At 71.0% G+C, this 57,115-nt stretch carries 48 protein-coding genes and 1 pseudogene (2 of these 49 only partly in view); 25 read left to right on the forward strand and 24 right to left on the reverse strand.

Annotated features, from left to right (window positions below):
• The 4 genes from ABD333_RS01630 to ABD333_RS01645 form a co-directional block, all read right to left on the reverse strand.
• Positions 1-934, reverse strand: partial view of a hypothetical protein gene (locus ABD333_RS01630; RefSeq protein WP_344536959.1) — the 5' portion only. Its footprint begins 251 nt before the window's first position; the window shows 934 of its 1,185 coding nt (coding positions 1-934); the start codon lies at positions 932-934; the stop codon falls past the left edge of the window.
• 159 nt (positions 935-1,093) lie between these two features.
• The gene (locus ABD333_RS01635; protein ID WP_344536961.1) at positions 1,094-2,005 is read right to left on the reverse strand and encodes a glutamate ABC transporter substrate-binding protein; all 912 of its coding nucleotides are present in this window, start codon (positions 2,003-2,005) and stop codon (positions 1,094-1,096) included.
• A complete protein-coding gene (locus tag ABD333_RS01640; RefSeq protein WP_344536963.1) occupies positions 2,002-3,504 on the reverse strand; it encodes a hypothetical protein in 1,503 nt (500 codons plus the stop codon). Before ABD333_RS01640 ends, ABD333_RS01635 begins: the two co-directional genes overlap by 4 nt.
• Complete coding sequence (locus ABD333_RS01645) at positions 3,501-3,893, reverse strand: FHA domain-containing protein (RefSeq protein ID WP_344536965.1); 393 nt, start codon at positions 3,891-3,893, stop codon at positions 3,501-3,503. Before ABD333_RS01645 ends, ABD333_RS01640 begins: the two co-directional genes overlap by 4 nt.
• Before the next feature lie 472 nt (positions 3,894-4,365).
• On the opposite strand from ABD333_RS01645, the gene ABD333_RS01650 reads away from it, so the two are divergent.
• Entirely contained in the window at positions 4,366-4,641 is a 276-nt protein-coding gene (locus ABD333_RS01650; RefSeq protein WP_344536967.1) for a hypothetical protein, read from the forward strand.
• Positions 4,642-4,684: 43 nt separating this feature from the next.
• On the opposite strand, the gene ABD333_RS01655 is transcribed toward ABD333_RS01650, so the two are convergent.
• The 3 genes from ABD333_RS01655 to ABD333_RS01665 are packed head-to-tail and all read right to left on the reverse strand — an operon-like array spanning position 4,685 to position 9,266.
• Positions 4,685-5,995 (reverse strand): vWA domain-containing protein, encoded by a 1,311-nt coding sequence (locus ABD333_RS01655; RefSeq protein ID WP_344536969.1) that lies wholly within the window; start codon positions 5,993-5,995, stop codon positions 4,685-4,687.
• Positions 5,992-7,140, reverse strand: a complete 1,149-nt coding sequence (locus ABD333_RS01660) for a PP2C family protein-serine/threonine phosphatase (protein WP_344536971.1) — start codon at positions 7,138-7,140, stop codon at positions 5,992-5,994. Before ABD333_RS01660 ends, ABD333_RS01655 begins: the two co-directional genes overlap by 4 nt.
• Positions 7,137-9,266 (reverse strand): serine/threonine-protein kinase, encoded by a 2,130-nt coding sequence (locus ABD333_RS01665; RefSeq protein WP_425546897.1) that lies wholly within the window; start codon positions 9,264-9,266, stop codon positions 7,137-7,139. The genes ABD333_RS01660 and ABD333_RS01665 overlap by 4 nt, the downstream gene beginning before the upstream one ends.
• Here ABD333_RS01665 and ABD333_RS47440 point away from each other — a divergent pair.
• Positions 9,205-9,351: a hypothetical protein gene (locus ABD333_RS47440; protein WP_410558630.1), complete on the forward strand. Its 147-nt coding sequence runs from the start codon at positions 9,205-9,207 to the stop codon at positions 9,349-9,351. The two genes, ABD333_RS01665 and ABD333_RS47440, sit on opposite strands and share 62 nt — an antisense overlap.
• 265 nt (positions 9,352-9,616) lie before the next feature.
• Here ABD333_RS47440 and ABD333_RS01670 read toward each other — a convergent pair whose 3' ends face one another.
• Positions 9,617-10,822: a hypothetical protein gene (locus tag ABD333_RS01670; RefSeq protein WP_344536973.1), complete on the reverse strand. Its 1,206-nt coding sequence runs from the start codon at positions 10,820-10,822 to the stop codon at positions 9,617-9,619.
• 141 nt (positions 10,823-10,963) lie between these two features.
• On the opposite strand from ABD333_RS01670, the gene ABD333_RS01675 reads away from it, so the two are divergent.
• The gene (locus ABD333_RS01675) at positions 10,964-11,482 is read left to right on the forward strand and encodes a helix-turn-helix transcriptional regulator (RefSeq protein WP_344536976.1); all 519 of its coding nucleotides are present in this window, start codon (positions 10,964-10,966) and stop codon (positions 11,480-11,482) included.
• 118 nt (positions 11,483-11,600) lie between these two features.
• On the opposite strand, the gene ABD333_RS01680 is transcribed toward ABD333_RS01675, so the two are convergent.
• Complete coding sequence (locus ABD333_RS01680; protein WP_344536978.1) at positions 11,601-12,485, reverse strand: lysophospholipid acyltransferase family protein; 885 nt, start codon at positions 12,483-12,485, stop codon at positions 11,601-11,603.
• 23 nt (positions 12,486-12,508) lie between these two features.
• Positions 12,509-12,805 (reverse strand): annotated as a pseudogene (locus ABD333_RS01685) (SDR family oxidoreductase); the annotation flags it as partial.
• A 44-nt stretch (positions 12,806-12,849) separates the two neighbouring features.
• Between ABD333_RS01685 and ABD333_RS01690 the strand changes: the two are divergent.
• Positions 12,850-13,659, forward strand: a complete 810-nt coding sequence (locus ABD333_RS01690; RefSeq protein WP_344536980.1) for a TrmB family transcriptional regulator — start codon at positions 12,850-12,852, stop codon at positions 13,657-13,659.
• Here ABD333_RS01690 and ABD333_RS01695 read toward each other — a convergent pair.
• The 4 genes from ABD333_RS01695 to ABD333_RS01710 form a co-directional block, all read right to left on the reverse strand.
• Complete coding sequence (locus tag ABD333_RS01695) at positions 13,636-14,772, reverse strand: carboxylate-amine ligase (RefSeq protein WP_344536982.1); 1,137 nt, start codon at positions 14,770-14,772, stop codon at positions 13,636-13,638. The genes ABD333_RS01690 and ABD333_RS01695 overlap by 24 nt on opposite strands.
• 120 nt (positions 14,773-14,892) lie before the next feature.
• Positions 14,893-15,501, reverse strand: coding sequence for a Uma2 family endonuclease (locus tag ABD333_RS01700; protein ID WP_344538791.1), 609 nt, complete (start codon positions 15,499-15,501; stop codon positions 14,893-14,895).
• A 125-nt stretch (positions 15,502-15,626) separates the two neighbouring features.
• On the reverse strand, positions 15,627-16,400 hold the full coding sequence (locus ABD333_RS01705) for an alpha/beta hydrolase (RefSeq protein ID WP_344536984.1): 774 nt from the start codon (positions 16,398-16,400) through the stop codon (positions 15,627-15,629).
• 9 nt (positions 16,401-16,409) lie between these two features.
• On the reverse strand, positions 16,410-17,312 hold the full coding sequence (locus tag ABD333_RS01710; RefSeq protein ID WP_344536986.1) for an aminoglycoside phosphotransferase family protein: 903 nt from the start codon (positions 17,310-17,312) through the stop codon (positions 16,410-16,412).
• Between the two features lie 128 nt (positions 17,313-17,440).
• On the opposite strand from ABD333_RS01710, the gene ABD333_RS01715 reads away from it, so the two are divergent.
• Positions 17,441-19,375 carry a flavin monoamine oxidase family protein gene (locus ABD333_RS01715; RefSeq protein WP_344536988.1) on the forward strand — a complete coding sequence of 645 codons (1,935 nt, stop codon included), beginning with the start codon at positions 17,441-17,443 and terminating at the stop codon, positions 19,373-19,375.
• A gap of 27 nt (positions 19,376-19,402) precedes the next feature.
• Here the strand turns inward: ABD333_RS01715 and ABD333_RS01720 are convergent, their stop codons facing one another.
• Positions 19,403-21,007: a PucR family transcriptional regulator gene (locus ABD333_RS01720; RefSeq protein WP_344536990.1), complete on the reverse strand. Its 1,605-nt coding sequence runs from the start codon at positions 21,005-21,007 to the stop codon at positions 19,403-19,405.
• A gap of 146 nt (positions 21,008-21,153) precedes the next feature.
• Here ABD333_RS01720 and ABD333_RS01725 point away from each other — a divergent pair, with 146 nt between their 5' ends.
• The 4 genes from ABD333_RS01725 to ABD333_RS01740 all read left to right on the forward strand — a co-directional run bounded on the left by ABD333_RS01725 (position 21,154) and on the right by ABD333_RS01740 (position 26,276).
• Positions 21,154-22,431 carry an aspartate aminotransferase family protein gene (locus ABD333_RS01725; RefSeq protein ID WP_344536992.1) on the forward strand — a complete coding sequence of 426 codons (1,278 nt, stop codon included), beginning with the start codon at positions 21,154-21,156 and terminating at the stop codon, positions 22,429-22,431.
• Positions 22,428-23,957, forward strand: a complete 1,530-nt coding sequence (locus ABD333_RS01730; RefSeq protein ID WP_344536994.1) for a CoA-acylating methylmalonate-semialdehyde dehydrogenase — start codon at positions 22,428-22,430, stop codon at positions 23,955-23,957. The genes ABD333_RS01725 and ABD333_RS01730 overlap by 4 nt, the downstream gene beginning before the upstream one ends.
• 267 nt (positions 23,958-24,224) lie before the next feature.
• Positions 24,225-24,566 (forward strand): hypothetical protein, encoded by a 342-nt coding sequence (locus ABD333_RS01735; RefSeq protein ID WP_344536996.1) that lies wholly within the window; start codon positions 24,225-24,227, stop codon positions 24,564-24,566.
• A 516-nt stretch (positions 24,567-25,082) separates the two neighbouring features.
• The gene (locus ABD333_RS01740) at positions 25,083-26,276 is read left to right on the forward strand and encodes an extracellular solute-binding protein (protein ID WP_344536998.1); all 1,194 of its coding nucleotides are present in this window, start codon (positions 25,083-25,085) and stop codon (positions 26,274-26,276) included.
• Positions 26,277-27,280: 1,004 nt separating this feature from the next.
• Here ABD333_RS01740 and ABD333_RS01745 read toward each other — a convergent pair.
• Together ABD333_RS01745 and ABD333_RS01750 are read right to left on the reverse strand one after the other, a co-directional pair.
• On the reverse strand, positions 27,281-28,186 hold the full coding sequence (locus ABD333_RS01745; protein ID WP_344537000.1) for a trypsin-like serine peptidase: 906 nt from the start codon (positions 28,184-28,186) through the stop codon (positions 27,281-27,283).
• Between the two features lie 49 nt (positions 28,187-28,235).
• Complete coding sequence (locus ABD333_RS01750) at positions 28,236-29,213, reverse strand: trypsin-like serine peptidase (protein WP_344537002.1); 978 nt, start codon at positions 29,211-29,213, stop codon at positions 28,236-28,238.
• A 190-nt stretch (positions 29,214-29,403) separates the two neighbouring features.
• Here ABD333_RS01750 and dxr point away from each other — a divergent pair, with 190 nt between their 5' ends.
• From dxr to ABD333_RS01800, 10 genes are all read left to right on the forward strand, one after another.
• On the forward strand, positions 29,404-30,600 hold the full coding sequence (dxr, locus tag ABD333_RS01755) for a 1-deoxy-D-xylulose-5-phosphate reductoisomerase (protein WP_344537004.1): 1,197 nt from the start codon (positions 29,404-29,406) through the stop codon (positions 30,598-30,600).
• Positions 30,601-30,634: 34 nt separating this feature from the next.
• Positions 30,635-31,828, forward strand: coding sequence for a M50 family metallopeptidase (locus ABD333_RS01760; RefSeq protein ID WP_344537006.1), 1,194 nt, complete (start codon positions 30,635-30,637; stop codon positions 31,826-31,828).
• 145 nt (positions 31,829-31,973) lie between these two features.
• On the forward strand, positions 31,974-33,206 hold the full coding sequence (gene ispG / locus ABD333_RS01765) for a flavodoxin-dependent (E)-4-hydroxy-3-methylbut-2-enyl-diphosphate synthase (protein WP_344537008.1): 1,233 nt from the start codon (positions 31,974-31,976) through the stop codon (positions 33,204-33,206).
• Positions 33,207-33,425: 219 nt separating this feature from the next.
• Positions 33,426-35,036 carry an alpha/beta fold hydrolase gene (locus ABD333_RS01770; RefSeq protein ID WP_344537010.1) on the forward strand — a complete coding sequence of 537 codons (1,611 nt, stop codon included), beginning with the start codon at positions 33,426-33,428 and terminating at the stop codon, positions 35,034-35,036.
• 238 nt (positions 35,037-35,274) lie between these two features.
• A complete protein-coding gene (locus tag ABD333_RS01775; RefSeq protein WP_344537012.1) occupies positions 35,275-36,882 on the forward strand; it encodes an alpha/beta hydrolase in 1,608 nt (535 codons plus the stop codon).
• A 246-nt stretch (positions 36,883-37,128) separates the two neighbouring features.
• A complete protein-coding gene (locus tag ABD333_RS01780) occupies positions 37,129-38,724 on the forward strand; it encodes an alpha/beta hydrolase (protein ID WP_344537014.1) in 1,596 nt (531 codons plus the stop codon).
• A 119-nt stretch (positions 38,725-38,843) separates the two neighbouring features.
• Complete coding sequence (locus tag ABD333_RS01785) at positions 38,844-40,493, forward strand: alpha/beta hydrolase (RefSeq protein WP_344537016.1); 1,650 nt, start codon at positions 38,844-38,846, stop codon at positions 40,491-40,493.
• A 76-nt stretch (positions 40,494-40,569) separates the two neighbouring features.
• Entirely contained in the window at positions 40,570-41,412 is an 843-nt protein-coding gene (locus ABD333_RS01790) for a GNAT family N-acetyltransferase (RefSeq protein ID WP_344538793.1), read from the forward strand.
• Between the two features lie 40 nt (positions 41,413-41,452).
• Positions 41,453-42,361 (forward strand): helix-turn-helix domain-containing protein, encoded by a 909-nt coding sequence (locus ABD333_RS01795; protein ID WP_344537018.1) that lies wholly within the window; start codon positions 41,453-41,455, stop codon positions 42,359-42,361.
• A gap of 220 nt (positions 42,362-42,581) precedes the next feature.
• Positions 42,582-43,490: a hypothetical protein gene (locus ABD333_RS01800; protein ID WP_344537020.1), complete on the forward strand. Its 909-nt coding sequence runs from the start codon at positions 42,582-42,584 to the stop codon at positions 43,488-43,490.
• Positions 43,491-43,502: 12 nt separating this feature from the next.
• On the opposite strand, the gene ABD333_RS01805 is transcribed toward ABD333_RS01800, so the two are convergent.
• Both ABD333_RS01805 and ABD333_RS01810 read right to left on the reverse strand, forming a co-directional pair.
• Positions 43,503-43,886 carry a DUF3037 domain-containing protein gene (locus ABD333_RS01805; protein ID WP_344537022.1) on the reverse strand — a complete coding sequence of 128 codons (384 nt, stop codon included), beginning with the start codon at positions 43,884-43,886 and terminating at the stop codon, positions 43,503-43,505.
• Positions 43,883-44,758, reverse strand: a complete 876-nt coding sequence (locus ABD333_RS01810) for a HipA family kinase (RefSeq protein WP_344537024.1) — start codon at positions 44,756-44,758, stop codon at positions 43,883-43,885. The genes ABD333_RS01805 and ABD333_RS01810 overlap by 4 nt, the downstream gene beginning before the upstream one ends.
• On the opposite strand from ABD333_RS01810, the gene ABD333_RS01815 reads away from it, so the two are divergent.
• Positions 44,757-45,467: a cyclase family protein gene (locus tag ABD333_RS01815; protein ID WP_344537026.1), complete on the forward strand. Its 711-nt coding sequence runs from the start codon at positions 44,757-44,759 to the stop codon at positions 45,465-45,467. The two genes, ABD333_RS01810 and ABD333_RS01815, sit on opposite strands and share 2 nt — an antisense overlap.
• Here the strand turns inward: ABD333_RS01815 and ABD333_RS01820 are convergent.
• The 3 genes from ABD333_RS01820 to ABD333_RS01830 are packed head-to-tail and all read right to left on the reverse strand — an operon-like array spanning position 45,451 to position 48,423.
• Positions 45,451-46,332 (reverse strand): TIGR03619 family F420-dependent LLM class oxidoreductase, encoded by an 882-nt coding sequence (locus tag ABD333_RS01820; RefSeq protein WP_344537028.1) that lies wholly within the window; start codon positions 46,330-46,332, stop codon positions 45,451-45,453. The genes ABD333_RS01815 and ABD333_RS01820 overlap by 17 nt on opposite strands.
• A gap of 4 nt (positions 46,333-46,336) precedes the next feature.
• The gene (locus ABD333_RS01825) at positions 46,337-47,587 is read right to left on the reverse strand and encodes an LLM class flavin-dependent oxidoreductase (protein WP_344537030.1); all 1,251 of its coding nucleotides are present in this window, start codon (positions 47,585-47,587) and stop codon (positions 46,337-46,339) included.
• Positions 47,584-48,423 carry an alpha/beta fold hydrolase gene (locus ABD333_RS01830; RefSeq protein ID WP_344537032.1) on the reverse strand — a complete coding sequence of 280 codons (840 nt, stop codon included), beginning with the start codon at positions 48,421-48,423 and terminating at the stop codon, positions 47,584-47,586. The genes ABD333_RS01825 and ABD333_RS01830 overlap by 4 nt, the downstream gene beginning before the upstream one ends.
• Before the next feature lie 122 nt (positions 48,424-48,545).
• On the opposite strand from ABD333_RS01830, the gene ABD333_RS01835 reads away from it, so the two are divergent.
• A complete protein-coding gene (locus ABD333_RS01835; protein ID WP_344537034.1) occupies positions 48,546-49,382 on the forward strand; it encodes a TIGR03619 family F420-dependent LLM class oxidoreductase in 837 nt (278 codons plus the stop codon).
• Here the strand turns inward: ABD333_RS01835 and ABD333_RS01840 are convergent.
• Complete coding sequence (locus tag ABD333_RS01840) at positions 49,379-49,957, reverse strand: DUF4870 domain-containing protein (RefSeq protein ID WP_344537036.1); 579 nt, start codon at positions 49,955-49,957, stop codon at positions 49,379-49,381. The two genes, ABD333_RS01835 and ABD333_RS01840, sit on opposite strands and share 4 nt — an antisense overlap.
• Positions 49,958-50,042: 85 nt before the next feature.
• Entirely contained in the window at positions 50,043-51,140 is a 1,098-nt protein-coding gene (locus ABD333_RS01845) for an alcohol dehydrogenase catalytic domain-containing protein (RefSeq protein WP_344538795.1), read from the reverse strand.
• A 218-nt stretch (positions 51,141-51,358) separates the two neighbouring features.
• Here ABD333_RS01845 and ABD333_RS01850 point away from each other — a divergent pair, with 218 nt between their 5' ends.
• The 4 genes in view from ABD333_RS01850 to ABD333_RS01865 are tightly spaced (at most 50 nt apart) and all read left to right on the forward strand, a layout consistent with a single transcriptional unit that may run on beyond the window.
• Positions 51,359-52,594: an ABC transporter substrate-binding protein gene (locus tag ABD333_RS01850; protein ID WP_344537038.1), complete on the forward strand. Its 1,236-nt coding sequence runs from the start codon at positions 51,359-51,361 to the stop codon at positions 52,592-52,594.
• Between the two features lies 1 nt (position 52,595).
• Entirely contained in the window at positions 52,596-55,265 is a 2,670-nt protein-coding gene (locus ABD333_RS01855) for an ABC transporter permease subunit (RefSeq protein ID WP_344537040.1), read from the forward strand.
• On the forward strand, positions 55,262-56,002 hold the full coding sequence (locus ABD333_RS01860) for an ABC transporter ATP-binding protein (RefSeq protein ID WP_344537042.1): 741 nt from the start codon (positions 55,262-55,264) through the stop codon (positions 56,000-56,002). The genes ABD333_RS01855 and ABD333_RS01860 overlap by 4 nt, the downstream gene beginning before the upstream one ends.
• A gap of 50 nt (positions 56,003-56,052) precedes the next feature.
• Positions 56,053-57,115: the 5' portion of a hypothetical protein gene (locus ABD333_RS01865; RefSeq protein ID WP_344537044.1), read on the forward strand. The gene runs 938 nt beyond the window's last position; only the first 1,063 of its 2,001 coding nucleotides appear in the window; its start codon is at positions 56,053-56,055; the stop codon falls past the right edge of the window.

Consider the following 57,115-nt stretch of genomic DNA (forward strand, 5'->3'; position numbering starts at 1 on the left):
GGGGCCGCGACGGCTCGACGCCCGGCGGCAGGACGGGACGGCCGCGCGACAGCCCGTTGCCGTTGTGGGGCAGGTCGGCGCCGGTCGAGATAAGCAGGGCGGTGAACCCGCCCGCGAGGTCCTCGGTGGTGTGCCCGGCGAGAAAGTAGCGCCGCCGCTCCGGCGTGCCCGGTGTCGCGCCGTTCGGTCCCTCGACCGTGCGGAACCGGATGTTGAGGCGGGACGCGCGGACGCACCGTTCGTAGACCTCGGTGAGGATGTCGTCCAGCTGCTCGTCCCGCGTCCACAGCCGTCCGGTCGCCGTCACGGCCGCGGCGTCGCCCTCGCCGCCGCGCGGCTGGCCGGTCAGCGCGGAGGTGACCGCCTCGTCCAGCTCGCCCTCGGTGAACTGGAGCAGCTCGGTGACCACGTCCTCCACGTCTTCAAGGGTGCGGGTCAGCGTGCGCTGCAGCTCCAGCATCTCGGTGCCGCTGCGTTCGAGGTCGGACAGGCGGTCGAGCGCGGCGTCGACCTTGCCCTCGACCGCGGCGGTGCCCGCCCGGGTCACCGACCGCACCGACGTCTCGACCTCGGCGAGCTTGCGCCGCAGCGCGGCCAGCGTGACGCGCTGCTTCTCCAGGTCGTGCAGGCGCGTGGCCTGGGTGCGCAGATAACCGTCGGCCTGGTGGACGAGCGCGGCCAGCTCCTCCACCTGCCCGGTGTTGTGCCGCAGCCGCGTGTCGAGCGCGGGCAGCACGTCCCGCTTGACCTTGGACAGCTCGGCGGTGAGCTGCTCGCCGACCGTCACCAGCACGGTGTTCTGCTTGCTGACCTGCTCGTTCAGCTCGTCGATCCGGCGGACGAACGCGCGTGCCTGGTCCTTGCTCTGCTTGCCGGCGTACAGTTCGAGCGCCCCGACGACGACGCACATCACCACCAGGATGACCGTCGTCATGGTGCTCCTCAGACCTCTCGCCGGCCCGGTGGTTATTACCGGAAATGCTTTTGATCGCGACCATAACGTACGATCAATCGCCGCAAGCGGCACTTGCGTAACCGACTGATCTCGGTGACCCAACGGAAAGGAAGAGGGAGCTTAGAGACGCGCCAGCCGCTACTCGCAGCCTTCGAACTGGGGGACGGTCGTGGTGTAGTTCAGCTTCACGGGAGCGAACCACTTGTGGAGGAGCCGCTGCGCCGTGCCGTCCTGGTACATCCCGGTGATGGCCTTGTTGACCGCCACGCAGCCGTCCGCGTCGCCGAGCCGCATGCCGATGCCGTAGCCCTCGTCCGAGATCGGCGCGTTCACGATCCTGGGCGGCCCGCCCTGGCCGCCGCCGCGCCGGGCGGCCTGCGCGGCGAGCCCGGCGAGGATCAGGTCGTCGGTGGACACGGCGTCGACCGCGCGGCCGGTCAGCTTGTCGAGGCAGTCGGCGTAGCCGGTGGCCGGGACCAGCCTGGCGGCGACGCCCTTCTCCTTGGTGACGCGCTGGTAGGAGACCGAGCCCTCCACCTTGCACAGGTTGCGGTCCTTGAGGTCGCGGACGTTCCTGATCGGGCTGTCACCGCGGACGAGCACGTCCTGGTGGGCGACGTAGTACGGCCCGGCGAACGTCACCTCGGCCTTGCGGTCGGGCGTGATCGAGTAGCTGGCCACGACGAGGTCGACGTCCCCATCCTTGATCATCTGCTGCCGGGTGCCCGACGTCACCTCCTTGAACGTGACGTTCCCGCCGGTCACGCGGAGCCGCTTGGCGACCTCCCGGGCGATGTCGATGTCGAAGCCCTCGTAACCGCCGGCAGGCGTGCGCTGGCCGACTCCCGGCTGGTCCTTGTTGACTCCGATGACCAGGTGCTCCTTGTCCGCCACCGAGTCCTCCTCGGCGGCGGCGATGCCGCAGGCGGTGGCTCCCAGCACGGAGGCCGCCGCCAGGACGGCGGCCCCGATCCGGCGTCCGCGCGTCTTCCGCTCTCTCATTCCGCTCCCCCCGGCGAAGCCGCCCTTGCCGACGTCGTTCCGTGTCATCGGTACTCCGACAGCCGGGGACGGACACCGGCCAGCACCAGCGCGACCAGCACGAGCCCGGCGGCCGGGATCACGATGTTCCAGCCGGCGGTGCCGTCGTCGCCCTTCTTGATCGCGTCGTCGAACGCCTTCTGGTGGAGCCCGATGAGCCCGCTCAGCGCGACGTCGTACCGGCCGAACGACGAGTCCGGCCTGGCCAGGCGCGACGTGATCGCCTGCTGCCGCTGGCCGCCCGCGACCAGGGCGCGCATGGCGCTGTCGTCCCGCTGGTACGCGCGGTACTCGGTGAAGACGGAGCCGAGCGCCCTGTCCTGGCCGGGCAGCGACGTACGGCTGGACTCCGTGCCGAGGAAGCCGAGGTAGTCCCGTTCCTTGCCCGGCGTCTGCACGGCCGCGCTGTACTGCGCGAGGCTGTCGGCCTTCACGTAGAGGATGGTCTGCGACTTGCTGAGGAACACCTGCTCGTAGGTGTCGGCGCGGACCGGGTCCAGCAGGAACCTCGTCTGGTCGGCGTTGGCGCTGTTGCCGATCGCGCGAGCCCGCGACAGCGCGAGAATGGAGTCGAAGCCGTCCTCCTTGGCCTTGCGTAGCTGGTCTGCCTGCCCGCCGAGCATCGTGAAGCTCACGCCCACCAGCACCAGCGTGGCGACGGTCGCCAGCGCTAGCGCCGGGTTGAACATCCGTCGGAAGCGCGCGGCGAGGAACAACTGCAACGCGCCGAGCAGCGCCAGCAGGATGATCCCGGTGAGCAGCACCCACAGGCGGCCGTTCGAGACGGCGTTCTGCTTGTTCTCGTAGGTGTGGCGGACGAGGGTGCCGTTGTCGAGCGTCAGGTTGTACGCCTTGGGCAGCAGGTCGAGCTTCATCAGGTCGGTCGCCTGCCGGTAGACCTTGAGGACGCCTTCCGGCGGCGTGCCCGCGGTGTGCGGGGTCTGCTGGTCGAGCAGCAGCGCCTGCCCTGCGAGGCGTTCGTATCGCGCCACCGCGTCGAGCAGTTCGCGGGCGGTGCGTTCCTCGGTGTCGTCGTCGGCCAGCCCGGACGCCTGGAGCAGCGCCTTGCCCGCTTTCCGGCGGCTGTCGTCGTAGGCGGCGAGCGCCTGGTCGCGCTTGGGCCCCAGGTTCGGCGTGCGGCCGATCAGCAGCGCGTCGGCCAGCCGGGCGTCCATGTTGATGAGCTGGGTGTAGAGGTCGCCGGTGGCGACGACCTGCGGCCCCGCGTCCTGGCCGATGACCCGGACGCCGTCGCGCGCGTCGCCGACCGCGGCCCAGGTGACCGCGAGCAGCCCCGCCAGCGCGACGAGGACGAGCACGGTGAGGGCACGGACGCGGCTCGCGACGGTCCGGGGGACCAGCCGAGCGGCGCCGGTGCGCGGCTCGCTGCGCGTGGCCGGGCGGCCGGGCAGCACCGGCGCGGCGGGCTGCCGCGGCACCGGTGCCGTGCCCGGCGGCGGCCCTGGGGGCGGTGGCCCCGCCGAGGGAGCCTGGTGTACGGCCGTCATGTCGCCTCGCCTCTCCTCAGCGTGATGGTGGTCCAGGCGCCCACGTGGATGCGGTCGCCGTCGCCGACCGGCACCTCGACGTTGTAGGGGATGGGCTCGGTCGCGCCGTTGAGGCACGTGCGGTTGGTGGAGCCCGGGTCGACCAGCGTCCAGGTGCCGTCCGGCTTGGCGAGCAGCACCGCGTGGACGTGCGAGACGCCCGGATCCTCGGGCGGCTCGCGCAGGTCGATCTCCGGCGTGCCGTGCGTGGAACTGCGCCGCCCGATCCGTACCTGCCGCGCGGTCAGCGGGATGCGGCGTTCCGGGTAGTACGGAGGGAACGCGATGCCCCCGGAGTCCGGCCCCTCCTCAGCGACGATCGTCGCGAAGTAGTCCCGGTCGGCGTTCACCAGAACGACCCACCCCGTCTCCGAGCCACCTGCTCCTGCCGACCCCCCCGCCGCCGCACCAGCAAACCCACCCGGCGCCGACCCCCCAGGCGCGGGTGCTCCGGGTCCGGAGGCCCCGGGCACGGACGTGCCGGGCGCGGAGGCGCCGGGTGCGGGTGCGCCGGGTGCGGGTGCGCCGGGCGCGGATCCCCCGTGCCCGGACGTCCCGGGTGCGGGCGCTCCTGGCGCGGAACCCCCAGGCGCGGATCCCCCGGGTGCGGGTGTGCCGTGCGCGGGTGCTCCGGGTGCGGGTGCGCCGGGTGCGGACGTCCCGGGCGCGGACGTCCCGGGTGCGGGGGTGCCGGGTGTGGGGGTGCCTGGGCTTGGGGTGCCGGGGGCTGGGGCTGATATGCGGGAGGCTCGTTCTACGGTGGCGTCGCGGCTTGCTGTTCCGGTGGGCGCGCCTGGCGGGGTGGGTGGGGGCGCCTGCGGCGTGTTGCGTTGGAGTTCCTCGGGCGAGATGTGGCGTGACGGACCGGTCGAATGCGGGGAGTCCGGCGACGGCGGCTGGGTGACGATCACGGGCGTGGGCTTGCCGCCGCCGGTGGCGAAGTCGTACCCGCACTCCTCACAGAACCGGTCGCTCGACGGCGTCCCGCAGTCAGGGCAGGGGTTCCCCGATCCGACCGCGTGCATCTGCACGGTCGGCCTGGGCGCTCCCGTCTGCGCCGCGCCGGCGTCGATGCGCTCGCCGCAGACGTCGCAGTAGTCGGTCGCGCCGGACGTGTGGCCCGCCGGGCAGGTCGCCATCGTCACCCCTCGCCCTTCCGGGTACGGACGGTCTTGGTCGACCGCGTGTCCAGGGACATCTCGTCGGCCTTCTCGACGTTCTTCTTCAGCCGTACCGTCCCGGTCGCCGGATCGACGACGTCCACGACCTTGCGCAGCAGCGAGGTGATCTCGTCGTTGCCCGCCTCCTCGGCGAGCTGCACGGCGCGGCCGAGGCGCGCGGTGGCCACGTCCTCGTCGCCGTCCTTGCGGGCCTGCAGGCCCTGCTGGATGGCGTCGGCCAGCTCGGCCTGCCCGGTGTAGTGGGCGACGCGGGGGTTGATGCGGGTGGAGGCGGCCTCGTCGTCGGTCCATTGGACGAGCACGTTGCCGGTCGCCAGGACCTCGTCCTCGGCTCCGGCGGCGCCCGGCACCACGAGCTTGACCCAGCCGGCGCGCAGTTCCTTCCCGACCTCGCCCGGTGGCACCTCCACGCAGATGTGGTAGTCGCGGCCCTCCGCGCCCCACGCGCCGAGCGGGTAGTCGCCCGCCTGCGGCCCCGACTCGGTGCGCTTGCCGGTGAGGTCCTCCACCGTGGGCATCACCTGCTTGACGAAGCGCAGCTTGGCCGTCTGCGGCGTCCACACGCGCAGCGCGACGTCGGCGACCGCCTTGCCCATCGCCGCCTCGGTCATCGCCTGGAAGTCGGCGACCAGGCCCTTCGGGTCGGCGACGATGTCGACGCTGCCCAGCAGCGCCGACGAGATCTTGCGCAGTTCGGCGACCTCCCAGTCGGTGCCGACGCCGCGGCAGTCGCAGACGAACCGGCCGGTGCAGCGGTAGAGCACCGCGTCGAGCTCCTCGGCGGTCTCGTGCTGGTTCTTGCCGTCGGTGAGCAGGATGGCGTGCCGGATGCCCTCCTGGTGCGCGTCGAAGAGCTGGTCGGCCAGCCGCAGCCAGGAGCCGATCGCGGTGCCGCCCTGGGCCTGCAGCCGGCTCAGCGCGTGCTTGGCCTCCTGGCGGGTCCCGGCGTCCGCCCGTACCAGGGTGGCCTGCTGCGGGAAGACCATCTTCGCGGTGTTGGCACCCGAGACCACCGCGAAGAACACGCCGTCGCGGAGCGTGTCGACCGCGACCTGCGCGGCCGCGATCGCCGCGCGCAGCTTGGTGTCGGGATAGGACATCGAGCCCGAGGTGTCGATGATGATGACCTCGGCGGCGGAGGCGGGCCGGGAGACGCCGGCCGCCCCCGCCCCGGACGACTCCACCGACACGATCGCGTGGACCTCGCGGCCGCCCTCGGGCAGGTACTTGTTCTGGTCGATCTTGATGCTGAACTGCGGCTGCTCGCTCATGGGGCATGCTCCGTGGTAGGCGTGACCGTGCTGGAGGCGACCGGGACGACGGCCACCGAGATGTTGTCGCGGCCCCCCGCCTCCAGGGCGAACCGGACCAGCGTGCGGGCCGCGCCGAGGGGGTCGCGGACCGGATCGCACGCGGCGTCGGACAGGACGGCCGCCAGGTCGTGAGGCTTGGGCGCGTAGTTCCACAGGCCGTCGCTGCAGACGAGCACCGCGCCGGTCCCGCCCGGGGTGAACGTGCGGACCCGCGGCCGTACCTCGTCGGCGTCCGCGCCGAGCCAGGCCGTGATGACGTGCGCGTTGGGGTGCGCCTCCGCCTCGGCCTCGGTCAACGCGCCTTCGGACACCATGTACGCGGCCCACGAGTCGTCCTCGGTGAGCTGTTCGGACGCCGCGGCCGTCTCGCCGCTGCCCAGCCAGTAGGCGCGGCTGTCACCGACCCAGCCGACGGTCACGGCGAGGGCGCCGGTCGCCGCGTCCGCGTGCGTGAACGCCGACACGTAGGTGCAGGACGGGGCGTTGGCCGGCGACTCGGCGAGCTCCGCCACGGACTCGGTGGCCTTCAGGGCGGCGTCGCAGGTGGCCTGGTCTGGAGCGGCCCCGGCCTCGGCCCCGGCGAGCAGCTCCGCCACGCCCGTCTCGGCCGCGGCGCGGGAGGCGTCGTCAGGCTCGGGAGAGGACCCGACGCCGTCGCAGACCACCGCCGCGATCCCGCCGGGGTGGGCGGCGATGGCGAAGAAGTCCTCGTTGCGCGCGTAGCGGCGGCCCCGGTCGCTGACTCCGGCGGCCACACCGCCTGGAAGCTCGATCTCGATGTGGTCGCGTTCGGCGGGCTGCCGCATGCCGCAGTGCTCGCAGTAGCCGTCGGCATCGATCGCGGTGGCGCCGCATTCGGTGCAGGCCGGGCGCGGCGACTTGGGCTCGGTCCGCCGGGTCGGGCGGGTGCCCGGGCGTCCGCCCGCGAAGACCTTCCCGGTGACACCCTCGCGTGCCACCCGCCCGGCGCGGACGAAAGCCGCGGCCTCCGCGGTCAGGGGGTGCCCGCAGGCCTCGCAGAACCCCTCGCCCTCGAAGACCGCCTCCCCGCAGTTGGGACAGGCCGGCTTGGGTGCGTCCACCACGTTCTGGTCCTCCGTCAAAGCAGCGTCCTCGGGCGTACGGCGTTGGCGCGGTCGATGAGGAGGCGCCGCTCTTCCTTGTCTCGCGTGTGCTGGGCCAGTGCGCGGTAGTTGTCCTCCAGAACGCGGCGTAGCGCGGCCGTGTCAGTGAGCGGCGCACCGAAGAGCGTGCCGCCCTGAGCGTTGCCATTGGGGGAGTGGCGCAGGCTCAGCCACGCCAGAGCCGCCTCCAGCACCTCGGCGATGAGCCGTGCGCGCCGTTCCCCCTCCAGGTCGAGGCGGCCGAGCCGTTCCGCCGCGCCGACCAGCTCGGCCGCCGTCAGGTCGTTGACCGCACGGCCGCGCACGGCGGTGGCCACCGCCGCCACCTGCGCGGCCACGTACCGGATGGAGGTCTTGGGCACCGAGTCGAGCACGGCGACCGCCGCCGGACGGTGGCCCGCGGCGAGGTGGATACGGGCGAGGGCGAACGCGGCGTTGATGTAGGACTGGTCGGTGCGCCAGACCGTCTCGTAGAGGCGGACGGCCTCACCTGGCGCCCGTTCCTCCAAGCAGTAGGCCAGCGCGAGCTTGGGTGCGGCCTCGCCGGGAAGCAGGGAATAGAGCTGGTCGAACTGCGTCTGCGCCGCCTCCAGGTTCCCTTCGGCGAGCGTGCAGACGGCGTGGTACCAGTCGACCCGCCAGTCGTCGGGGCGTTCCGCCGCCACCTGGTCGAGCAGGGACCGCGCGGCGGGGAACTGGGCGAGCTCGATGCGCACGCGGGCCAGCGTCAGCGAGATCTCCGGCGTCTGCTGCGGCGCGTTCGCGATCGTCGCGGCCAGCTGGTCGGGTTCGAGGGCCGTCAGCCCCGCGAGGAAACCGGCCGCCGGGTCGGACCCGTCCACCAGCGGCACGGGCAGCGAGGCCGCCGCGGCGGCGCGCGAAAGCGGCGGCAGCGCGGTGTCGGCGTTGCCCGGCCGGGTGGTGCCGGTGCCCGGGGCGAAGCGCTCCGGCCCGAACAACCCCGACGCGGCGGGCCGCGCGTACCCGTCGTCGGCGGCCAGCACCTCGCGCAGCACACCGGTGAGCTGGTCGGCCATCTCCACCGCGTCCTGGAACCGCCGCGCCGGATCGCGGTGCGTCGCGCGGCGCAGGAACCGGTCGTACGACTCGTGCCGCATCAGCAGCGGCACCTCGGCGCGCGCGGGCAGCTTGTCGGCGAACTCGCTGGTGAACCGGGCGAACCGGAAGCTCAGCACCGCCAGCGCACGGCCCACCGTGTAGAGGTCGGAGCTGACCGACGGCCCGACGTCGGCGATCTCCGGTGCCTGGTAGCCGACCGTGCCGAAGATCGCGCCGTCCTGGTCGTCCAGCCGCCGTACCGCGCCCATGTCGATCAGGCGCAGCTGCTCCTCGGTCTGGATGACGTTGTCGGGCTTGAAGTCGCAGTAGACCAGCCCCTGCGAGTGCAGGTAACCGAACGCCTGGAGCACCTCCAGCGCGTACGCGATGGCCTGGCCCAGGGGAAGCGCGTCCTCGCCAAGCTGTTTGCGCCGCTGCTGGAGGATGTCCTTGAGCGACTGGCCGCCGACGTACTCCATGACGATGTAGCCGGAGCCGTCGTGCTGGACGAAGTTGTAGATCTTGACGATGTTGGGGTGCTCGACCTCGGCGAGGAACGCGCGTTCGGCCGCGGCCGCCGCCAGCGCGTCGGAGTCGCCGGAGTCCAGCAGGCCCTTGAGCACCACCCAGCGGTCGCTGACGTTCTTGTCCTTGGCGAGATAGATCCAGCCGAGGCCGCCGTGCGCGAGACAGCCGAGCACCTCGTACTGCCCGCCGACCAGGTTGCCGGGCGCGAGCTTGGGGGTGAACGAGTAGGCGGCGCCGCACTTGGCGCAGAAGCCTTCGGTGCGTCCGGGCCGGTCGCCCTTGGCACGCCCTACGGGTTCGCCGCAGTCGCTGTTGTTACAGAAGCGGCGGTTCTCGGCGACCTCGGGGTTGGCGAGGATGGCCGTGGAGGGGTCGCGGTAGGGAACGCGCGGCACTTCGACGAGCCCCGCGCCCAGAGCACCGCGGCGCCCGGACGAACGCGACGAGCCTGTGCGGGTGCTGCCCGTTCCGACACTTCCCCTGGCGAAGCTCCCGGACGGCAGGCTTCCCGACGGCAGGCTCCCGGACGGGGTGCTGCCCGAAGCCACGGGAGCCGAGGCGAGGCTGCCCGACGACGGAGGCATGCCGCAGACGTCGCAGTAGCCGTCTTGCAACGTTCCCGTACAGCCGGGTTGGGCGCATCGGCCAGGTGCGGCCATGGGTGGAGCGGCCGCCGCCGGTGGGGTGGGAGCGCTGGCGACGGCCGGCGGGCTGCCGCAGACGTCGCAGTAACCGTCCTGCATGGTGCCCGTACAGCCGGGCTGAGCGCACTTGTCAGCGGGAGCTGACCCGAACTGTGGGGGCATGCCGCATATGACGCAATAGCCGTCTTCTATGGTTCCGGAGCAGCCTGGCGCGGTGCATCGATTCATCGGTCGGATCCCTTCGCCCGCGAGGTGATGGCCTGCTGGTAACCCGAGAGCGTCACGGTCGCCTTCCGCAGGTCACACGGGGATGTCCAGAGGAGTTCACGGGCCTGCTGGTAGAGCCGCGTCAGCTCGGTGTCCTCGGCCAGCCCGAGCCGCGCGGCCTTGACCCGGTAGGCGTCCAGCCGTCCGCGCAGCTCCTCGCGCCGGTCCAGCAGCCCGGTGATGAGGGCGTGGTCGTTTCGTGCCTGTTCGAGGGCGGTCGCGGCGGCACGTTCGAGGTCGTGCACGCGGTCGGCCAGCTCGCTCCACCGGCGCCCGTTCCGCAGTACCTCGACCGCCGCCAGCCGGTCGGCGAGCGCGGTCGCGCGGTCGGCGGGCTCCGGCAGCACGGGCGCCGCGATCTTGACGAGGACCCGCTCGCGCGCGCGCCCCGTCTCCGCCTCGGCGGCGCGCACCTGGTCGATGGCAGCCGCGGCGCGCCCGATCCTGGTGACCGCGTCGTCCCGGAAGGCGGCCGCCTCGCCCAGCCTGCGCCGGAGCTCGGCCAGGCCGGAACCGGCCGCCCGCAACCGGGACGTGTCGGCGCCGCCACCGCTCTCGAACGAGAGCGGATCGGTGCGCACGGCGGCGGCCAGGTCGTCGAGCTCGCGATCGAGCCGGTCGAGCTCGGGATCGGGCCCGCCGAGCGACGCCGCCAGCTCGTGCACCGTCCTGCGGTCCGCCTCGACCTGGCCGAGCGCCGACAGCAGCTCCGACCAGACCGCGTCGACGGCGGCCACCATCCGCGCGGCCTCCTCGAACAGCGGGGTCATCCGTTCGACGACCTCGGCGAGGCTCAGCTTGTCGCCCGCCGGCGAGGAGAGCAGCGTGCGGCGTTCGATGGGCACCTCTTCGACGGGAAGCTCGACGGAAGGCCCGGTGAGCAGCCGGGTCAGCTCGGCAAGCTGGGCCTGGCCCGGACGTGCGTGGCGGGCGCGCAGCTCCTCGGCCGCGGCCAGCGTGCCGCCGTAGTGGTCGAAGAGGCTCCACAACAAGGTCAGCCGGGACGCCAGCGCCGCCTGCCGCCGCGCCGTCTCGCCCGTGACCGTCGCCCCGTTCAGCAGTCGGTGCCCCTGGTGGCCCTCAAGGTCGAGCAGAGCGAGGCTGATGCGCTCCTTCTCGTCCCGCAGGCTCCGCAGGGCACGGTCGACGTCGTCACGGCTCATCAACGGTCGCCCGGTACCGGCAGCGCTCAAGCCTGGCCCCCGATTCCCCCGGTTCGTTCACTTTGGGTGGTCAGTTTCCCGTATGCGAAGGGTCGGCCTCAAGGCCTCCAAAATGTCAGTGTTCGAACGTATGATCGAACCATGGCGAACGTTACGACGTACCCCGGCAAGACGCACCGCTCCAACGGCCCCGGCGGCGCCGCGCTGACCGCCGCCGAGATCGCCGCCCTGGCGCTCTCGCTCGCCCACCTCGGCGCCGGTCCGCAGGCCACCACCGCGCGCCGGGCCCTGCGCCACCTCATCGACACCGACACCCACGACGACGTCGTCACCGCCACGCTTGCCACCCTCACCCGCCCGCTCGACGCCTCCATCGCCGACCGCGCCCGCGTGGTCGCCGCCGCCATCACCGAGCACCGCGTCGTGCGCCTCTGCTACGGCGACGCCGGGGCCAACGTCACCATCCGCGAGGTGGAGCCCGTCACCTGCCTGGTCCACCGCGACCACTGGTACCTCGTCGGCTGGTGCCGCATGCGCCGCGGCGTCCGCGCCTTCCGCTTCGACCGCATCCTGGCCGTGGAGTCCACCGGCCTCCCGGCCCGTCCCCGCCGTGCCGAGCGCTACCTCCCGTTCCAACGCCGCACACCGATCGCCGCCTGACCCCGTCACCACCCCACCACCTGACCCATCACGTGCGAGATGGGCGGCGCAGAGTCGCCTGTCTCGCCCGCCGGCGGCGAGGCGGACGGAAGCGGGGTTCGTCCGCCTCGTCTCGGCGTCAGCGGCTGACCAGGCCGGGCACGACCCGGGGCAGGGCACGCGCGCTTCTGGCCAGGCCGCGGCCCAGCCGTCCCAGCGGGGTACGGCCCGGGTCGTCGGCCTGTTCGGCGCGCAGGTCGTCGACGATGTCCTGCACTGCCTGCCGTGCGAGGTCGCGTACCTCTGTCACGGCCGTGACGTCGTCGGCGCGTCCGGCCCAGGGCGTGGTCTCGATGGGCTTGCCAAAGCCGTAATAGAGGCGTTCCGGCCGGGGAACGGGGGTGAGGCCGATGCCGCGTGACAACGGCACCATCATGTCGTCGCGCCCGCCGCGTTCGCCCAGCAAGATCCGGCCGAGCGCGCGGCCCGGCGCCAGCAGGCGGCTGTCGGGGTCGACGATCGTCGTGAACATCTCCTCCACGCCCACCGTCCCGAACGGGACGATCGGGCACCCGGCCTCGATGGCCATCCGGGCGAAGCCGAGCCGCTGCTCCCACTGCAGCCGGTAACGCTCGCCGCGGCGCCGGGTCGCCTCCCGGGCCCCGCCGGGGAAGACCACGACCATTTCACCCGCGTCCAGGAGCGCACGGCAGTTCTCCCGGGTGCCGTCGACCGAGCCGCCCACGTTCATGACCGTGCGCCAGCCGGGAATCTGCCAGTGCACGTGGTCGGCCAGCGAGCGCACCCAGATCCCGCGCGCCCGATGGATCTCGAAGAAGATGAGCGGCGCGTCGATCACGCCGTACACCGTGTGGTTGCCGACCAGCAGGGCCGGGCCGTGGTCGGGCAGGTTCGCCAGTCCGTGGAAGACCGGCGACGTCCACGCGCGCCAGGGTTCCAGGGCCAGGTTCGCCGCGCGGATCAGGTGCGCGGACGGGGGTGTCCAGTCGACAGGGGAGGCCATGCGCGAATCGTAGGCGAGGCCCGCTACAGCAGGCCCGCGTACTCCCCGCCGTCCACCGGGATCGCGGCGCCGGTCACGAATCCGGCCTGCTCCGAGCACAGGAACGCGACGAACGCGCCGAACTCCGCGGGGTCGCCGACCCGGCCCGCCGGGATCTCCTGCGCGACCTGCTCCCAGTCCCCGCCCCGCAACGAGCGCAGCCGCTCGGTCGCGTGGAAGCCCGGCAGCAGCGAGTTGACCGTCACCCCGTCCTTGGCCACCTCCAGGGCGAGCGTCTTCAGGAAACCCGTCGCCCCGGCCCGTGCCGTGTTGGACAGGACAGCGTCGGGATCGGCTGACGCACCGGCCGCGTAGCATTGCGGCGGTGAGCACGCAGGACGTCCTTGAGCACCTTCAGCGGCTGGGCATGTCGGGCTACGAGTCCAAGGCGTACGTCGCGCTGGTGGCGGCGGGAAAGCCGATCAACGGGTACGAGGTGGCGAAGCGGTCGGGCGTGCCGCGGAGCACGGTGTACGAGACTCTCGGCAAGCTCGTGGCGCGCGGCGCGGCCTACGAGGTGCGGGAGGAGCCGGACGCGACCGGATACCTGCCGTTGCCGCCCGAGGCGTTGCTCGACCGGCTGCGGCGGGAGTTCGACGGGTCGCTGGACGCGCTGAAGTCGGCGTTGCCCGCGGTGGCGGCGGAGCCGGAGGCGCACCTGATCCACGGCCTGCGCGACGGCGCGGCGATGCTGGCGCGGGCCGAGGACGTGGTGGCCGGGGCGCGCCGCGACCTGTTCCTGTCGGTGTGGCCGGAGGAGATGGCACAGCTGCACGAGGGCGTGCGGGCGGCGTCGGAACGGGGCGTGGACGTCTCGGTCGTCGCGTTCGGCGAGATCGAGGACGTCGGGCACGTCTACCGGCACCGCTACTCGGCGCCGCAGGCGGTGCTGGACGATCTGGGTTACCGCCTCATCGTCGTCGTGGGGGACCGGCGGGAGGCCGTCGTGGGCGGGTTCGCGGACGGGGCGGCGTGGGGCATCTACAGCGCCGATCCCGCCGTCGCCCTCATGGCGGCCGAGTACGTGCGCCAGGACGCCGCCCTGCAGATCCTCGCCGACCGCGTCGGGGCCGCGGAACTGGACCGCTGGTTCGCGTCCGACCCGGGGCTGCTACGGCTCCTCCGGCGTTCCTGACGTCTGGGCGATGGCCTCGGAGACGATCGCCGTCAGGTCGTGGGTCCGCGCGTAGACCTGCCGCTGCCACCGCGCGCCGTTGCCCCGTTCGAGCAGCCGCCGAAGCAGCCTGCGGACCGTGGCGAGGTCCCCGGACGCGGTGAGCGCCGGGGTGAGATGGTCGATGAGCGCCTCCAGGACCGCGCGGGCCGGCACGGGATGCCTGGTGACGGGATGGACGAGGTCCTCGCGCAGGCCCGAACGGCTCGCCCGCCAGACCGCCAGCTTGAGCAGGTCGGTCCGCACCCGGTCCGGTGGGATGCCGGCCCGCCAGGCCTGCGCCGCGGTGTCGACCAGCGCCCGTACGAGCGCCGCCACCAGGACTGTGTCGTCGGCGTGGAGGCAGACGTCGGCGATGCGGATCTCCACGGTGGGGTAGTGCCGGGACAGCCGGGCGTCGAAATAGATCATGCCCTCGTCGAGCAGGGCGCCGGTGTCCAGCATCGCCTCGACCGCGGCCCGGTACCCCTTGACCGACTCGAAGAGCTCGGTCGGGCCGCTGGACGGCCAGCGCCCCCAGACCTGCTGGCGCCAGCTCTCGTATCCGGTGTCGCGCCCCTGCCAGAACGGCGAGTTGGCGCTGAGGGCCAGCAGCGGCGGCAGCCATGGCCTGATCCGGTCCAGGACCGCGACGCCCTCCTCCGGCGACTCCACGTTCACATGAACATGACAGCCGCACGTGAGCTGCTCCTCCGCCGTCTGCGCGTACGCGTTGGCCATGCGCCGGTAACGGAGCGAGGGCGTGATCGACGGGTGCACGGTCGCCGGCAGGGTGGCGAGCGCCACCACCGCCGCGCCGACACCGGCGGCGGCCTCCGACGCCGCCCGCCGCCCGCGCCGTACCTCGTCCGCGAGGTCAGCCAGAGAGGCGCTGGGCGCCGTACCCGTCTCAAGCTGCTCGCGTTGCAGCTCGGTCTCGAGCGCCTCGGGCTCCTTACCGGAGAGCGTGATGCCCTTCTGGTCCTTGGCGTACCGGATCACGGCGCCGGAGACAGCCCGTGGGGCTCCGCTCACCGGGTCGACGAGCAGAAGCTCCTCTTCCACCCCGACCGTGCGCAGTTCATGGTGTGCCACTGTCCTGTTGTGCCCGCCGTAGCGCGGAAGGTACATCCCGATGCCGCTTCGTTGCGCACGGACCGCCCGCTTTATCGTCCGTTGAACGCCCACTTGCCAACACCGCCACGCCCCCCGAGCTCAAAGACGATCGATCTCCGTGAGATCGATGTCGATGCCGAACGGCACGCTGAGCTCAAGCCGGTCGCGGTGGACGCCGGTCATGAAGTATTCGCTGGTGGCCGGGTCGAGTTCGTAAACGTAGACGACGGGACGCCCGCCGCCGTTCTCCACCCGCCAGAAATGCGGAATGCCGGCGGCGGCGTAGAGCTGAGGCTTGCGCTTGCGGTCGCGTTCTTCGGAGTCCGGAGAGACCACTTCGATCGCGAGGACCACATCTTCCGGGCGGTATGTGGTCTGGTCCAGGCCCTTGACTCCCTCGGCCCGAAGCACCAGCACGTCCGGCTCCGGTCGCTGGCGTCTGCCCAGGGTGACGGTCATCTCCCGGCGCACCCGGAGGTCATCGGGCGCCATGCGCCGAAGGACGGAGACCAAGAGGTCCATGGTCAGCACATGGAAGTTGGCTTGCGGGCTCACCAGGACAAGGCTGCCATCGATCAGCTCTGTGTGAGGGGGCAATTGCGGAAGGTTATCTAGATCGCTCGCTGTAAAGCCCCCTTCAGGCGGAATGAGCCAGTCCGGGACGGCCTCAAGCTTCGGCGACTCGGGCTCGTGTTCGGGCTCGGACATGTCGTCCACCGCCAGCGCCGTCATTGGACCTCCCGCGATCGTGCCCGTGGCCGGGCCCGGATACACAAGGCTACCAACCGACCTCGTTCTGGTGATGAGAAGTGCGTCGGCGAGCGGATTCCGGGTCAGCGGCCGAGGTGGGCTCGGATCAAGCCGGCGGTTTCTTCGGGGCGGTCGAGGTAGAGCATGTGGCCGGCGTCGATTTCGGTGACCGTGAGGGCGCCGCCCAGGGCTTCGCGGCAGGCGGTCACATAGGCGGGGTGGACCATGGCGGCCCTTGTGGCGATGACCAGGTGCGTAGGGAGGCCGGGTGGGGGCGGTAGGGGCGGGCGGGCCATCTCGGAGAAGGCGGTCACCACGGCGGCGGGCTCGAAGCGCCAGCGCCAGCGACCGTCCTCGCCCTGCTGGAGGTGGTCGGCGACCTCGTCGTCCACCGCGCCGGGGTAGGACTCCGGCCAGCTCTTCACGCGGGCCGCATGGGCGTCGGCGGGGCTCGCGAACGAGGGTTGGACGCAGGTCTCGCGGGCACGCAGGCGGGCCCGGGCGGGGTCGAGGCCGGTCGCGGGATCGAGGAGGACGAGGCGCCGCACACGCTCCGGTGCCGCGTGGGACAGGTGCACGGCGATCATCCCGCCGTAGGAATGGCCGACGATGTCCGTGCGGGCGACGCCCTCGGTGTCCAGGACGGCCAGGAGGTCGGCCACGTGACGGTCGACGTGCCAGGGGGCGTCGTGGGTCGATCGGCCGTGCCCGCGCAGGTCCGGTGCGAGGACGTGACGGTCGGCGAGATGGTGCTCGGCCAGTCTGCGCCACCGGGCGCCGTGGCCGTTGATGCCGTGCAGGGCGAGCACCGGAGGGCCTGCCGGGTCTCCGTATCGGTCCACGTGGATGCCGGGCATGGCGAGATCTTAGAGGTAGGGGCGGAGGGCTTCGGCGACGGCGCGTTGGACATCGTCCATCTCGGGTTCGTCGTCCTCCACGTCCCAGAGGACGTTCTGGAGGACGCGGGCGTACGTCCAGCCGGCGGCGCGCTGCCGGTCCAGGCCGAGGATCTCGGTCATGAGGTCGAAGCGGCGGCGGACGGCGCGGCCCGTGTCGTTCGTGGCGAGGACTTCGTCCCACCGGTTGTGGAGGGCCGGCAGGAGGTCGAATCCCGGGTCGCCCGCGAGGGGTTTGGGGTCGATGGCCAGCCAGGGTTCGCGTTCGGCGGCCAGCACGTTGCCGTAGTGCAGGTCCCAGTGCAGGAGGCGGTCGCCCGGCTCGTGCACGAGGTCGGAGACGACGGTGGCGCAGGTCTGGACGATGCGCCGTTCTTCGTCGTCCTGGAGGACGCGGAGCGCGGCGGGGACCTCGTCGAGCATGGCCCGCGCGATGTCGCCGAGGCGCCGCACGCCCTCGGGCGCGGGGAGGGCGACGAGGCGGGCGAGGAGTTCGGTGAGGATCCGCAGCGCCTCGGTGTCGTCGGGCAGCGAGATGAGGGAGCGGGTGCTCAGGCGTTCGAGGAGCATCGCGCCCGGGTCCGAACGCAGGAGGCGGACCGCGCCGTCGCCGTTCCAAAGGCGGAGGGCGGCCGGCTCGCTTTCGGTCTCGTCGTCGACGATGCCCAGCTTGAGGACGGCGGGGGTGCCGTCGGACGTTCGTACGGGGAGCACGAGGGACGCGGCGCCGTGCATCGAGGGGCCGGTGATGGTCAGGCTCCAGTCTTCAAGCAGGTCGGCGGCCACCTGGGGCAGGGACGCGACCCAGGCACGGCCGGTCTCGCCGTTGCACTCGGACTGGATCATGGCCAGCTCGGCGGGTACGCGAATCATGATCAACACGTTAGCCGGGGTGCTGGTTTTCCCGCGCGCGGTGGGTGGAAGATCTTCGGGGGACTGACCGGGGGGTCTGTGTGGGGGACGATTCGTACGAGCCTGTCTATTCAGACAGTGAGCTCGGAATGGACAAGAAGATCAGCCGTCGGGATTTCCTCGACGGGATGGCCGTCGCGGCGGGCGCGATGGCGGTCTCCGGGTGTGCCGCCGGGGAGTGGGGCGGCATTCACGACAAGGTCGTCGAGCCGCCGGACGGCTGGAGCAATGCGGGACGGGGCAATTCCTCCTATCCGCCCGCCATGACGGGGCTGAGGGGCAGCACCAATCCCGCCCTGCGGATTCCCCACGAACTGCGCGACGGCATCTTCTGGAACGGAGACCGCCAGATCACCGCGACGGGCGAGCACTACGACCTCGTCGTCGTGGGCGCCGGCATCAGCGGCCTCAGTGCCGCGTACTTCTACCGCCAGGCCCATCCGAACGCCCGGATTCTCATCCTCGACAACCATGACGACTTCGGCGGCCACGCGCGGCGCAACGAATTCCATCCGAACGGCGGGCTCATCGTCGGCTACGGCGGCTCGCAATCCATCGAGGCGCCCTCGGTGTGGAGCCCGGTCGCCAAGAAACTGCTCGCCGACCTGGGCATCGAGGTCAAGAAGTTCGACAAGTACTACGACCAGGGTTTCAACGGGCGCTGGAAGCTGAACGATTCGGTCTTCATGACGAACGACCTTTTCGCCCGCGACCATCTGGTCGTCATGAAGGAGGACAAGCTCACCGCCGGCTCCTTCAAGAACGCCCCGATGCCGGCGGAGGCGAAGGCCGCCTTCCTCAAGCTCCAGGACAAGCCCGACGACTACATGCCCGGCCTGAGCGAGGCCGCGAAGAAGGCCAAGCTCGTCGAGCTGACGTATCGCGAGTATCTGCGGGACTACGCCAGGATGCCCGGCGAGGTCCTCGACTTCCTGCAGACCTTCACCAGTGACGAATGGGGTTTCGGGATCGACGCGTTCGGCGCCATCGACTCGTGGGCGTCGGGATATCCGGGATTCGACGGGCTCAAGCTGAACGCGTCCAAGCCGTACAAGTACTGCGGCCCCACCATCCAGATCCAGTGGAACGCCGACGACCCGTACATCTACCACTTCCCCGACGGCAACAACGGCATCTGCAAGCTGATCGTCGGAAAGCTGATTCCCGGCACCGGCGCGCCCGCGACGATGGAGCAGGAGCCCCTCGCCAGGATCGACTACTCCAAGCTGGACGTGCCGGGCAACCCGGTGCGGCTACGGCTGAACGCGCCGTGCGTACGGGTGCGTCACAAAGGCGGCGACGTCGGCGCCAAGACCGTGGACGTCGACTTCTACCGGGACGGCAAGGTCTACGGGTGCACGGCGGGCGGCGTGGTGATGGCCTGCTACAACACCATGGTCCCGTACCTGGTCCAGGACCTGCCGAGCGAGCAGAAACAGGCGCTCTTCTACGGCACGAAGCTGCCGATCATCTACGCCATGGTCCAGCTGCGCGACTGGCGTGCCTGGGAGCGGCTGAAGATCTACCACACCCGCTTCACCAGCGGGGACTGGTGCGTGGCGGAGCTCGACTATCCCGTCAGCATGGGCGGTTACAAGTTCTCCAAGGACCCGGGGCAGCCGATCCTCGTGCACATGATCCGGATGGCGACCGCGCCCGGCTACCGGAACCCGCGCGGCGGTGTCGGGCCGGGCCGGCGGGAGCTGTTCAACCGTCCGTTCGAGCGGTACGAACGGACGCTCCGCGACCAGCTCACCCGGCTGCTGGCGGCGGGCGGGTTCGACCCGGCCAAGGACATCCAGGCCATCACGGTCAACCGCTGGGGTCACGGCTACGCGCTGGAGTACGGGCGTCCGTGGGCGACGTTCTGGCCGGACGGTCCGCTGCCCTCGGTCGTCGGCCGCAGGAAGTACGGCCGCGTGACCATCGCCAACTCCGACTCGCAGAACCGCGCGTACGCCGACGCCGCCGTAGACGCCGCCTGGCGCGCCGTCCAAGAACTGGAAGCCTCATCCAAACCGTGAGGCCGCTCACCCCTCACGAACGTAACGCTACGCACGTTCCCAGCGAACGCTGCTCAGCGCCAACAGGGCGACGTGCAGGGAGACGCAGGATTCGACGTCGTCCAGGTCGGCGTCCAGCACCCTTTCGATGCGGCGCAGGCGTTCGTAGAAGGCGGGCCGCGACAGGTGCGCCTGCTGGGCGGCGACGGCCTTGTTGCGCCCGGCCTCCAGGTAGAGCTCCAGGATGCGGGTGAGGTCGGAGCCGCGCTGCGCGTCGTACTCCAGCAGCGGCCCGAGCTCGCGCTCGACGAACGTCTGCAGCCGCGCGTCGTCGCGCAGCAGGTGCAGCAGGCCGCGCAGGCGCAGGTCGGGCAGCCGGTAGAAGAGGCGCCCGCCCGAGCCGCGGCACGCGACGTCGGCGACCTGCTCGGCCTCCAGGAACGAGCGGCGCACGTCGCGGATCGACTCCACGACCGAACCCGTGGCCATGACGGTGTCGCCGCCCGACTGCTTGCGGACTCGGGTGGCCACCTCGTTCAGCGCGGTCTCGACGTCGGCACGGACGGGCAGCGACGCCAGCACGCCCACGCGCGCGTGCGGCCCGCTCTCGTCGAGCACGCCGACCAGGGCGGCCAGGCGGGCGTCCTTACAGGCTCCCGCGGCGGCCTCGGCCAGCTCCGACAGCTCGGCGGGGGTGCCGCTGCGCGGGCGCAGGACGACGCCGAGGAGCCGGCGGCCGGACAGGGGCACGCCCAGCGCGCGGGCGCGGGCGGCGGCCTCCTGCGGGTCGGAGTAGGAGTGGGCGAGGATCCGCGTGATGATCGTGCCGTGCGCCTGGCGTTCGACGCTCTCGGCGTGCCGGTCCAGCAGCCGGCCGAGCGCGAGCGTCGTGGCGGCGCGTTCGATCAGTACGGTCTCGCGCGGCGTCGGAGGCGCGCCGCAGGTGAGGATCAGGCGGCCCCAGTCCTCGCCGCGCGCGCCGACCATCGTGACCAGCCAGCCGGAGGCCTCGTCGTAGGCGGTGCGCTGCTCGGGCCGGACGGCGCGCGACCGCGTCTCCCAGGCCGACAGCAGCTCGGCGGGGTCGCGGCCGTCGGCGTCGGCGGCCAGCACCTGGTGCGAGAGGTTCTCCAGGACCACCGCGTGTCCGCCCAGCGCGGCCACCTGCCGGACGACCTCGTCGGTCGAGGCGCCCTCCACCGACAGCTGGGTGAAGATCTCGTGCAGTTCCTCGGAGGCGCGCAGCTCGGCCATCTGGTCCTGCAGGATGCGCGCGTGCACCGACTCGGTGATGTCGACGAACGCGGGCTCGTGCGCCAGCATCACCACCGGCAGGCCGTGCTCCTCCGCCGCGGCGATCAGCGCGGGCGGCAGCTCGCTGGCGTAGCGGCGGCCGAGCTCGACCATCAGGCCGCTGACGCCGACCTCCGCCAGCTCGCCGATGTAGGCGCGCAGCCGGGCGGGCTCGTCGGGGAGCGCGATGCCGGTGGTCAGCACCAGCTCGCCGCCGTGCAGGAGGTGCGCGATGTCGGTGACCTCGGCCACGTGCACCCAGCGCACCCGGTTGTCCAGGCGGTCCGCGCCCGCGACGACGCGCGGCTGGCCGCGGCGCACCGCGTCCAGCTGGAGCACGTCGGCGAGAGTGGGCAGCATCGTCTGGATCATATCCAGCCATCCTGTCAACTGAATATGGGAGAACGGTTACATATTGTAAAATCCAGCACTCCGTCAATCCGGCGGCCCTGGTCCTGACACTCTGCCGCTAGCCGGGCAGGGGACGGGCAGTGAGACTTGGGGACATGCCGGATAACGAGAACCTCCTCCGGCGCCACCGTGCGGTGATGCCGGACTGGCTGGCGCTGAACTACGAACGCCCCATCGAGATCGTCAGCGGCAAGGGCAACCGCGTCACCGACGCCGACGGCAACAGCTACCTCGACTTCTTCTCGGGCATCCTCACCAACATGCTCGGGTACGACGTGCCCGAGGTCCGCGAGGCCGTGGAACGGCAGCTGGCCACCGGGATCGTGCACACCTCCACCGCGTACCTGCTGCGCGGCCAGGTCGAGCTCGCCGAGAAGATCGCCCGGCTGTCGGGCATCCCGGACGCCAAGGTCTTCTTCACCAACTCGGGCACCGAGGCCAACGAGACCGCGCTCCTGCTCGCCGCCTACAGCCGCCGCAGCGACCAGATCCTGGCGATGCGGCAGGCCTACCACGGCCGGTCGTTCGGAGCGATCGGCGTGACCGGGCACCGCGGCTGGAAGAACACCTCGTTCTCACCGGTGAACGCGCACTTCCTGCACGGCACCGACCGGCACCTGCCGCAGTTCGCGGGCCTGTCGGACGAGGACTACACCAAGGTCTGCGTCGAGGACCTGCGGCACGTCCTGGCGACCGCGACGGCCGGTGACGTCGCCGCGCTCATCGCCGAGCCGATCCAGGGCGTCGGCGGGTTCACGATGCCCCCCGACGGGCTGTTCGCCGCCTACAAGGAGGTGCTGGACGAGCACGGCATCCTCCTCATCTCCGACGAGGTGCAGACCGGCTGGGGGCGTACGGGTTCCAGCTTCTTCGGCATCGGCAACCACGGCGTCACGCCCGACATGCTGACGTTCGCCAAGGGCCTCGGGAACGGCTTCGCGGTCGGCGGCGTGGTCGCCCGCGGCGAGCTGATGGACGCGCTGCCCGCGGTCGGGCTGTCCACGTTCGGCGGCAACCCGATCTCCATGGCCGCCGCCAACGCCACCCTCGACTACGTGCTCGAACACGACCTGCAGGCCAACGCCGCCAGGCAGGGCGCGGTCATCATCGGCGGGCTCAGGGAGGCCGCCGCCCGGCTGCCCGTCATCAAGGACGTGCGCGGCAAGGGGCTGATGTTCGCGATCGAGCTGGCCGACGCCGCGACCGCCGCCGCGCTCATGGAGGAGACCCGTAAGCGGGGGCTGCTCGGCGGCAAGGGCGGCCTGTACGGCAATGTCGTCCGCATGGCACCGGCCCTCACCCTGACCGACGCCGAGGCCGCCGAAGGCCTGGGCATCCTGATCGACTCCCTGGAAGCGTTGAACGGATCATGAGTAGCGAGCACGTCACCCACTGGATCAACGGCAAGCCCTTCGACGGCGCCGCCGGCCGGAGAGGCGACCTCTATGAGCCGTCCACCGGGCGGCTCAGCGGGACGGTCGACTTCGCCGGGCCGGCTGAGATCGACGCCGCCGTGGCCGCCGCCAGGGCGGCCTTCCCCGGCTGGCGCGACACGTCCCTGAGCCAGCGCGTCAAGATCCTTTTCCGCTTCCGGGAGCTGCTGACCGCGCACCGCGACGAGCTGGCCCGGATCATCTCGTCCGAGCACGGCAAGGTCGTCTCCGACGCGGCGGGCGAGGTCGCCCGCGGGCTGGAGGTCGTCGAGTTCGCGTGCGGCATCCCGCACCTGCTCAAGGGCGGCTTCTCGGAGAACGTGTCGTCACGGGTGGACGCCTACTCGATCCTTCAGCCGCTCGGCGTGGTCGCCGGGATCACCCCGTTCAACTTCCCGGCCATGGTGCCGATGTGGATGTTCCCCGTCGCGATCGCCTGCGGCAACACGTTCATCCTCAAGCCGTCGGAGAAGGACCCCTCGGCGGCGGTCCGGCTGGCCGAGCTGTGGGCCGAGGCGGGCCTGCCGGGCGGCGTCTTCAACGTGCTGCACGGCGACAAGATCGCGGTGGACGGGCTGCTGCACCACCGGGACGTCAAGGCGGTCAGCTTCGTCGGCTCCACCCCGATCGCGCGGTACATCTACGAGACCGCGGCGCGCAACGGCAAGCGGGTCCAGGCGCTGGGCGGCGCCAAGAACCACATGGTCGTGCTGCCCGACGCCGACCTGGACCTGGCCGCCGACGCCGCGGTCTCCGCCGGTTTCGGCTCGGCGGGGGAACGCTGCATGGCGATCTCCGTCGTGGTCGCCGTCGATCCCGTGGGCGACGAGCTCCTCGCGAAGATCAAAGACCGCACGGCCCGGCTGAAGGTCGGCCCCGGCCACGATCCCGCGGCCGAGATGGGCCCCCTCGTCACCCGCGAGCACCGCGACAAGGTCGCCTCCTACCTCGACAGCGGCGTCGCCCAGGGCGCCACCCTCGCCGTCGACGGCCGCGAGACCGAGATCCTGGGCGAACGAGGCGAGGGCTTCTGGCTGGGCCCCACGATCCTCGACCACGTGACGCCCGAGATGGACGCCTACCAGGACGAGATCTTCGGCCCCGTGCTCTCGATCGTCCGGGTCGGGTCGTACGAGGAGGCGATGGAGCTTCTGGACGCCAACCCGTACGGCAACGGCACGGCCATCTTCACCAACGACGGCGGCGCGGCCCGGCGGTTCCAGAACGAGGTCGAGGTCGGCATGGTCGGCATCAATGTGCCCATCCCGGTGCCGATGGCGTACTACTCGTTCGGCGGCTGGAAGGCGTCCCTCTTCGGTGACAGTCACGCGCACGGGATGGAGGGCGTGCACTTCTACACCCGTACGAAGGCCGTCACCGCGCGCTGGCTCGATCCGTCCCACGGAGGCGTGAACCTGGGCTTCCCGACAGGGGACGAACCGCCGCACATTGTACAAATAGGCTGAAATACGCCCCGGCCGGAGTGGCTCACGGTGCCGGTGTGACGAACGGGAGGCGACGGCGGGTGACACGCCGTCGCCGAACGTGAGAAACGGCAGGTCGCCGGTGCCGGGACTTTCTGTCGTCCGTATGTTTTCGTCGTCAATTTTCGTCATTCTCGCTCCGACAAATAATAGCTACAAGTGTTGACTCACTCTGTGGCGGGGGACACAATCTGACTGTCTCAATTAATTGAGGCAATTACAAAAAGGTCAGAGTCCGGAGTCAACGCCATGGCCGACGAGCACGCCGCAGAAGTCGCCGCGCTCAGCAGGCGTTATCCGAACTGGACCATTTGGTTCGGTCTGTTCACCGGCCACTGGTGGGCCCTTCCGCCCCGCGACAGTGACGTGGACGAGTTCATCGAGGCCGAGACCCCGCAGTGGCTCATCGCACGCATCGAGGTGATCCAGAACGCCGAGCCCCCAGACCTGATCGAGAACCTCCCCAGGACCTCGGGAGACTCCCGCCGGAACACGCGACGCCCCTCGAATCTCCTCCGTCTCGAGGGCATCACACCGTCGCCGTTCCGCCGGGTACCGGTGGTCGCGTGGCCAGGCAGCACTGCAAGGTGATCCGCTGTTCCCCAACCTCGCCACGTACTCGCCGGCGCCGTCGCGGCCCCGGGCGGGACAGTAGCCCGCGCCATATCCCTCTCCAGCAACCTCCGTGTGTGGCGCGGACGCCAGCACCCGCTGTCCCACCCGGCCGCGGCGGCTGAATTCCTTTTGCGGTTCGGGGTCCTCGCCTGGCGGCTCGGACCCCGAACCGCAAAAGCGGCGAGCGCGACATCGCTTCGCGATCTCTCGTGAAGCTTCGCCTTCGGCTCGCTTCACGACCCGTTAGCGCGCTCGCGTGACGGCTGAGGCCGCTGTTCCATAAAAGACATTTCTTATTGTCTGAAACTCCGAGAGCGGCTCTTTCAAAGAGCTCGGCGGCTAATCAGAAAAAGACCGGCGTTTGAGTTGCCCGCCGACGCCGCGACGGTAATAAATGACACCTGATGCCGGTCCGCGCTCTCGGACGCGCTACGCTGCGCCGACAGGACCGCGCCGCGATGGGCGCGCACGGACGGCCAGGCGGGAGCGGAGATGGGGCTGCGGGCCAGGGTGACGGCCTCGGTGATCGCGCTGGTCATGGGACTGGGCGCCTGCAGCGACGACGAACCCCCGGGTACCGCCCAGATGGCCTCCACCGTCGGCCAGAGCGAGGGACTGCTCAACCTCGTCACGATGAAGGGCCTCGTCGAGAACGGCGCCACCGACCCGCGCGTGGACTGGGTGCAGCCCTTCGAGGAGAGCACCGGCTGCAAGGTCGTCTGGAAGGAGCTGAAGTCGGCGCAAGAGATGGCCGACTTCGCCAAGAACAAGTCCCGCCGCTACGACGGCATCTCCGCGCCGCCCGAGGTGGCCGGCCAGCTGATCTCCGGTGGCCAGGCGGCCCCCGTCAACACGGCTCTGGTCGACGGCTACCGCAAGCTCGAACCCCGGTTGCGGACGTTGCTCAGGCGTGACGGCAAGACCTACGGCGTGCCGTACGTCTGGGGCTCGAACCTCCTGATCTACAACACCGGCATCGTCCAGCCCGCGCCGACGTCATGGGCCACGCTGTACGAACCGGCCGAGGCCAAGAAGTACTCGCAGCGGCTGATCATCCGGGACAGCCCGATGACGATCGCCGAGGCCGCGCTCTACCTCAAGGCCAAGGAACGCAAGCTCAAGATCACCGACCCGTACTCGCTGACCCGCAAGCAGCTCGACGCCGTGACGCGAGTGCTGACCAGGCAGCGCCCGCACGTCAAGCTCTACTGGGACCAGCCCGCCGACTCGGTCAGCGCGCTGGCCGGGGGCGATTCCGTGCTCGGCGGCGTCTGGCCCTACCAGGCGGACGTACTGGGCCGGGCCGGAAAGGCCGTCCAGGCCATCGCGCCCTCCGAGGGCGTGACCGGCTGGATGACCGCATGGATGATCGGTGCCCGCGCCGAACACCCCAACTGCATGTACCAGTGGCTGCGCTGGACCTCGTCGACCGACGTCCAGCAGCAGGTCGCCGAGTGGAACGGCCTGGCCCCGGCCAACCCCCAGGCCTGCGCCGCCGACCGTCTCAAGGCCAGCTTCTGCAACGCCAACCACGTCGGCGACCGCAACTACCTCAACAAGGTCATCTTCGCGCACACCCCCGCCAAGGCCTGCGGCAGCCCCGGCGGCGAGGAAGGCCGCCGTGACTGCACCGACTACGCCGAATGGACCCAGGCCTGGATCAAGGCCACCAAGGCGATCAAATAACACCACGCCACCCACGAGGATGTAGCACCCCCAACCCGCAGGACGGTCGGGAATCCCAAGCCCCGCAGGGAGAAGGGCCGCGCACATCCAGCGGCGGCCGGACTGCGCATAGTCCGCCGGGCAGGGCCGGGCACGATCCGGCAGGGCGAGGGCCGCGTACAACCGACCGAGCGAGGGTCGCGCGCAGTCCGGCGGGGTAGGGCCGCCTACAGTCCGCGAGGTGGCGGGGCCACGGGGAATCCACAGGCGGTGTGTCGCAAACCCGCGGGGAGTGGAGTCACGCACGGCCCCGCAGGCGATCATGTGCGGGCGGGCGCGCATGGTGGACGAGCGGGTGACCATGCAGCTCAAGTTGCACGCGGGCGCGCGACCGGGTCGTGGAGCGAGCGCCAGCGAAGCTCCACGAGAGATCGCGGAGCGATGTCGCGCCCGCCGCTTTTGCGGTTCGGGTGGCGAGCCGCCAGGCGAGCCACCCGAGGCCGAAAAAGCCATAAATGAAGCGCGCCCGACCGCCCCCAGTCGGGCGCGCTTCTCGGGTGGTCCCGGGCCTCCCCCCGAATGCCCGGGTCACCCCTCCTCCTGGAGAGATTTCCGCAGCGGCGGCCTAGTCGGCCGCCGCTCCCGCCAGGGCCGGTGTCGAAACCGGTCCTCCGGCGTCCGTGGCCGGCTCCGTGAAGTGCTCACGGGGTCCCGGCAGGGCGGGTGCGCAATCGGCGCACGCGAACACCCCTGGACCGTCCGGCAGGCAACCGACGCGCACGCGCGGGCGCGGCCACTTCTTGTGGCAGGCGACGCAGGCGTCGCCGGCGCGCTGCGCGGCGCTCAGAGCGCCGGGGTCGAACCTCAGTTCGCCCGTACGGTCCATTGCTCACCCCCCGTGACCGAGGCCGGCTTTCACGTAATTCCTTTATAGGCGGGCAAGGGTGTTGGGGTCGTTTCCGCAGGTGCAAGGCCGGGCAAAGACTGCGCGTGTCGGCCGCGGCCCATGATCGATAAGCGGTAGGTCAGCCGTGCTGGGCTCGCTGGTAGAGGCGGCGCACCGGGTCGCCGAACCGCGGGCCGTACATCGTGCCGCGGTCGTCGGCGAACTTGAAGCTGCTGACCGAGGTGACCACGCCGGTGCCGGTGGCCGGGTCGAAGCCCGACAGCCAGGGGCCGCCGCTGGCGCCGCGTGTGAGGTCGCAGCGCAGGCCCTGGCCTGTGGTCTCTCTGCGCGGGTCTCCGGTCGGGTGCCCGCCGCAGTACGCGAGACGTTCGCCGTCGTAGGCGCCAGAGGAGGGGTAGCCGAACGCGAGGGTGCGGCGCCCGTCGGGGCCGCCGAACGCGATGCGCTGCCCGCCGGTGACGTCGAGGACGTGCCGGCCCTCGGAGGGGGCCACGGCCACCATCGCCACGTCGTAGTCGCCGTCTCCGCCCTGCGACCACGCGTCCGGCGTGAACATGCGGCGCGCGGTGAAGCCGCCGTAGGGGCTGGTGCCGTCGCGGTAGCCCGGAACGAAGATCCAGTTTTCGGCCCAGGCGCCCCGGCCCGCTTTGACGCAGTGGCCCGCGGTGACCACCAGGTCCCGGTTGGCGCTGCGGACCGTGCTGGCCGAGCACAGGAAGTCGCGGCCGCCGAGGCTGAAGAAGACCTTGCCGGTGGTGCGGGCGACGAGGCCCTTGGATGTCCAGAACGAGCCCGTGGTGCGGAGGGCGCGGGGCGCGGCCACCGGCTCGGCGGCGGTCGCCGTCATCCGCTCGGGCGTCCAGTAGCGGCGCACGTGCCGTTGGAGCCGAGGGTCGGACGGGACCTCGTGCGACACCACGCGGACGACGCGTTCGGCGGCCGACGCGCCCGCGTCGGCCGCCGAACCGGGCGACACCGCGATGGCCGCGGCGGCGAGCAGGAACCCGGTCGGGCGAGGGACCATGCTCGCAGTGTCCAGTACTCGGTGAGTACGGGCGACTACTTCGCGTGAACTAGCTCGCCTGGGCGGTGTTGTAGAGGTTCTGGGCGTCGGTGCCGAAGTACGGCCCGAACATGTACGCGTTGAGGAACGGCAGGTTGTACTTGTAGCTGTTGACCGAGTTCTGGATTCCGGCGCCGGTGCTCTCGTTGAAGCTCTGGAACCACGGCCCGCCGCTCGATCCGCCGGTCATGTTGCACCGCAGCCCGATCGTGCTCTGGCCCAGGAAGTCGTTGATGGTGGTGCCGCTGCAGTAGATGAGGCGCGAGCCGTCGTACGGCGCGGCGGCGGGGTAGCCGAAGGCGTACATGGCCTGCCCGCGCGGCTGGTTGAACGCGATGCCCTGGCCGCCGACGACGTCGGTGAGCCGCTGCCCGTCCAGCTGGTTGACGACGGCGGCGCCGACGTCGTAGCTGATGTTCTCGCTTGCGGTCCACTGCGGGGTGGCCAGCGTCCTGGCCGCCGTCCAGGTGCCGTGGGGGGTGTTGCCGTTGTTGTAGCCCGGCACGAACACCCAGTTGGTGTGCCATGCGCCGCCGAGCTTGACGCAGTGCCCGGCCGTGATGACGGTGCTCTTGTTGGTGCTGGTGACCGCGTCACCGGAGCAGGAGGCGGTGCGGCCCTGGTAGGTGAAGAACACCCGGCCGCCGGTACGCGTGACGGCGCCGCCGCCGGTCCAGGGGCTGCCGCCGTTCGGGATCGACTGGACGGAGACGGGCGGCACGAGCTTGGCCAGGCCGCGCCGTACCTCCTCGCGGAGGGTCCGCTTCGGCGTGAACAGCTTTTCCATCGGGGTGGCCGACCGCATCCGCTGCGGCGTCCAGAAGCGCTGGACGCGCTGCTGGTCCGCGGTGGCCGTGGCCTGGGCGTGTACGGAGGGGCCGGGGGACGGGGGAGCGGCGTGGGCCGGGGTCGCGAGGAGAGGGCTCACGAGCGCGGCGCCGCCGAACGTGGCGAACACCAGAGAGCGGAGAGGGGATACGCGCTTCATGTGGTCTCCGTTGCGTCGAGGGGGGCGGACGGTGACCGGACCGTACGTTCACAGCTATTCGCCCGACTAGTGGCATATGTACACAAATGGCGTGAGAAAGATTCGCATTTCTCCCCGTTCGCGCATGTCGACGCAGCGTTGCCGTGCCACAGCGGAACGCGGTCGGTCCGGCATGGCCGACAATGGTCCGGTGACGCACTCCTCAGACGTGGTCGTGCTCGGCTCCACCGGCTCGATCGGCACCCAGGCCCTCGATGTGATCCGCCGCAACCCGGACCGGTTCCGGGTCACCGGGCTGGCCGCCGGGGGCGGACGGGTCGACCTGCTCGCCGCCCAGGCCCTGGAGTTCGGCCCGGAGGTCGTCGCGGTCGCCAAGGCCTCCGCGGCCCAGGACCTCCAGCTGGCCTTCTACGCCGAGGCGCAGCGCCGCGGCTACGCGGCCGGCGAGTACCCGATCCCCAAGATCGTCGCGGGTCCGGAGGCGGTGGCCGAGGTCGCCGCGTACCGGTGCGACGTGGTGCTGAACGGGGTGACCGGAGCGCTCGGGCTCGCCTCGACGCTGGCCGCGCTGGACGCCGGGAGCACCCTCGCGCTCGCCAACAAGGAGTCGCTCATCGTCGGCGGCCCGCTGGTCAGGCGGCGGGCCCGCCCTGGCCAGATCGTGCCGGTCGACTCCGAGCACTCGGCGCTGGCCCAGTGCCTGCTGGGCGGGCGGGCCGACGAGGTGCGGCGGCTGGTGCTGACCGCCAGCGGCGGCCCGTTCCGCGGCCGGAGCCGCGCCGAGCTCGCCGGCGTCACCCCCGAACAGGCCATGAACCATCCGACCTGGGACATGGGGCCGGTCATCACGATCAATTCGGCGACCCTGGTCAACAAGGGCCTGGAGGTCATCGAGGCGCATCTGCTCTTCGACGTGCCCATGGACCGGATCGCGGTGATGGTGCACCCGCAGTCGGTGATCCACTCGATGGTCGAGTTCACGGACGGCTCGACGCTGGCCCAGGCGAGCCCGCCCGACATGCGGCTGCCGATCGCGCTCGGGCTGACCTGGCCGGAGCGGGTGCCGGACGCGGCGCCCGCCGTCGACTGGACCAAGGCCCACACCTGGGAGCTGTTCCCGCTGGACGACGAGGCGTTCCCGGCGGTGGCGCTGGCACGCCGGGCGGGTGAGGCGGGCGGCACCGTGCCCGCCGTCTACAACGCCGCCAACGAGGAGTGCGTCGAGGCCTTCCGCGCGGGACGGCTGCCCTTCCTGGGGATAGTCGACACCATCGCGCGGGTAGTGGAGGAGCACGTCGCCCCGGCGGGCGAGCTGACGCTGGACGACGTGCTCGCGGCCGACGGCTGGGCGCGGGCGAGAACGCGGGAACTGACCGGACTCGACTGATCCCGGGGGACCGCCCCCCGGCAAAGGGGGGCCGATGGCCTTTCTCCTCGGTGCCGTGGCGTTCGTCGTCGCGCTGCTGGTCTCGGTGATGCTGCACGAGGCCGGCCACCTGGTGCCCGCCAAGCGCTTCGGCATGAAGGCCTCGCAGTACTTCGTGGGCTTCGGGCCGACGTTGTGGTCGTTCCGGCGCGGGGAGACCGAGTACGGAGTCAAGGCCGTCCTGCTGGGCGGCTTCGTCAAGATCGTCGGCTATACGCCGCTGGAGGAGCTCGATCCGGCCGACGAGCCGCGCGCGTTCTACCGGCAGCGCGCCTCCCGCCGCTCCATCGTGATCGCGGGCGGCGTGGTGATGAACTTCCTGTTCGCGTTCCTGCTGCTCATGGCGATGGCCATGACCATCGGCATCCGGGAGCCGGGCACGGTCACCACGACCGTGGACCAGGTCTCCGCGTGCGTCCCGGCGAGGGTGGCCGAGCCGTGCGACGGCGGCCGGCCGCCGTCCCCGGCCGCCGCGGCGGGTCTGCGTCCGGGCGACCGGGTGCTGTCGTTCAACGGCCGGCCGGTCGCCGACTGGGCGCAGCTGCGCGACGCCATCGACGCCGCCGGCCCGGGCCAGACCGTGCCCGTCGTCGTCGAACGCGGCGGGCGGCAAGTGACGGTGCGGCCCCGCCTGGCGGAGGTCGGCGGCGAGCCGTTCCTCGGGATGTCGGCGCGGATCGCCGGTCAGGGGTACGAACGGACGGGGCCGATCGGCGCGGCCGTGTTCGCCGCACGCGGCATCGGCCAGACGGTCGCGGGCATCGGCCAGGTCGTCGTCGACCTGCCCGCCGCGATCCCCAAGCTCTTCACGCCCGATCGGGCGAGCACGCCCGGCGGCCAGGTCGGCAGCGTGGTGGGCGCGACCGACGTGTCGGGCCAGATCTTCTCGTCGGACAGCTCGTGGCGTGACAAGGCGGCGCTCTTTCTGTCCCTGGTCGTGTCGGTGAACATCTTCCTCGGGGCGCTCAACGTGCTGCCGCTGCTGCCGCTCGACGGCGGGCACCTGGCGGTCGTCGGCTACGAGCGGCTCCGGGCCTGGTGCGCCCGGCGCCGCGGACGGCCCGATCCCGGCCTGGTCGACATGACCAAGCTGCTCCCGCTCACCTACCTGGCCGTCCTCCTGCTGATCGGCCTCGGCGTCCTGCTGATCCTCGCGGACATCGTCAACCCGCTGCGACTGCCAGAGTGAGCGGTGCGGCGTTCCGGGAACGGCATTCTGTGCTTACTTAGAGTAATTGGACAGTCACGTGATTTGTCCCACGTGAACGTCATGGCAGGGGCGTGGGGCGCCTAGGCTAGTGATGGCTTCTGATGGGGCTGGTAAAGGGAGAGGGATGAGCGTTTCACTCGGAATTCCGGTGGTCCGTGGCGACGGGGGAGAGCAGGGACCCCGGCCGGTGGCGCCACGTCGCAAGTCCCGGCAGATCATGGTCGGCAGCGTGCCGGTGGGCGGTGACGCGCCGGTGTCGGTGCAGTCGATGACCACCACGCTCACGGCCGACGTCAACTCGACGTTGCAGCAGATCGCGGAGCTGACCGCGTCCGGTTGCCAGATCGTGCGGGTGGCGGTGCCCTCGCAGGACGACGCCGACGCGTTGCCGGCGATCGCGCGCAAGTCGCCGATCCCGGTGATCGCCGACATTCATTTCCAGCCCAAGTACGTGTTCGCGGCGATCGACGCCGGGTGCGCGGCGGTGCGGGTCAACCCGGGCAACATCAAGAAGTTCGACGACAAGGTCGGTGAGATCGCGCGGGCGGCCAAGGCCGCCGGGGTGCCGATCCGGATCGGGGTGAACGCCGGTTCGCTCGACAAGCGGCTGCTGGAGAAGTACGGCAAGGCCACGCCCGAGGCGATGGTGGAGTCGGCGCTGTGGGAGTGCTCGCTGTTCGAGGAGCACGACTTCCGGGACATCAAGATCTCGGTGAAGCACAACGACCCGGTGGTGATGATCGAGGCGTACCGGCAGCTGGCCGCCGCCTGCGACTATCCGCTGCACCTGGGCGTCACCGAGGCGGGCCCGGCGTTCCAGGGCACGATCAAGTCGGCGGTGGCGTTCGGCGCCCTGCTGTCGCAGGGCATCGGCGACACGATCCGGGTGTCGCTGTCGGCGCCGCCGGTCGAGGAGGTCAAGGTCGGCTCCCAGATCCTGGAGTCACTCGGTCTCAAGCAGCGCGGCCTGGAGATCGTGTCGTGCCCGTCGTGCGGCCGGGCGCAGGTGGACGTCTACACGCTGGCCGAGCAGGTCACCGCGGGGCTGAAGGACTTCCCGGTGCCGCTGCGGGTCGCGGTGATGGGCTGCGTCGTCAACGGCCCGGGCGAGGCCCGTGAGGCCGACCTGGGTGTGGCGTCGGGCAACGGCAAGGGCCAGATCTTCGTCAAGGGCGAGGTCGTCAAGACCGTGCCCGAGTCGCAGATCGTGGAGACCCTCATCGAAGAGGCCATGCGCATCGCCGAGGAGATGGGAATCGAGATCACCGAGGACGGCACGGTGATCGCCGCGGACGGCACCGTGCTCACCGGAGGCGGTTCGGCCAGCGGGCCGGGCGCCGAGGTCGTCGTCGGCTGACCCGAACGTCAACGCAGGGCCCCCGGGATGTCCCGGGGGCCTTTTTCGTGGTGTCTCATAGCGTCTTGCGGTAGCTCGTGGTGAATCGTTGGAGCTTGTCACGATTCTGCAACCACTCGTCCCATCGTCTCGCCTCACCTGTGTCCCAATCGCCAGGATCTTCCCGATATGCCGCATGCCGGGCTCAGGGTGGAGCCCGCGCGGAACGAAGGGGACCTCGTGAGGAAACTCGTAGTGATAACCGCCGCGGTCGCGGGCGTCGGGCTCGCCGGGACCGCGGTGGCCGCCACGGCGGGGACATCGGCCCCGAGCTCGGACGCGACGCGGGTCGCGGCGGCGGCGGGACGCATCGCCTGGAAGCCGTGCCCGGACAAGGACCCGGTCCTGGGCGAGCTGCTCAAAGGGCTCGAATGCGGCTCGCTGCACGTGCCGCTGGACTACGCCCGCCCGCGGGGCAAGAGAATCAAGCTCGCGCTGACCCGGGCCAAGGCGACCGACACCAAGAACTACCAGGGCATCGTGCTGCTCAACCGCGGCGGCCCCGGCGGGTACGGCCGCGACCTGCCCACCCGCTTCGCCACCGGCAGCAACGGCCTGCCGAAGACGGTCGGCGCGCAGTACGACTGGATCGGCTTCGACCCGCGCGGCGTCGCGGGCAGCGAGCCGAAGCTGTCCTGCGACCCCGGCTACCTCTACCCGGGCAGGGCGCGTGCCGACTACGTGGTGCGCACCGCCGCCCAGGAGCGCGCCTGGGTCAACCGCGCCAAGGCCCACGCGGCCCGGTGCGGCAAGAAGTACGGCGCCACCTTGAAGCACATCAACACCAAGAACGTCGCCCGCGACATGGACGCCATCCGCGCGGCGCTCGGCCAGCGGCAGACCAACTACTTCGGCTACTCCTACGGCACCTACCTGGGCTCGGTCTACGCCTCGATGTACCCCAACCGGGTGCGCCGCATGGTGCTCGACAGCGTGGTCCGGCCAAGCGGTGTCTGGTACGAGGCCAACCTCGACCAGAACGTGGCGTTCGAGAAGCGCGCCGAGATCTTCTTCGCGTGGATCGCCAAGTACGACTCGGTCTACCACCTGGGCAAGACGAAGAAGGCGGTCGAGGCCAACTACTACAAGGGCCGCGCCAAGGTGAAGAAGAAGCCGGTCGACGGCAAGATCGGTCCGTCGGAGTACGACGACATCTTCCTGCCGAGCGGCTACCGCAACTACTACTGGGCGGACCACGCCCAGGTCATCGCCGACTGGGTGCTGCGGAACGACCCGAAGGGCCTGCGCGAGAACTTCGCCGCCCCGGCCTGGCTGGACCAGAACAGCTACGCGATCTACCTGGCCGTGCAGAGCCGTGACGCCGCCTGGCCGCGCAACTGGAAGCGCTGGCACAACGACCACGCACGCCAGTACCGGCAGGGCGCCACGTTCCTGACGTGGGGCAACGCTTGGTACAACGCCCCGAGCGCGTTCTGGGCCGTGCCCGGCGCCCAGCGGCAGAAGGTCGGTGCGCGGGCGCCGAAGATCCTGCTCACGCAGCCGCAGAACGACGCGGCGACCCCGGTGGCCGGCGCCTTCGAGGCGCACCGGCTGTTCCCGAACTCCCGGCTGGTGGTGGAGCTCGGCGGCAACAACCACGGCACCGCGCTCACGCCGAACGCCAACCAGTGCATGAACGACTGGGTGTCGAAGTACCTCGCCACCGGTGCGATGCCCGGCTCCAGGAAGGGCGCGGACGCGACCTGCAAGGCCAACCCGGCGCCGAAGCCGACGACCGCGACGGTCAAGTCGGCCCCGGTGGACGACCCGGTCGCCCCGGTCCGCTGGTAGCACGCCGCTGGTAGCACGCCGTTCGACCGAGGAGCCCCCGTTCCGCGCGCCACGCGGGACGGGGGCTTTTCTGATCACGGTCGACTGCCGGTCTTGTCACGATTTGGCATCCCCTGGGGATCGGTGCTCCCGCCGGACATGTCCCAATAGCCAGGATTTCCCCGTTATGCCGCAAGCCGGGCTCACCGACGAGTCCGGGCGGAAACGAAGGGGAATCCGGATGGGCGAAGAGAGCCGAGTGAGGAAACTCGTACTGATCACTGCCGCGGTGAGCGTCGGGCTCACCGGCACCGCGGTGGCCGCCACGACGGGGTCGTCACCGGCGGCGCCGTCCCGGCAGGCCGAACAGGTGTCCGCGGGCCGCATCGCCTGGACCCCGTGTCCGGAGAACGACAGGTGGCAGGGCGCCGCGCTGAAGGGCCTGGAGTGCGGGACGCTGTCGGTGCCGCTCGACTACCGCCGCCCCCGGGGCAAGAAGCTCAAGGTCGCGCTGACCCGGGCCAGGGCGACCGACACCAAGAACTACCAGGGCATCGTGCTGCTCAACCGGGGCGGCCCCGGCGGAGCGGGCCGTGACCTGCCGCTGCGCTTCACGAACCCGGCCAGGGGGCTGCCCAAGGAGGTCAGCGCCAAGTACGACTGGATCGGCTTCGACCCGCGCGGCGTCCAGGCCACCGAGCCGTCGATCGTCTGCGACCCGAGCTTCCAGTGGCCGGGCAAGGCCCGCGCCGACTTCGTCCCGGCCTCCCAGCGGGACGAGCGGGCGTGGCTGCGCAAGGCCCGCAAGTACGCGGCCGACTGCGGGCGCAAGTACGGCGGCTACCTGCCGCACATCAAGACCGAGAACGTGGCCCGCGACATGGACGAGATCCGCAAGGCGCTCGGCCAGAAGAAGACGAGCTACTTCGGCTACTCCTACGGCACGTTCCTCGGCCAGGTCTACGCGTCGATGTTCCCGCGCCACCTGCGCCGCATTGTGCTGGACAGCGTCGTCAACCCGGCGCGCTTCTGGTACGGCACGCAGCTCGACCAGAACGTCGCTGTCGACAAGAACATGAAGCGCTTCTTCGCCTGGATCGCCAAGTACGACTCGATCTACCACCTCGGCACCACCCAGCGCGCCGTGGAGAGGAAGTACTACCAGGGCCGCGCCAAGGCGAAGGCCAAGCCGATCAACGGTCTGATCGGCCCGAGCGAGTGGGACGACTTCTTCGCCAACTCCGACGGCTACCGCAACTACACCTGGGTCGCGCACGCCAAGGCGATCTCCGACTACGTGGTGAAGAACGACCCGAAGGCGCTGCTGGAGCTCTGGGGCCCGCTCGACGAGGCCGGCCAGAACTTCTTCGCCGTCTACAGCGCCGTCCAGTGCCGGGACGCCGCCTGGCCGAAGAACTGGAAGACCTGGCGCAAGGACTTCGGTGGCCAGCACAAGCGAGGCATCCGCGCGTTCACCTGGTACAACGCGTGGTTCAACGCGCAGTGCATCTTCTGGCCCACCCAGCAGGGTCCCAAGCCCAAGATCGGTGCCACCAAGGGGCTGGCGGGCATGCTGATGCTCCAGAGCACCCATGACGGCGCCACCCCGTTCCCCGGCGCGGTCGAGGCGCACCGCCGCTTCCCGGCCTCGCGTCTCGTGCACGAGGTGGGCGGCATGAACCACGGCATCTCGATCAGCCCGAACAACAACGCCTGCATCAACGCGATCGTGGCCCGTTACCTCAATGACGGCACGCTCCCCGCCTCGCGCAGGGGCGTCGACGCGACGTGCAGGCCCAACCCGCACCCCGACCCCACCAAGCCCGCCGCGGCCGCCGCTGCCGTGAGCGAGGCCCCGATCCGCTAGATCCGAAGGTGCCGGTCCGCTGAATCCGCCGGATCGATGCCGCTGAGGGAGCCCGGAGACGGCCGACGCCGTCTCCGGGTTCCCTGCGGAATGTCACGATTCTGCATCCTCGACCAACAACCTCTGTCGACAGAACCGCCCCAACCGCCACAATCTCCACCGGATACCGTCAAATCAGCTAATCACCGGCAAGGCTCCCGCGGTGTCACAGCGGCGTGACGGCTCACCGGTGATCGAGGGGGTTCAGTGAAGAGGCTCGTACTCATCACGGCTGCCGCCGCCCTGGGGGTGGGCGGCACCGCCGTCGCCGTCTCGGCGGGCACCGGCGGCGCCGTGCGCGACGCCGCGCCGGTCGCGGCCGCGGCCGCCGGCAAGGGCATCGCCTGGGGCGCGTGCACCGGCTCGCTGGCCGGCCAGGCCGAGTGCGCCCAGGTCCAGGTACCGCTGGACTTCCGCAAGCCCAGGGGCAAGAAGATCTCCATCGCGGTCTCCCGCGTCAAGCACACCGACACCAAGAACTACCAGGGTGTGCTCTTCGTGAACCCCGGCGGCCCGGGCGGCTCCGGCCTCGCCTACTCGGCGGGCCTGAAGCGCTGGCTCGGCGGCGTCGGCCACGCGAGCGTCGCGGCCAAGTACGACATCATCGGGTTCGACCCGCGCGGCGTCGGCTCCAGCAAGCCCGCGCTGACCTGCGACCCGAACTTCCAGAACCCGATCCGCCCGGACTACGTCCCGCGGAACGCCAAGGAAGAGCGCGCCTGGATCGCCAAGTCGCGCAGGTACGCCGCCGACTGCAAGAAGAAGTTCGGCTGGCTGCTGCCCCACATGCGCACCACCAACGCCGCGCACGACGTCAACGCCATCCGCGCGGCCCTCGGCGCCCCCAAGATCAGCTGGTACGGCTTCTCGTACGGCACCTACTACGGCGCCACGTACGCGACGCTGTTCCCCCGGCGCGTCAAGCGCATGGTCCTCGACGGCAACGTCAACCCGAAGACCGTCTGGTACGCCGCGCAGCTGGAGCAGGACAAGGCCTTCGAGCGCAACATCAAGCTGTGGTTCCGCTGGACCGCCAAGTACGACGGCCTCTACCACCTGGGCAAGACCCAGAAGGCCGTCGAGAAGAAGTACTACCAGCTGCGCGCCGCGGCGAAGAAGGCTCCGATCGGCGGCAAGATCGGGCCGTCCGAGCTCGACGACATCGTGCTGAGCGCCGGGTACAACACCGGCTACTACATCCCGTTCGCGCAGGCTCTGTCCGCCTGGGCCGTGAACAAGGACGCCAAGCCGCTGCTGAACTGGCTGAACCCCGGCGGTGACGACAACGGCTTCGCCGTCTACAACGCCGTCCAGGGCGCGGACGCCAAGTGGCCGCGGAACTGGAGCAAGTGGCACAACGACGCGGTGAAGCTCTACCGGCAGGGTTACCGCTTCAACACCTGGAGCAACGTCTGGTTCAACGCTCCGGTCGCGTTCTGGCCGGTCAAGGGCGGTCCCGCCCTGAAGCTGAGGAGCAACAGGGCGCTGCCGGGCATCCTGATGGTGCAGTCCGAGCTGGACGCCGCGACCCCGGTCGCCGGCGGCTACGCCCTGCACAAGGTCTTCCCGTCCTCCCGCCTGGTGCTGGAGCTCGGCGGCAAGACCCACTCCAACACGCTCAACGGCAACAAGTGCCTGGACGACCGGGTCGCCGCGTACCTCGACACGGGCAAGCTGCCCAAGAGCCGTCGTGGTGCCGACGCCCACTGCAAGGCCGTCCCGGCGCTGAACAACCCCGACCCGAACGCGGCGAAGGCCGCCTCGGGCACCGCGGGCAAGGACCTCCCGGTCGGCCGCCCGTAACGTAGCGACCCGACGTGAAGACCTCCCCGGCCCGCCGGGGAGGTCTTTCCGTTTCCGGGTGGAATCGCGGGACGTGCGGGTTGCCGTTCCCGCCGCGTCGCGGCCAGTAGAAATCTGGGGTGCGCAACGTTGTCGCCGGAGCGGCCTCGGCCGCCGTGGCCCTCGCGACCCTGACAGGCCCCCTCACACCGCGAACCGCCGCCTCAGCGGCCGCGCCCGGGACCGACCCGATGGGCGTCGCCGTGCCCGCCTCCGTCGCGGGCGGCACGGCTCTCGGCGCCCGGGCCGGCCGGATCCGGTGGAAGCCCTGTCCGACGTCCGACCGGGTGGAGAAGGGCCGGCTCAAGGGGCTGGAGTGCGGCAGGCTGACCGTCCCCACCGATCATGACCGGCCGGACGGGGACACGATCACTCTCGCGCTGTCGCGCCTGCGGCACACGGCCCGCGGGTTCCAGGGCGTGGTGTTGCTCAACCGCGGCGGACCCGGCGCGCACGGCCGTGACATGCCCCGCCTGCTCACCGCGGGGCTTCCTAAGAAGGTCGTCGCGACGTACGACTGGATCGGCTTCGACCCGCGCGGCGTCGGGGCCAGCAAGCCCGCCATGGTGTGCGACAAGAGCTACCAGAACCCGGGCAGGCCGCGTCCGGAGACCGTCCCGGCCTCGCCGGCCGCCGAGCAGGCGTGGCAGAAGCGGGCCCGGGCCTACGCCGCCGACTGCGCGAAACGGTACGGCCGGCTTCTGCCGCACATGGGGTCGGTGAGCTGGGCGCGCGATCTGGAGGCCATCCGGGTCGCCCTCGGCCAGGAAAAGATCAACTTCTTCGGCTACTCGTACGGCACGTACCTCGGCGCCGTCTACGCCACCATGTTCCCGGACCGGGTCCGGCGCATGGTGCTCGACAGCGTCGTCCGTCCCAGCGGTGTCTGGTACGACAACAACCTCGACCAGAACGTGGCGTTCGAGAAGCGCATCCGGGCCTACTTCGCCTGGATCGCGCGCCACCACAAGACGTACAAGCTGGGGCGGAGCGCCAAGGCGGTCGGCGCCGCCTACGCCAAGGCCCGCCGCAAGCTCAGGGCCAAGCCCGCGGGTGGCCGGGTCGGCCCCGCCGAGCTGGACGATCTCTTCCTGGCCGACGGGTACGCCGACTACGACTGGCCCGATCATGCCCGCCTGCTGTCGGCGCTGATCGTCAAGCACGATCCGCGGCCGCTCGCCAAGGCCTGGCACGCGCCTGACTGGCTGGAGCAGAACAACTACGCCGTCTACAACGCCGTGCAATGCCGGGACGCCGCCTGGCCCCGCGACTGGGCCCGGTGGCACCGCGACAACTGGCGTCTCTATCGCAGGGGCTACCGTTTCGAGACCTGGAGCAACGCCTGGTACAACGCGCCGTGCGCGTTCTGGGCGCACCCGGGCGGACCGGCCCCGGTGGTGCAGGGAGGCGAGAAGCTGCCGTTGCTGCTCGTCCAGGCCACCGAGGACGCCGCCACCCCGTATCGCGGCGCGGTCGAGACGCATCGGCGCTTCCGGGGCTCCCGGCTGCTCGTGCAGGTCGGCGGAGGCAATCACGGGGTGGCGCTGGGCGGCGACCGCTGCATCGACAAGGCCGTCGCCGCCTACCTGCGCGATGGTTCGCTGCCCCGGCGCCGGCCTGGCCCGGACGCCTCGTGCCCCGCCGGGAAGCCGCCCGAACCGGGTCGCGCGGCCGAGCGGCGCCGGCCGGCAGGGGAGCCGGTTGAGACGGACCGGTGGCGGACGTCATAGGCTTGTTGGCGTGGTGCTGACAGTGGAGAGGCCGCACCGGCCCCTGCCCCGGTCCTGGAGCCGGTAAGCCATGCGGATGCTGGGGTCGCTGCCCGTGCGGGTGCTGGACGACCGGCACCGGGACGAGGTCATGGCGATCCTCGACGCCGATCCGGTGGCGAACGTCTTCGTCAGCTCGCGCGTGCACGCGGTCGGGCTCGACCCCGGCCGCCTCGGCGCCCAGATGTGGGGCTACCCGCGTGACGGCCGGCTGGCCTCGCTCTGCTACGCGGGCGCCAACCTGATCCCCGTCGCCGCCGACTCCGACGCCGTGCGGGCCTTCGCCGAACGCGCGCAGGCCCAGGGACGGCGGTGCTCGTCGATCGTCGGGCCCAGGGACGCCGTGCGCGAGCTCTGGGAGATCCTGGAGCCCTATTGGGGACCGGCCCGCGCGATCCGTTCGGCCCAGCCCGTCATGGCCACCTCGGCGGTGCCGCCGGTGACCGCCGACCGGCATGTGCGCCGCGTCCGCATGGATGAATTCGACGTTATTTACCCGGCTTGTGTGGCGATGTTCACCGAAGAGGTCGGCGTCTCGCCCAACGCCGGGGACGGCGGCGTCCTCTACCGCGCCCGGGTGGCCGAGCTCATCCGGGCCGGGCGCGCCTTCGCCCGCATCGACGACGGCCGCGTGCTCTTCAAGGCCGAGGTGGGCGCCGTCACCCCGTACGCCTGCCAGGTGCAGGGCGTCTGGGTGCCGCCGGACCAGCGCGGGCAGGGCCTGTCGGTGGCCGGGATGGCGGCGCTGGTCGAGGAGTCGCTGCGGTCCATCGCGCCGACCGTCTCGCTGTACGTCAACGATTTCAACGCCCGGGCCCGCGCCACGTACCGCCGGGTCGGCTTCGACGAAATCGATACGTTCATGTCCGTTCTTTTCTAGACATTCCGGGTTACTTGGCAGGACCAGATACCATCCGGCCGTGGAGTTCGCGGGTGCGCTGCGACAGGCCGTCCAGGCGAGCGGGCTGACGCTGGAGCGGATCCGTCACCGGCTGGGCCAGCGCGGCCTGCCGGTGAGCGTGGCGACGTTGAGCTACTGGCAGCGTGGCCGCAGCAGGCCGCGGTCGCGCGCCGTGGTGGCCGCGCTGGAGGAGATCCTCGGCGTGCCCGGCGGCTCGCTCACCGGCCTGCTGGAGACGACCGAGCACGGCGCCCACCCGGTGCGCCACGGCGGCGGCTCCGCCCGATCCGGTGCGGGGCGGCTCGACCGCGGGCGTGCCGCCGGTGACCTGTGGCCCGACCCGGAGCGCTACGCCCGGGTCGTCGGGCAGCTCGACCGGTCCGGTGACCACCGGCTCGAACGGCTGAGCACGCACGACGTCTACCGTCTCGACGCCGGCCGGCGGCCCCGCAAGCTGTCGGTCCGCTCGGTCCTGCGGGCGGCGGGCGACGACGTCGACCGGGTGGTGTGCGTGCATCCGGCGGGGGACGGTCGGCCGGAGGCCGAGCTGACCGGGCTGCGCTACTGCCGGCCGGGACGGGTGCGCGCCGAAGAGGGACTGCTGGCGTTCGAGCTCGTCTTCGACCGGGTGCTGGCGGCGGGCGACACCGCCGTCGTCGAGTACGAGCTGGACCTGGGAGAGTGCCCCGGCGCCGGCCCGGCGGACGAGTACACGCGGCGGTTCGCGCGGCCCGTCCGTGATTATTTGGCGGTCGTGCAGTTTCACGAGGAAATGTTTCCCGCGCGTTGCTACGGATTCACGGGACAAACGGCGCAGGCCCCGAGGGAACGGCTCGGCGAGCTGTGGATCGGTACGTCGGGCAGCGCGCATATGGTCGCGGGGGACGTGCGTTTCGGGATCCTCGGCCTCGAATGGGAATGGGACTGAGGAGTCCACGGACCGCCTGCGCCCCACCCTCCCCTCCGGCACCGCCGGACCCTCCGGCAACCGAAACCATCGCAGGCCACGGCGTCGCGGACTTTCTGTTTGTGTACTTTTACGCTTGGCAACACGGTCCTGGGGTTTTACAGTGAGCGCTGTTATAGCAAGTGCTGTTGTCAAGGCCGAGGGCGGGGGCCGGCCAAACCCCATCCGGAGGCCGATAGCGGTGCAGACAGTCACGGAGGAAGACCTCCTCCAGATGCTGCAGTACGGCCCCTTCAACGTGGCCCTGCATGCGGCGATCCAAGCACGCGGGCTGAGCCTCGAATCCCTGCGGCGTCGACTCGACCAGCAGGGCATCGCGGTCAGTCTCTCTACCCTGAGTTACTGGCAGCGGGGCCGGACACGTCCCGAAAGAGCCGACTCACTCCGTGCGGTACGCGGTCTCGAGGTCATCCTCGAACTGCCCCGCCACTCGCTCCTGACCCTCCTCAAACCGTCCGGCGAACGCGCCGCCGGACCCTGGCTGCCGGTGGAGGAGCTCTGCCCCGAACCCGGCGTCCGCGACCTCATCGCCGAGATCGGCGAACGCGGCGAACGCCAGCTGACCGGCCTCAGCCTGCACGACCTGAACGTCGTCGGGCGCGGCCGTGACCTGCGCGAAGTGCGTACCCGTGCGGTCTTCCAGGCGCAGCAGCGCGGGGTCGACCGCTGGATCGCCGTCTACCACCATCCGCACCGCGTCATCCCGTCCTCCCGAACGGCACGCGGGTGCCGGTTCGGGCGGGTCCGGGTGGACGAGGCGAGCGGACTGATCGCCGCCGAGCTCCTGTTCGACCGGGCGCTCGCGCGCGGCGAGACCTACCTGCTGGAGTACGGCTTCGGGTTCGACGAACCCGGGCCGGTGGTGACCGAGGAGGGACGCGGCTTCCGTACCCCCCAGCACGAATACCTGATCGAGGTGAGGTTCCACCCGGCGTCGCTCCCGGCCCGCTGCTACCGCACCTGGCGGCCGGACGCGCAGACCGCGCTGAAAGACCTGACCGACCTGCGGATGTCGAGCTACCACAGCGTCCACTTCATCGATTTCGGCATGGCGACGGGCTACCACGGCATGCGCTGGGAATGGGATTAGACCGGTCCGACCTCAGGTGACGAGGAGGCATAGGAGGCGGTCCAGTTCGGCGGACGGGTCGGCGGTCAGGCCGGCGTGGACGGGACCGGGCTGGACGATCGTGCTGCGCGGCGCCGTCAGCCAGCGGAAGCGGGCGCCGGGCGGCTCGGCCGCGGCCTGCCCGGCCCGGTCGCCGCCGCAGCAGAGGGCGTCGACGGCGTTCAGCGCGTTGCGGACGCCGTCGAGGTCGAGGGCGGGGTCCAGTGCGTGCAGGCGCGGCTCGTCCAGGTGGGTGCGGCAGGCGAGGTAGTCGAGGGCGCGGCAGTAGACGACCACGCCCACGTTCATGAGCTCGCCGCGTTCGACGCGGGGGATCACGCGCAGCGCCGCGTACTCGAAGACGGTCTTGTCGGTCATGCCGGGCCGCCTAGCCAGCCCGGTCGCTTCTCGCCACGGCGCGTGTGCGTGTCGGGTCTCGCGGCGGTGAGGTCGAGGGACGGCAGCCAGTCACGGGGCTTGCCTACCCGGTTCAGGAGGATGTCCACATAGGCGTCGCGGACGGCCTGCGGGCCGGCGAAGCCCGGCTCGTTCTCCAGCCAGCGGTCGGGGACCAGCGCGGTGACCTCGCGCAGGAGGTCCTCGGTGATCTTCGGGGCGAGCTCGGCCTCGGCGGCGGGCAGGTCGCGCGAGAACGGGGTGAGCACGTGGTCGTCCACGTCGTAGGGGCCGGTGAACAGGCGGGCCGCGTTCGCCCAGGCGTGGTGGAAGATCAGGCTGGCGCCGTGGTCGATCAGCCACACGTCGCCGTGCCAGACCAGCAGGTTGGGGTTGCGCCAGCTGCGGTCGACGTTGCCGATGAACGCGTCGAACCAGAGCACGCGGGAGGCGAAGGAGCGGTCGGGCTGCCAGCCCAGCGGGTCGAAGCCGAGCGAGCCGGGCAGGAAGTCGACGCCGAGGTTCCAGCCGGTGCTGGCCTTGAGGAGGTCCTGCACGTCGGCGTCGGGCTCGTGGCGGCCGATCACCGGATCGAGGTCCATGATCACCTGGACCGGCGTCCGCAGCCCGAGGCGGCGCGCCAGCTCGCCCGCGATCACCTCGGCGACCAGCGCCTTGCGGCCCTGCCCGGCGCCGTGGAACTTCATGACGTAGGTGCCCAGGTCGTCGGCCTCGACGACCCCCGGCAGCGACCCGCCCTCACGCAGCGGGGTCACGTACCGGATGGCGGTGACGAGAGGCAACACGCCGATCACGCTATCGGCTGGCCGCCCGGCGGCGATAATCGGTGACATGTTCGAGGTGACGATCGATCTGTCGGTGCCGATCGGCACCGGGATGCCGGTGTACCCGGGCGACCCCGAGGTCGAGCTGTCCGCCGCGCTGACCGCGTCCCGCGACGGGGTGAACGTGCAGCGGCTGCACCTCGGCTCGCAGAGCGGGACGCACGTGGACGCCCCGTTCCACATCGACGACGCGCTGCCGGGGCTGCACGAGCTGCCGGGCGGCGGTGTCTTCGTCGGCCCCGCCGAGATCGTGGACGTGCGGGGGCTGCCGCCGCGCACGGCCATCGGGCCGGAGGTGCTGCCCGAGCGGCCCGGGTTCAGCGGGTCGATCCTGGTCTTCGCCACGGGATGGTCCCGTTACTGGGGGACGGACACCTATCTGGCGCATCCCTATCTGGCGCCCGAGACGGCGGCGGCGATCGCGGCCCAGGAGTACAGCTGGCTGACGGTCGGCATCGACGCGCCTAGCGTCGACCCCTCGGACTCGCCGGACGTCACGCTGGCCGCGCACCGGGCCCTGCTCACCCGGACGGACGCGGCGTTCGGCGGGCCGATGATCGTCGAGAACCTCACCAACCTGGACCAGGTCCTGGAGGCCCGGGCCGACGGCCATCTCATCTCGATGATGGTCTTCCCGCTCCGGCTGCCCGGCGACGGCGCGCCGGCGCGCGCCGTCGCCCACGGGCTCTCGGGGCCCGGCGTCACATCTTCGCGATGACCTCGTCGGCGAAGCGTTCCATGGTGGCGACCTTGAGCTCCAGGCCGGTGCCGTACCGGGCCCTGTCGTCCGGTGACGCCAGCCACCACGGCGCGGCCATCGTGCCGGTCACGCCGCGGTCGGCCCACTTGCGGTAGAGATCGGCCGACGGCAGCGCGCCGATCGGCGCGATCACGTCCAGATCGTCGAGGGTGCGGCCATGCTCGGCGAGGAAGCCGGTGAGCCGGGCGAGCAGCTCCGCCAGCTGGTCCTCGGAGTAGATGCGGTTGCCGATCCAGCCGTCGCCGATCCGGGCCGTCCGGCGCAGCGCGGCGTCGCTGTCGCCGCCGATGTAGACCGGGACGGGCTTGCCGGGCACCGGCGCGATGCTGAGCGGGCCGAAGTCGTAGAACGTGCCGTGGTGTTCGACCATCCCGCCCTGCCAGAGCGTGCGCAGGGCGGGGATCATCTCGTCCAGCCGCTTGCCCCGGGTGTGGAAGTCCTGGCCCGTCTGCAGGAACTCGTCCTTGCACCAGCCCACGCCCACGCCGAACGTCACGCGGTCGGCGGAGAGGGCGGCGGCGGTGGAGACCGCCTTGGCGACAGTGAACAAGTCGCGGGCGGGCGGGATGTAGACGTTGGTCGCGAAGCGGACCCTTTCGGTGACCGCCGCCATCGCCCCGATCGTCACCCACACGTCCGGCCAGTGGGTGTCCGGCTTGTACGGCGGCGCGCCGGTGTCAGAGTAGGGGTAGGACGCGTCGTAGTCGGTGTAGAAGATGTGATCCGAGATCGCGACCGTGTCGTAGCCGAGACGGTCCGCGGCACGGGCGAGCCCGAGGAACTCGCCCGTGTCCACGAACGCGGCGCCGAGCCAGAACCGCATGCCCTCAGTCCTGGAACTCTGGGATGACCTTGGTGGCGAACATCTCCAGGTTGCGCTTGACCGTGTCGAGCGGCAGCACCCCCTGCTGGCCCTGCATGAACAGGCCGAACCACTCCAGGTCGGGCATCCGGTCGAGCATGCGCTGGATGCCGCGCTTGACGTCGTCCGGCGTGCCGAGGAGGGCCATCTCCACCTCGTTCATGCGCTTGAAGTCGCCCTTCTCCGGCGAGATGGGCTTGTGGCTGTCGTCCTCCTTCTTGCGCAGCACCTCCAGGTAGCCGAAGGGGCCGAAGAACGAGGCGAAGTCCTTCTGCATGCCCTTGCCGTAGGTGGCGATGGCCTCCTCGCGGGTGTCGGCCATGCCCACGATCTTGAGGATGCCGGTGTGCTCGCCGAGCTTGTACTCCTTGCCCTGGCGCGCGCACTCCTCCTGGTAGAGCTTGGCCTTGGCCGCGTGGTCGTCGGGGTTCGGGGTGAACATCCAGGGCATGATGCCCTCCTGCGCGGCCCGGATGACCGACCGGTCCGAGACGGTGAACGGCTGCCACAGCTCGGGGTGCGGGTTCTGGTACGGCTTGGGGCAGACCGACACCGACTGGATCACGCCGTTCTCGTCGATCTCGCCGGGCGCGCCGAACGTCTGCGTCCACTCCTGCGCGGGCCAGCCCTCGATGCCGCTGAAGGGGGCGGGGACCTCGTAGTCGAGCACGTCGCTCTTGTAGCGGAGCGTGTCCTGCTCCCACGCCATCTTCATGATCTTGAGGACCTCGCCGAACACGTCGAAGTTGCGCGTGTCCGACTTGGAGCCGTCCGACCGGGCCGCCGCCGCGTGCCAGCGCTGGCCGAGCACGTTCATCCACCGGTTCTGGTAGCCGCGGGCGACGCCGAGCCGCAGCCGGCCCTTGGAGAAGTGGTCGAGCAGCGCGACGTCCTCCGCCGCCCTGATCGGGTCCCAGGCGGGCAGCACGATCCCCAGCGGGGCGAGCAGGATGCGCTCGGTGCGGGCCGCCAGGTCGGTCAGGAACATCAGCGGGTTGACCGAGAACTCGAAGCCCTCCGAGTGGAAGTGGTGCTCGGTCATCATGAGCGCGTCGAAGCCGACCTGGTCGGCGTGCACGGCGATCTCACGGACCTCGTGGAGCAGCTTCTGGTACGACTCGACGTCGCGTCCGATGGGCCGCTTGGCCTTGGCGTTCTCCTCGGCGGCCCAGCCCGACCCGGGGATCTGCGGGTTGAGGAAGATGGAAAACTTCACGCGGGCTTCTCCTTGTCGAGCTTCTCGAGTTCCTCGAGCCGGTTCTTGAGGACGAGCAGGAATTGCGCCGGCAGCTCCTCGTGCAGCCGGTGCCCGGCGCCGGGCCAGACGATGGCCCGGGACGCCGGATGCTTGAACAGTTCGGTCTCCCAGGCGGCCGGACCGGGGCTCGCCCAGCAGCTCAGGACGGGGCAGTCGCGGCGGGCGAGGTAGGCGTCCGACGCGGGACGGGTGCCCCAGTGGCCCTCGTCGGTGAACATCGCCGGGAACGCCTGCGCGAGCACGTGCTCCGGGGTCGCCTGGATCTTGCGGGCGTGCGCCGTCCGGACGTGCTCGGGGGTGGCGTCGGTGTAGAGGACCGGCTCCATCCCGAGGACCGTCGCGACCGGGTCGGCACGGAGCGCCTCGACCATCCCGGGGAAGAACCGCGCGATCTCGGCGGGCTGCCCGTACGCGGGGTCGACGCACACCAGCGACCGCACCCGGCCGGGATGCTCCACGGCCAGCGCGCTCGCCACCATCGTGCCCATCGAGTGGCCGACGGCGATCACCTGGCGGACGCCGAGGTGGTCCAGGAGGGCGGCGAGGTCGGCGGCGAGGTCCTGCGGGCGGTAGCCGGTCGCGGGGGCGGAGGAGTGCCCGTGGCCGCGCAGGTCGGGCGCGATGACCCGGTGCCCGGCGGCCGTCAGCCCGGCGATGTGCCAGGCCCAGTCTTGGGAGTCGGCCGCGTACCCGTGCACGAGCAGGAGCGCCGTGCCGCCGCCCCTGGAGCCGGCCGTCGCGGGGGCGTCGTCGGTGTAGAACAGACGAACGTCTCCCAGCTCGGCGAATGGCATGGGCACCCCCTCCGGCGGTTGGACCGAACAAGCGCACGCTACATCAATTGGCACTAGCCGAGCAATCGCTTGGTCGAGTACAAAGCTCGGTAAGGACGTCACGCGCGAGGGAGAGACCACGGATGCGGCTGGGGATCACGATGTTCGCCACAGACCGGACGATGGCGCCGCACGACCTGGCACGGGAGGCCGAGAGCAGGGGCTTCGCCTCGTTCTACATCCCCGAGCACACCCACATCCCGGTTTCGCGGGAGACCCCGCCGCCCACGGGCGTGGACACGCTGCCCGAGGAGTACGCGCGGACGCTCGACCCGTTCGTGGCACTGGCCGCCGCGGCGGCGGCGACCGGGCGCATCCGGCTCGGCACGGGCGTCTGCCTGCCCGCGCAGCGCGAGCCGATCGTCACCGCCAAGGCCGTCGCCACGCTCGACCGGATCTCGGGCGGGCGGTTCGTGCTCGGGATCGGCTTCGGCTGGAACCGCGAGGAGGCGGCCGACCACGGCGTGCCCTGGAAGCTGCGGCGCGGCATGGCCCGCGAGCACGTGCTGGCCATGCGCGAGCTGTGGACGAACGAGGAGGCGTCCTTCAAGGGCGAGCACGTGGCGTTCCAGCCGAGCTGGTCGTGGCCCAAGCCGGCCGGGCACGTCCCCGTCCTGCTGGGCGGCGCGCCCGGGCCGCTGCTGTTCGCGCACATCGCCGAGTACGGGGACGGGTGGATGCCGATCGGCGGCGCGGGCATCCGTGAGGCGTTGCCCGCCCTGCGCGCCGCGTGCGAGAAGGCGGGCCGGGAGACGGTGCCGGTCATCCCGTTCGGGACGCTGCCGACGTCGGAGAAGCTCGACTACTACGCCTCGCTCGGGGTGGAGGAGGTCGTGCTGCGCGTACCCGCCGCGGGGCGCGACGAGGTGCTGCCGGTCCTGGACGGGTACGCGGCGACCTACCTGCGTGACCCGCGCTAGCGGACCATGCGGAAGCAGAGCCAGGTGGGGAAGCGGTAGTACAGCCCCTTGCCCGCCTTGACCGCGCCCATGATCAGTACCACGTACTGCGCGAAGAAGTGCAGGGCGTACGCGGGCACCGCGATCAGGAACCAGAGCGGCTCGTCGGTGAGGATCGCGAGGGGGATGGCGACCAGCAGCGGCACCACCATCTGGATCAGCGCCGTGAGCTGGTAGTTCAGCGCCTGCGCCGCGTGGTACCTGACCAGCGCGGAGTGCTTGCGCTTGACGAAGTAGATGATCAGCGGGGCCAGGAAGCCGATGAGGATCGTGCCCACATAGCTCATGATCGCCCAGGTCGTGTCGTCGCCGCTGGGCTGGACGCGCGGCCCCTGCGGGACTCCGGGAGGCCCGTACCCCCACTGCGGGTCGTACGGCCCGCCCGGCGGTGGCCCGTCGCCGGGTGGCTGCGCGCCTCCGGGCGGCCCGTAGCCCGGCGGCTGTCCGTACTGCGGTACCTGCCCGTACCCGGGCGGCGGGGAGTCGGAGGGCGGCTGCCCGTAGGGCGACGGGTGCGGCGGGGGCTGGTCGGTCACGAGACAGTCCTATCGCTCCAACGGGGAGATTGCACAAGAATCTACTGGAACGGGACATGGTCGCGGGACCGGCGACGCACGACGGTCAGTCGAAGACGATGACCGAACGGGCGACGGCGCCCGACCGGACGTGTGCCACCGCGTCGTTGACGGCGTCGAGCGGAACGCGCTCGCTCACCAGGCCTTCGAGATCGAGACGGCCGCGCCGGTAGAGGTCGACGAGCAGCGGCAGGTCGCGGGCGGGGGTGGCGTCGCCGCCCTGGGTGCCCATGAGGCGGCGCGAGCCGAACAGCAGGCCGGGCGGGATCTCCAGGTTCTTTCCCGCGGCCGGGCTGCCGACCATGACCGTGGTGCCGCCCGGCTGGGTGGCGGCGAACGCCTTGGCCAGCACCTCGGCGATGCCCGTGACGTCGAAGGCGTAGTCGGCGCCGCCACGGACGATGTCACCGACCTGTTTGGGCAGGTCGTCGGACAGGACGGTGTGGGTGGCGCCGAACCGCTCGGCGAGCTCCAGCTTGGCCGGGGCGATATCGGCGGCGATGATCGTGGTGGCCCCGGCGAGCACGGCGCCCTGGATGACGTTCAGGCCGACGCCGCCCGCGCCGACCACCAGCACCGACGAGCCGGGCTCGACCCGCGCGGTGTTGAGCACGGCGCCGACGCCGGTCACCACGCCGCAGGCGGTGAGGGCGAGCAGGTCGAGCGGCACGTCCTTGGCGACCTTGACGCACATGGCCTCGCCGACGACGACCTTCTCCGCGAACGAGCCGATGCCGATGTAGGGGCGGACCGTCTCGTCGCCGGCCGACAGGCGGGTGGTGCCGTCGCCCATCAGGCCCATGATCGCCGACATCCGGCTCCTGCCGCTGCACAGGTGCGCGTTGCCGCGGGCGCAGTTGCGGCACCGGCCGCACGGCCCGTTCATCGCGACGATGACATGGTCACCGGGCTTGACGGCGGTCACGCCCGGCCCGACCTGTTCCACGACGCCCGCGCTCTCGTGCCCGAGCACGCACGGCAGGTGCGACACGACCGGGCTCTTGCCGTCGATCGCCTTGAGGTCGGAGCCGCAGACGCCGGACGCCGCCACGGCGACCAGGACCTCGCCGGCCCGGGGAGCCTCGACCGTCACCTCGGCGACCTCCAGCGGAGCGCCGAACCCGCGCAGGAGCGCCGCCCGCATCACGGTCGCGGACGCCGACGAACCCTTGGACGATCCTGTCAAGTCGGTTCACCCCTCTTGTTGCGTCGCGAGCCCCGCGACCTGGCCCAACCTAACACCAAGCACTTGCTTGGTCGAGATCGTTGACACGCTCTCCGGGTCGAACTTACGCTCACGCCCAAACGAGCGCTAGGTCACATCGACGCGCTCGTGTGCCTGTCAACGCCCGGAGGCGCGACATGAAGACATCGGTCCTGAAGACGTCGGTGGCACTGGCCGCGTCCGCGGCGCTGCTGGCCGGCTGTGCCACCAGCAACGAGGGCTCGGCGGGCGGGGGCTCGGCCGGGGTCGGCGACGCGGCGGTCAAGGTCGGCGGCGTGCTCACCAAGACCAGCGCGACCGGCTACTCGACCGGCGGCGCCGAACTCGGCGCCAAGGCCCGGTTCGAACGGGCGAACGCGGCGGGCGGCGTGCACGGCCGCAAGATCGAGTTCGTCGGGGCCGAGGACGACACGATGGCGCCGGACAAGGGCGCCGCGGCGGCCAAGAAGCTGGTCCAGAAGGAGAAGGTGTTCGCCCTCCTGCCGGTCAGCGCGCCGCAGTTCGGCGGCGCGGAGTTCCTGGAGCAGCAGAAGGTGCCGTGGTTCGGCTGGGCGACCGGCCCGTTCTGGTGCGGCAAGGAGAGCGCGTTCGGCTTCAACGGCTGCCTCGCGCCCAAACCGGGCGGCAAGACGCAGACGTGGTGGGGCAACCAGGTGGCCGCGCAGCTCGGCGGGTCCAAGGGCAAGAAGGTCTGGGTGCAGGCGACCGACTCCACGGCCAGCAAGTACGGCATCTCGACGATCTCCAGGTCGTTCAGCGCCGCGGGGTTCGCGATCGCCGGCTCGTCGGCCGCGCTGCCCGCGCAGGCGCCCCCGCAGGACTGGTCGCCGTACGTCAACAAGATCATGAAGAGCGCCGGCGGCCGGGCGCCCGACGTGGTCGTCTCGGTCATGGCGGGCGGCAAGTTCAACTCGGGGCTGTACGGCGCGCTGAAGAAGGCCGGTTACAAGGGCCTGATCACCGACGCGACCTCCTACGACCCCAAGGTGCTCCAGGACCCGCAGACCAAGCAGGCGCTGGAGGGCGTCTACGCGGCGCCGCAGTTCGAGCCGTACGAGTCGGACGCTCCCGAGGTCGCGCAGATGAAGGCCGACGTGCGGAAGGTCGGCGGCACCCTCGACCAGCACACCGCCACCGGCTACTGGTCGGCCGACGTCTTCCTGAAGATCCTGGAGAAGACGGGCAAGGACCTCACCCGCGACGCGTTCCTCAGGGCGGCCAACGGCTTCTCGTACGAGAACAAGGGCTTCGGCCGCATCCAGTACCCGGCGGCCAAGACCGAGCCCAACGGCTGCGGCGCGCTGGTGAAGCTGGAGAACGGCGCCTTCAAGGTCGCGCAGAACCTCAAGTGCTACGACAACACCACGCTCTGACATGAGCGAACTCGTCGGTTATGTGCTGAGCGGCCTGGTCACCGGCGCCATCTTCGCGCTGATGGCGTCCGGGCTCACGCTCTCGTACTCCGCCACGGGCGTCTTCAACTTCGCGCACGGCGCGATCGGCTTCCTGACCGCGTTGATCTTCTTCGAGCTGACGACCGGGCTCGGCTGGCCGGTGTGGCTGGCCGGGCCGGTCACCGTCGCCGGGGTGGCGCCGCTGCTGGGGTACGCGCTGCACCGGCTGATGTTCCGCGGGCTGGCGTCGGCGGGGGAGACCGCGCAGATCGTCGCCACCATCGGACTGACGATCGCGCTGCCCGCCCTCGGCCTCTGGACCGTGGACGTGCTCGTGGAGACGTTCGGCGCGGACCTGCCGAAGGTCACCGAGGGCGCGGCGGCCCGCGGCCTCGGCCCGCGCCCGGTCGAGTCGTGGACGCTCTTCGGCGGCGTGACGCTCGACTCCGACCAGCTCACCACGTTCGTGTTCGCCGTGCTCGCCGCCGCCGCCCTGTGGGCGGTCATGCGGCACACCCCGCTCGGCCTGCGCATGCGCGCCACCGTCGACCGGCGGTGGCTCGCCACGCTGCGCGGCATCGACGCCGATGCCGCGTCGGCGCAGGCCTGGATGCTGAGCTCCACGCTCGCGGGCCTCGCCGGAGTCCTCGCCGTGCCCGCCCTGGGGCTGGACTCCAACGCGTTCACGGTCCTGCTCTTCGCGTCGGCGACGGCGGCGGTCTTCGGGCGGCTGCAATCGATCCCGATCACGTTCGCGGCGGGCCTGGCGCTCGGCGTCGTGCAGAACCTGGTCGCCGGTTACGCCGACTTCGCCGAGAAGGTGACGGGTTTTCGCACCGCCATTCCGGCGATCCTCCTTCTCGGCGGGCTTCTGGTGCTGGGCCGGGGCCGCGCCCGCGTGGCGGGATCGATCGCCGAAGACGCGCCACCTCCCGACTACCTGGCCGACCTGCCTCGATGGCGTCGCGTCCTCCCGTGGTCGGTCTCCGTCGCCGCCCTGCTCGTCTGGACGTTCACCCTCGGGGACGACTACTGGGTCGGGCTGGTCGCGCAGGGCCTCGTCCTCGCCCTCATCTTCTGCTCGTTCGTCGTCGTCACCGGCATCGGCGGCATGGTCAACCTCGCACAGGCCAGCTTCGCGGCCCTGGCCGCGCTCGCCGCCGGTCTGGCCTTCAGCAAGGGCCTGCCCTTCCCTTTGGCCGTGCTCCTGGGAGTCCTCGCCGCGGTGGCGGCCGGAATCCTCGTGGCACTTCCCGCACTTCGCCTCGGCGGACGCGTCCTGGCCCTCGCGACCCTCGCTCTGGCTCTCCTGGCCGACCAGGTCCTGTTCCAGATCGACGCGTTCAGCAACGGCACCGTCGGCTGGAAGCTTCCGGCGTTCTCGCTCGGCTTCGCCGACACCAACGACCCTCGCGCCCGCGTCGTCATCCTCCTCGTCGTCATCGGCCTGGTCGGGCTGCTGATCCGCAATCTGGAACGCTCCGCGTCCGGCCGCGCGATCCTCGCGGTCCGCTCCGCGCCCACCGCCGCGCTCTCGGTCGGCATCTCCGCCACCCGAGCCAAGATCACGCTCTTCGCCCTCGCCTCCGGCATCGCCGGGCTGGGCGGCGTCCTGTACGCCACGTTCAACGGCCAGATCACCGCCACCGACCTGCCCGCGCTCACCGGATTCGTCTGGCTCGCGGTCGTCGTCCTCCAGGGAGTACGCCGCGTCGGCGGCGCGGTCCTCGGCGGGCTCATCATGGCGCTGTTCCCCGAGGTGCTCGACAACGTGACCGACTCCGCGTACGTCGGGATGATCCTGTTCGGGCTCGGCGGCATGATCCTCGCCAAGCACCCCGACGGCGTGCTCGCCCAGATGGCCGAACGCCGCTACCGCCGCCGCAAGCGCGGCGAGAAACAGGCCCGGGTCCAGGAGCTGACCGAGACCCCGGCCGCACCCGCGATGGACGCCGTCCTCCGGCTCGAAGGCATCGTCGCCGGCTATGGAGACGTGACCGTTCTTCGCGGCGTCGACCTGGCCGTCCCCGCCGGGAAGGTCGTGGCCCTCCTGGGCGCCAACGGAGCGGGCAAGTCCACGGCGTGCGCCGTCGCGGGCTCCATGACGCCCTCCGCGGGCCGCGTCCTGCTCGACGGCGAGGACATCACCTCCTGGCCCGCGCACAAGCGCTCACGCGCGGGCATCTACCTCGCCCCCGAAGGCCGCGGCGTCTTCCCCGCGCTCACCGTCGAGGAGAACCTCACCACCTGGCTCCCGTCGGCCGCCGACCGCCGGCGGGTCTACGAACGGCTGCCCAACCTCGCCGGCCGCCGCACCATCCCGGCCGGTGCGCTCTCCGGAGGTGAACAACAGATCCTGACCCTCGCCCCGGCGCTCGTCCGGCCGCCCCGCGTCCTCATAGCCGACGAACCGTCCCTCGGCCTGGCCCCGCTCGTCGTCGAGCAGATCTTCGAGCTCTTCGGCGAGCTGCGCGACAGGGGCGTGGCCATCCTCATCGTCGAGGAGAAGGCCGGCGAGGTCCTGGCGCTGGCCGACACCGTCGCGTTCATGCGCCTGGGCCGCATCGCCTGGACCGGCCCCCGCGCGGACGTCGACGACGAACGCCTGGCCTCGGCCTACCTCGGTCTCGCCCACGCAGGTGACCAATGATCGACATCAGCTCCGTCAGCGTCCGCTTCGGCGGCGTCCACGCCCTCACCGACGTCACGTTCACCGTCCCCGCGGGCGAGACCTGCGGTGTCATCGGACCCAACGGCGCGGGCAAGACCACCCTCTTCGACGTCGTCACCGGCCTGCGCCGGCCGACCAGCGGCTCCGTCGCCCTCCGCGGCACCGACGTCACGTCCACCAGCGCCGTCAGACGGTCGCGTCTCGGCCTGCGCCGCACGTTCCAGCGGCCGCAGGTCTTCGGCCGCCTCACCGTCCTCGACAACGTCCTCGCCGCCACCGAATGGCACGGCGGCGGCGGAGGACTGGCCGCCGACCTGGTCGGCCGGCCCTCGCGCCGCCGCCTCGAATCGTCCCGTCGCGCCAAGGCGGGGGAAGCGCTCGACCGATGCGGCATAGCCGACCTCGCCACCGCCTACGCCGCCGACCTCCCCATCGGCCAGCGCCGCATGGTCGAACTCGCCCGCGCCATCATCGACGACCCGGACGTCCTCCTCCTGGACGAACCGACCTCCGGCCTCGACGCCGACCAGGCCGCCCGCTTCGCCGCCGTGATCGGTGACCTCGACGCCACCGTCCTGCTGGTCGAGCACGACGTCGGCTTCGTCATGGAGGCCTGCGAACGCATCGTCGTCCTCGACCTCGGCAAGGTCATCGCCGACGCCGCCCCGGCCCGGATCAGAGAGGACCCGGTGGTCCGCGCCGCGTACCTCGGATGATTCGATATGGCCCTTGTAACGTGAGAAGTCTTCATGATTTGATCCGGCGCATGGCATGCGTGAACGACGGGCCGGGACGGCGACAGTTCCTGAAGATCGGCACCGCCGCTGCGGCGGTGAGCGTGCTGCCGGCCGGGGTGGCGGGTCCGGCCCTGGCCAGTACGCACGGTGCGCAGGGCGCCGTCATGGCGTACCTGGACAACGTCCAGCAGGCGGACTTCAAGGGCCTGGGGGTGCACTTCTCGCCCTTCGAGTCCGACCTCACCGACGCGCAGTGGGCACTCGTCCACGAGCGGCTCGCGTTCATGCGTCCGTCCGTCCTGCGCGTGATCATCGGCGCGGGCTGGTACACCAAGGGCTTCGACGTCGCGGGCCGGCCGGTCTTCGACTGGGACTCGGCCGACATGCGCAAGCTCTACTTCATGCTCGACTGGGCCGAGCGCAACCGCGCCGAGGTGATCCTCGGGGACTGGGCGCCGCCGAGCGGGGAGCCGCTGAAGCTCGGCCCGACCGATCCGCGATGGACGATGCTCGTCGGTGAGCTGCTGCGGCATCTGTTCGAGGAGCGCGGCTACACGTGCCTCAAGTACTACAACCTCCACAACGAGCCCAACCTGTGGTTCCCCGACTACGGCGAGTTCGAGCCGTGGAAGACCTCGATCCTCAACCTGCACGCCGAGCTGAAGAGACGCGGCTACCTGGACCGGATCGTCATCATCGGCCCGGACTCGACCGAACCCGACGACATCCTCAGCACCACCGCCGACCTGCTCACCGGGCACTCCGAGAGCTGGGTCGTCAAGGCGGTCGAGTCGATCAAGGAGACGATCGGCGCGTACGACGTGCACAAGTACGAGTACGTCTACAACGTCGAGGGCGGCGATCTCGAACAGCGTCTCTGGTCGCAGCGCCAGTACCTCGACAACCGCGACACCGCCGCCAAGCCGTTCATGGTCACCGAGGCGGGCATGGACCGCGGGCTGGACGTGCCGGAGCTCGGCATCCGCAACCCCGACACCCAGAAGGACCGCTACAGCTTCACCTACGGCGTCCATATGGCCGACTACGCGATCCAGGTGATGCGCGCCGGCGGGGCGGGCGTGCTGGCCTGGA

It is taken from the genome of Actinomadura fulvescens (assembly GCF_039533225.1).
Taxonomy (GTDB): domain Bacteria; phylum Actinomycetota; class Actinomycetes; order Streptosporangiales; family Streptosporangiaceae; genus Spirillospora; species Spirillospora fulvescens.

What these genes read in the sequence shown, in the direction of transcription:
- ABD333_RS01725 (WP_344536992.1), top strand. Translation starts at nt 21,154, where the DNA reads ATGCCGGATAACGAGAACCTCCTCCGGCGCCACCGTGCGGTGATGCCG.
- ABD333_RS01810 (WP_344537024.1), bottom strand. Translation starts at nt 44,758, where the DNA reads ATGTCACCGATTATCGCCGCCGGGCGGCCAGCCGATAGCGTGATCGGC.
- ABD333_RS01860 (WP_344537042.1), top strand. Translation starts at nt 55,262, where the DNA reads ATGATCGACATCAGCTCCGTCAGCGTCCGCTTCGGCGGCGTCCACGCC.
- ABD333_RS01760 (WP_344537006.1), top strand. Translation starts at nt 30,635, where the DNA reads ATGGCCTTTCTCCTCGGTGCCGTGGCGTTCGTCGTCGCGCTGCTGGTC.
- ABD333_RS01750 (WP_344537002.1), bottom strand. Translation starts at nt 29,213, where the DNA reads ATGAAGCGCGTATCCCCTCTCCGCTCTCTGGTGTTCGCCACGTTCGGC.
- ABD333_RS01705 (WP_344536984.1), bottom strand. Translation starts at nt 16,400, where the DNA reads ATGCCCGGCATCCACGTGGACCGATACGGAGACCCGGCAGGCCCTCCG.
- ABD333_RS01680 (WP_344536978.1), bottom strand. Translation starts at nt 12,485, where the DNA reads ATGGCCTCCCCTGTCGACTGGACACCCCCGTCCGCGCACCTGATCCGC.
- ABD333_RS01740 (WP_344536998.1), top strand. Translation starts at nt 25,083, where the DNA reads ATGGGGCTGCGGGCCAGGGTGACGGCCTCGGTGATCGCGCTGGTCATG.
- ABD333_RS01790 (WP_344538793.1), top strand. Translation starts at nt 40,570, where the DNA reads ATGCTGGGGTCGCTGCCCGTGCGGGTGCTGGACGACCGGCACCGGGAC.
- ABD333_RS01830 (WP_344537032.1), bottom strand. Translation starts at nt 48,423, where the DNA reads ATGCCATTCGCCGAGCTGGGAGACGTTCGTCTGTTCTACACCGACGAC.
- ABD333_RS01675 (WP_344536976.1), top strand. Translation starts at nt 10,964, where the DNA reads ATGGCGAACGTTACGACGTACCCCGGCAAGACGCACCGCTCCAACGGC.
- ABD333_RS01720 (WP_344536990.1), bottom strand. Translation starts at nt 21,007, where the DNA reads ATGCTGCCCACTCTCGCCGACGTGCTCCAGCTGGACGCGGTGCGCCGC.
- ABD333_RS01855 (WP_344537040.1), top strand. Translation starts at nt 52,596, where the DNA reads ATGAGCGAACTCGTCGGTTATGTGCTGAGCGGCCTGGTCACCGGCGCC.
- ABD333_RS01835 (WP_344537034.1), top strand. Translation starts at nt 48,546, where the DNA reads ATGCGGCTGGGGATCACGATGTTCGCCACAGACCGGACGATGGCGCCG.
- ABD333_RS01735 (WP_344536996.1), top strand. Translation starts at nt 24,225, where the DNA reads ATGGCCGACGAGCACGCCGCAGAAGTCGCCGCGCTCAGCAGGCGTTAT.
- ABD333_RS01715 (WP_344536988.1), top strand. Translation starts at nt 17,441, where the DNA reads ATGGACAAGAAGATCAGCCGTCGGGATTTCCTCGACGGGATGGCCGTC.
- ABD333_RS01670 (WP_344536973.1), bottom strand. Translation starts at nt 10,822, where the DNA reads ATGAGCCGTGACGACGTCGACCGTGCCCTGCGGAGCCTGCGGGACGAG.
- ABD333_RS01805 (WP_344537022.1), bottom strand. Translation starts at nt 43,886, where the DNA reads ATGACCGACAAGACCGTCTTCGAGTACGCGGCGCTGCGCGTGATCCCC.
- ispG (WP_344537008.1), top strand. Translation starts at nt 31,974, where the DNA reads ATGAGCGTTTCACTCGGAATTCCGGTGGTCCGTGGCGACGGGGGAGAG.
- ABD333_RS01745 (WP_344537000.1), bottom strand. Translation starts at nt 28,186, where the DNA reads ATGGTCCCTCGCCCGACCGGGTTCCTGCTCGCCGCCGCGGCCATCGCG.
- ABD333_RS01845 (WP_344538795.1), bottom strand. Translation starts at nt 51,140, where the DNA reads ATGCGGGCGGCGCTCCTGCGCGGGTTCGGCGCTCCGCTGGAGGTCGCC.
- ABD333_RS01700 (WP_344538791.1), bottom strand. Translation starts at nt 15,501, where the DNA reads ATGTCCGAGCCCGAACACGAGCCCGAGTCGCCGAAGCTTGAGGCCGTC.
- ABD333_RS01635 (WP_344536961.1), bottom strand. Translation starts at nt 2,005, where the DNA reads ATGACACGGAACGACGTCGGCAAGGGCGGCTTCGCCGGGGGGAGCGGA.
- ABD333_RS01815 (WP_344537026.1), top strand. Translation starts at nt 44,757, where the DNA reads ATGTTCGAGGTGACGATCGATCTGTCGGTGCCGATCGGCACCGGGATG.
- ABD333_RS01710 (WP_344536986.1), bottom strand. Translation starts at nt 17,312, where the DNA reads ATGATTCGCGTACCCGCCGAGCTGGCCATGATCCAGTCCGAGTGCAAC.
- ABD333_RS01820 (WP_344537028.1), bottom strand. Translation starts at nt 46,332, where the DNA reads ATGCGGTTCTGGCTCGGCGCCGCGTTCGTGGACACGGGCGAGTTCCTC.
- ABD333_RS01730 (WP_344536994.1), top strand. Translation starts at nt 22,428, where the DNA reads ATGAGTAGCGAGCACGTCACCCACTGGATCAACGGCAAGCCCTTCGAC.
- ABD333_RS01640 (WP_344536963.1), bottom strand. Translation starts at nt 3,504, where the DNA reads ATGACGGCCGTACACCAGGCTCCCTCGGCGGGGCCACCGCCCCCAGGG.
- ABD333_RS01850 (WP_344537038.1), top strand. Translation starts at nt 51,359, where the DNA reads ATGAAGACATCGGTCCTGAAGACGTCGGTGGCACTGGCCGCGTCCGCG.
- ABD333_RS01655 (WP_344536969.1), bottom strand. Translation starts at nt 5,995, where the DNA reads ATGAGCGAGCAGCCGCAGTTCAGCATCAAGATCGACCAGAACAAGTAC.